44 protein-coding genes (2 of these 44 running past the window's edge) are annotated in these 57671 nt (G+C 66.1%); 20 read left to right on the forward strand and 24 right to left on the reverse strand.

Features of this window, described 5'->3' with window-relative positions; genetic code table 11:
- Positions 1–2202, forward strand: partial view of a glycoside hydrolase family 3 protein gene (locus tag F2P45_RS08885; protein ID WP_229504984.1) — the 3' portion only. Its footprint begins 924 nt before the window's first position; the window shows 2202 of its 3126 coding nt (coding positions 925–3126); its start codon lies off the left edge, out of view; its stop codon occupies positions 2200–2202.
- Positions 2203–2252: 50 nt separating this feature from the next.
- Here F2P45_RS08885 and ppnP read toward each other — a convergent pair whose 3' ends face one another.
- The 13 genes from ppnP to F2P45_RS08950 all read right to left on the reverse strand — a co-directional run bounded on the left by ppnP (position 2253) and on the right by F2P45_RS08950 (position 17599).
- A complete protein-coding gene (gene ppnP, locus F2P45_RS08890) occupies positions 2253–2564 on the reverse strand; it encodes a pyrimidine/purine nucleoside phosphorylase (RefSeq protein ID WP_166873030.1) in 312 nt (103 codons plus the stop codon).
- Positions 2565–2576: 12 nt separating this feature from the next.
- Positions 2577–3599, reverse strand: coding sequence for a diguanylate cyclase (locus F2P45_RS08895; RefSeq protein WP_166873034.1), 1023 nt, complete (start codon positions 3597–3599; stop codon positions 2577–2579).
- Positions 3600–3643: 44 nt separating this feature from the next.
- Positions 3644–4663: a chemotaxis-specific protein-glutamate methyltransferase CheB gene (gene cheB / locus F2P45_RS08900; RefSeq protein ID WP_166873037.1), complete on the reverse strand. Its 1020-nt coding sequence runs from the start codon at positions 4661–4663 to the stop codon at positions 3644–3646.
- Complete coding sequence (locus tag F2P45_RS08905) at positions 4660–6927, reverse strand: hybrid sensor histidine kinase/response regulator (protein ID WP_166873040.1); 2268 nt, start codon at positions 6925–6927, stop codon at positions 4660–4662. The genes cheB and F2P45_RS08905 overlap by 4 nt, the downstream gene beginning before the upstream one ends.
- The gene (locus F2P45_RS08910; RefSeq protein ID WP_166873043.1) at positions 6924–7610 is read right to left on the reverse strand and encodes a chemotaxis protein CheW; all 687 of its coding nucleotides are present in this window, start codon (positions 7608–7610) and stop codon (positions 6924–6926) included. The genes F2P45_RS08905 and F2P45_RS08910 overlap by 4 nt, the downstream gene beginning before the upstream one ends.
- A complete protein-coding gene (locus F2P45_RS08915) occupies positions 7607–8878 on the reverse strand; it encodes a CheR family methyltransferase (RefSeq protein WP_166873046.1) in 1272 nt (423 codons plus the stop codon). The genes F2P45_RS08910 and F2P45_RS08915 overlap by 4 nt, the downstream gene beginning before the upstream one ends.
- On the reverse strand, positions 8875–9345 hold the full coding sequence (locus F2P45_RS08920) for a chemotaxis protein CheW (protein ID WP_166873049.1): 471 nt from the start codon (positions 9343–9345) through the stop codon (positions 8875–8877). Before F2P45_RS08920 ends, F2P45_RS08915 begins: the two co-directional genes overlap by 4 nt.
- 11 nt (positions 9346–9356) lie before the next feature.
- A complete protein-coding gene (locus F2P45_RS08925) occupies positions 9357–11174 on the reverse strand; it encodes a methyl-accepting chemotaxis protein (protein ID WP_166873052.1) in 1818 nt (605 codons plus the stop codon).
- A 160-nt stretch (positions 11175–11334) separates the two neighbouring features.
- Positions 11335–12567, reverse strand: a complete 1233-nt coding sequence (locus F2P45_RS08930) for an argininosuccinate synthase (protein ID WP_099881441.1) — start codon at positions 12565–12567, stop codon at positions 11335–11337.
- Between the two features lie 35 nt (positions 12568–12602).
- Complete coding sequence (argF, locus tag F2P45_RS08935; protein ID WP_166873055.1) at positions 12603–13535, reverse strand: ornithine carbamoyltransferase; 933 nt, start codon at positions 13533–13535, stop codon at positions 12603–12605.
- 158 nt (positions 13536–13693) lie between these two features.
- Entirely contained in the window at positions 13694–14062 is a 369-nt protein-coding gene (locus F2P45_RS08940; protein ID WP_166873059.1) for a hypothetical protein, read from the reverse strand.
- Between the two features lie 150 nt (positions 14063–14212).
- Positions 14213–14641, reverse strand: coding sequence for a hypothetical protein (locus F2P45_RS08945; protein WP_166873062.1), 429 nt, complete (start codon positions 14639–14641; stop codon positions 14213–14215).
- A 120-nt stretch (positions 14642–14761) separates the two neighbouring features.
- Complete coding sequence (locus F2P45_RS08950) at positions 14762–17599, reverse strand: ATP-binding protein (RefSeq protein ID WP_166873065.1); 2838 nt, start codon at positions 17597–17599, stop codon at positions 14762–14764.
- Positions 17600–18221: 622 nt separating this feature from the next.
- Between F2P45_RS08950 and F2P45_RS08955 the strand changes: the two genes are divergently transcribed.
- Positions 18222–18452 carry a hypothetical protein gene (locus tag F2P45_RS08955; RefSeq protein ID WP_166873068.1) on the forward strand — a complete coding sequence of 77 codons (231 nt, stop codon included), beginning with the start codon at positions 18222–18224 and terminating at the stop codon, positions 18450–18452.
- Positions 18453–18461: 9 nt separating this feature from the next.
- Complete coding sequence (locus F2P45_RS08960) at positions 18462–18767, forward strand: hypothetical protein (RefSeq protein WP_166873070.1); 306 nt, start codon at positions 18462–18464, stop codon at positions 18765–18767.
- Positions 18768–18915: 148 nt separating this feature from the next.
- On the opposite strand, the gene rsgA is transcribed toward F2P45_RS08960, so the two are convergent.
- From rsgA to F2P45_RS08975, 3 genes are read right to left on the reverse strand one after another with little or no spacing between them, the layout of a single operon-like run.
- Positions 18916–19842 (reverse strand): ribosome small subunit-dependent GTPase A, encoded by a 927-nt coding sequence (gene rsgA, locus F2P45_RS08965; RefSeq protein ID WP_166873074.1) that lies wholly within the window; start codon positions 19840–19842, stop codon positions 18916–18918.
- Entirely contained in the window at positions 19839–20171 is a 333-nt protein-coding gene (locus F2P45_RS08970) for a 4a-hydroxytetrahydrobiopterin dehydratase (protein ID WP_166873078.1), read from the reverse strand. The genes rsgA and F2P45_RS08970 overlap by 4 nt, the downstream gene beginning before the upstream one ends.
- Positions 20168–21430 (reverse strand): M48 family metallopeptidase, encoded by a 1263-nt coding sequence (locus tag F2P45_RS08975; protein ID WP_166873080.1) that lies wholly within the window; start codon positions 21428–21430, stop codon positions 20168–20170. Before F2P45_RS08975 ends, F2P45_RS08970 begins: the two co-directional genes overlap by 4 nt.
- 47 nt (positions 21431–21477) lie before the next feature.
- On the opposite strand from F2P45_RS08975, the gene orn reads away from it, so the two are divergent.
- The 4 genes from orn (at position 21478) to F2P45_RS08995 (ending at position 25502) form a co-directional block, all read left to right on the forward strand.
- A complete protein-coding gene (gene orn / locus F2P45_RS08980; protein WP_166873083.1) occupies positions 21478–22062 on the forward strand; it encodes an oligoribonuclease in 585 nt (194 codons plus the stop codon).
- A gap of 185 nt (positions 22063–22247) precedes the next feature.
- Positions 22248–23096, forward strand: coding sequence for an aldo/keto reductase (locus tag F2P45_RS08985; protein ID WP_223164698.1), 849 nt, complete (start codon positions 22248–22250; stop codon positions 23094–23096).
- A 51-nt stretch (positions 23097–23147) separates the two neighbouring features.
- Positions 23148–25229, forward strand: a complete 2082-nt coding sequence (locus tag F2P45_RS08990; protein WP_166873088.1) for a hypothetical protein — start codon at positions 23148–23150, stop codon at positions 25227–25229.
- Positions 25230–25328: 99 nt separating this feature from the next.
- Complete coding sequence (locus F2P45_RS08995) at positions 25329–25502, forward strand: hypothetical protein (protein WP_166873090.1); 174 nt, start codon at positions 25329–25331, stop codon at positions 25500–25502.
- A gap of 86 nt (positions 25503–25588) precedes the next feature.
- On the opposite strand, the gene F2P45_RS09000 is transcribed toward F2P45_RS08995, so the two are convergent.
- Complete coding sequence (locus F2P45_RS09000) at positions 25589–26140, reverse strand: DUF3592 domain-containing protein (protein ID WP_166873093.1); 552 nt, start codon at positions 26138–26140, stop codon at positions 25589–25591.
- Positions 26141–26352: 212 nt separating this feature from the next.
- On the opposite strand from F2P45_RS09000, the gene F2P45_RS09005 reads away from it, so the two are divergent.
- Positions 26353–27537: an HPP family protein gene (locus F2P45_RS09005; protein ID WP_166873096.1), complete on the forward strand. Its 1185-nt coding sequence runs from the start codon at positions 26353–26355 to the stop codon at positions 27535–27537.
- Positions 27538–27570: 33 nt separating this feature from the next.
- Here F2P45_RS09005 and F2P45_RS09010 read toward each other — a convergent pair whose 3' ends face one another.
- On the reverse strand, positions 27571–28269 hold the full coding sequence (locus F2P45_RS09010; protein WP_166873099.1) for a UPF0149 family protein: 699 nt from the start codon (positions 28267–28269) through the stop codon (positions 27571–27573).
- Positions 28270–28363: 94 nt separating this feature from the next.
- On the opposite strand from F2P45_RS09010, the gene F2P45_RS09015 reads away from it, so the two are divergent.
- The 4 genes from F2P45_RS09015 to F2P45_RS09030 all read left to right on the forward strand — a co-directional run bounded on the left by F2P45_RS09015 (position 28364) and on the right by F2P45_RS09030 (position 36629).
- On the forward strand, positions 28364–29374 hold the full coding sequence (locus F2P45_RS09015) for a serine/threonine protein kinase (protein WP_166873102.1): 1011 nt from the start codon (positions 28364–28366) through the stop codon (positions 29372–29374).
- A 131-nt stretch (positions 29375–29505) separates the two neighbouring features.
- On the forward strand, positions 29506–32739 hold the full coding sequence (locus tag F2P45_RS09020) for a coiled-coil domain-containing protein (RefSeq protein ID WP_187367156.1): 3234 nt from the start codon (positions 29506–29508) through the stop codon (positions 32737–32739).
- 73 nt (positions 32740–32812) lie between these two features.
- Positions 32813–33532, forward strand: coding sequence for a substrate-binding periplasmic protein (locus F2P45_RS09025; protein ID WP_166873105.1), 720 nt, complete (start codon positions 32813–32815; stop codon positions 33530–33532).
- Positions 33533–33896: 364 nt separating this feature from the next.
- A complete protein-coding gene (locus F2P45_RS09030) occupies positions 33897–36629 on the forward strand; it encodes a polysaccharide deacetylase family protein (RefSeq protein WP_370663225.1) in 2733 nt (910 codons plus the stop codon).
- 128 nt (positions 36630–36757) lie between these two features.
- Here the strand turns inward: F2P45_RS09030 and F2P45_RS09035 are convergent, their stop codons facing one another.
- Both F2P45_RS09035 and F2P45_RS09040 read right to left on the reverse strand, forming a co-directional pair.
- A complete protein-coding gene (locus F2P45_RS09035; RefSeq protein WP_166873109.1) occupies positions 36758–37798 on the reverse strand; it encodes a DUF475 domain-containing protein in 1041 nt (346 codons plus the stop codon).
- 122 nt (positions 37799–37920) lie between these two features.
- The gene (locus F2P45_RS09040; RefSeq protein WP_308613412.1) at positions 37921–38124 is read right to left on the reverse strand and encodes a helix-turn-helix domain-containing protein; all 204 of its coding nucleotides are present in this window, start codon (positions 38122–38124) and stop codon (positions 37921–37923) included.
- Here F2P45_RS09040 and F2P45_RS09045 point away from each other — a divergent pair.
- The 6 genes from F2P45_RS09045 (at position 38123) to F2P45_RS09070 (ending at position 46235) form a co-directional block, all read left to right on the forward strand.
- Entirely contained in the window at positions 38123–38311 is a 189-nt protein-coding gene (locus tag F2P45_RS09045; RefSeq protein WP_166873112.1) for a hypothetical protein, read from the forward strand. The genes F2P45_RS09040 and F2P45_RS09045 overlap by 2 nt on opposite strands.
- A gap of 103 nt (positions 38312–38414) precedes the next feature.
- A complete protein-coding gene (locus F2P45_RS09050; RefSeq protein WP_166873115.1) occupies positions 38415–38837 on the forward strand; it encodes a divergent PAP2 family protein in 423 nt (140 codons plus the stop codon).
- Between the two features lie 268 nt (positions 38838–39105).
- Positions 39106–40242, forward strand: coding sequence for an efflux RND transporter periplasmic adaptor subunit (locus tag F2P45_RS09055; protein WP_166873118.1), 1137 nt, complete (start codon positions 39106–39108; stop codon positions 40240–40242).
- Between the two features lie 3 nt (positions 40243–40245).
- Positions 40246–43476, forward strand: a complete 3231-nt coding sequence (locus tag F2P45_RS09060; protein ID WP_166873121.1) for an efflux RND transporter permease subunit — start codon at positions 40246–40248, stop codon at positions 43474–43476.
- 181 nt (positions 43477–43657) lie between these two features.
- On the forward strand, positions 43658–45754 hold the full coding sequence (locus F2P45_RS09065) for a hypothetical protein (RefSeq protein WP_166873123.1): 2097 nt from the start codon (positions 43658–43660) through the stop codon (positions 45752–45754).
- Between the two features lie 109 nt (positions 45755–45863).
- Positions 45864–46235: a hypothetical protein gene (locus F2P45_RS09070; protein ID WP_166873126.1), complete on the forward strand. Its 372-nt coding sequence runs from the start codon at positions 45864–45866 to the stop codon at positions 46233–46235.
- A gap of 178 nt (positions 46236–46413) precedes the next feature.
- Here F2P45_RS09070 and F2P45_RS09075 read toward each other — a convergent pair whose 3' ends face one another.
- The 4 genes from F2P45_RS09075 to F2P45_RS09090 all read right to left on the reverse strand — a co-directional run bounded on the left by F2P45_RS09075 (position 46414) and on the right by F2P45_RS09090 (position 50337).
- Positions 46414–46836, reverse strand: a complete 423-nt coding sequence (locus tag F2P45_RS09075) for a hypothetical protein (RefSeq protein ID WP_166873129.1) — start codon at positions 46834–46836, stop codon at positions 46414–46416.
- Positions 46837–47129: 293 nt separating this feature from the next.
- Positions 47130–48059, reverse strand: coding sequence for an NAD(P)H-hydrate dehydratase (locus tag F2P45_RS09080; protein ID WP_229504985.1), 930 nt, complete (start codon positions 48057–48059; stop codon positions 47130–47132).
- 13 nt (positions 48060–48072) lie between these two features.
- On the reverse strand, positions 48073–48837 hold the full coding sequence (locus tag F2P45_RS09085; protein ID WP_166873132.1) for a histidine phosphatase family protein: 765 nt from the start codon (positions 48835–48837) through the stop codon (positions 48073–48075).
- A 93-nt stretch (positions 48838–48930) separates the two neighbouring features.
- Positions 48931–50337 (reverse strand): L-cystine transporter, encoded by a 1407-nt coding sequence (locus tag F2P45_RS09090; RefSeq protein WP_166873134.1) that lies wholly within the window; start codon positions 50335–50337, stop codon positions 48931–48933.
- 241 nt (positions 50338–50578) lie between these two features.
- Here F2P45_RS09090 and F2P45_RS09095 point away from each other — a divergent pair, with 241 nt between their 5' ends.
- Both F2P45_RS09095 and pbpC read left to right on the forward strand, forming a co-directional pair.
- Positions 50579–56197 (forward strand): alpha-2-macroglobulin family protein, encoded by a 5619-nt coding sequence (locus F2P45_RS09095; protein ID WP_166873137.1) that lies wholly within the window; start codon positions 50579–50581, stop codon positions 56195–56197.
- Positions 56197–57671, forward strand: partial view of a penicillin-binding protein 1C gene (pbpC, locus tag F2P45_RS09100; protein ID WP_166873140.1) — the 5' portion only. 634 nt of this gene lie beyond the right edge of the window; the window shows 1475 of its 2109 coding nt (coding positions 1–1475); its start codon is at positions 56197–56199; its stop codon lies beyond the right edge, outside the window. The genes F2P45_RS09095 and pbpC overlap by 1 nt, the downstream gene beginning before the upstream one ends.

The following is a 57671-nucleotide window of genomic DNA, read 5'->3' on the forward strand; positions in this document are numbered from 1 at the left end:
CTGACTATCAAGGTCGGCAAGATGCACGGCAGCAAAGAGATGCTGACCGATGTGCTCAAGACCAAAATGGGCTTCGACGGCTTCGTCATCGGCGACTGGAACGGCCACGCCCAGGTGCCTGGCTGCAGCGACGGCAGTTGCGCGCAGGCGATCAAGGCCGGGGTCGACATGATCATGGTCCCGGACAAGTGGAAAGAGTTTATCGAAAACACCATCGCCTCGGTCAACAATGGCGACATTCCGCTGGCGCGCATCGATGATGCCGTCACCCGCATCCTGCGCGTGAAATTCCGGGCCGGTATCATGACGGCCAAGGCGCCGCTCGAACGCCCCTTCACCGATGCCAGCCGCCTGCAGCATCGCGCCCTGGCGCGCGAAGCGGTGCAAAAGTCGCTGGTACTGCTGAAAAACGACAACAAGGTATTGCCGCTCAAGCGCGGCGACAAGATCCTGGTGGTCGGCAAAAGCGCCGACAGTCTGTCCAACCAAACCGGCGGCTGGTCGCTCACCTGGCAGGGCACGACCAACACCAATGCCGACTTCCCGAACGCCGACAGCATCCTGGCCGCGATCAAATCGGTGGCCGGCGACGCCAACGTGGTGTACCGCCAGAACGCCGCCGACGTCAAGGTGGCCGACTTCAAGGCGGTCATCGCCGTCATCGGCGAAACCCCGTATGCCGAAGGCGTGGGCGATATCGGCCGCAGCGGCACGCTGGAGCATGCGCGCCGCTATCCGGAAGACCTGGCCGTGCTCGATGCCGTCACTGGCAAGGGCGTGCCGGTGGTCACCGTGCTAGTCACCGGCCGTCCGGTCTGGGTCAACAAGGAACTGAACCGCTCAAGCGCGTTCGTGGTGGCCTGGCTGCCCGGCACCGAAGGCAAGGGCGTCACCGATGTCCTGTTCCGCAAGGACAATGGCGACGTCAATCTGGACCTGCACGGCAAGCTGTCGTTCTCCTGGCCCAAAACGGCGTGCCAGATGGCCAACAAGGGCGACGCCAACTACGCTCCGCTGTTTGCCTATGGTTTCGGGATGCGCTACGCGGACGACAGCAAACTGGGCAAACTCGACGAAACGGCGCCGACCCTCGGCTGCGCCCAGGCCGCCGGTAACGGCAGCCAGGCCAGTAGCGACCTGGAGGTGTTCCGCTCGGCCGACCAGGCGCCCTACACGGCCCGCATCGGCGACCCGAGCGCCTGGTCGCTGGCGCTGGGCGCCGACCTGAACGCGGTCACGACCTTGCCCAACGTCAAAGCCGAGACCACCCAGATCAATGTCCAGCAGGACGGCAAGAAAATCAGCTGGAGCGGCGCCGGCCAGTTCTATTCGCAAGCGGCTGCCACGGCCGACCGCGAAGCCTACCTCAACGCCGACGCGGCCCTGGTGTTCGACACCATCGTGCACAAGGCCCCGGCCGGGGCGGTGAAAATGCGGGTGGACTGCAAGCACCCTTGCGCGGGAGAAGTGGACGCCACCAGTTTGTTCAAGGGGCTGCCGCTGGAGACCAGGCGTAGCGTGAAAGTGCCGCTGTCCTGCTTTGCCGCCAAGGGCGCCGACTTCACCCTGATCGATACGCCGTTCCTGGTCTATACCGAGAAAGCGTTGGTCGCCTCGTTCGCCAATATCCGCTGGGTGCCGGGCGCTGGCAAGGATGCCGATGCCGCCACCTGTGCCAGCCTGGTGCCGGAACCGGTGGTGTTCGCGCCGCCGCTGGCGGGACCAAGCTACGGCGTGTTCGATGCGGGCGCGCTGACGGGCGACCTGGCGCTGACCACGTACTCGTCCAATGGCAGCCACGTCAAGGCCAGCATCAAGCCTGGCGATGGACTGGACATGAGCTTCGCCGCCGACGGGGGCGACGGCCTGGTGATGATCACCGGCACGCCGGTCAATCTGAGCAACTTCGCCGGCGGCACCTTGCAGTTCGAAATCAATGTCGGCAGCTATGGCGCCAATACGGGCGGCCTGGCGGTCAAGATGGAAAGCCCTGGCACCAATTGCAAGTCGGGCGATTATGTCTTCGGCCGTCCGGCGCCGGGTGGCTGGACGCCGGTCTCGGTCAAGGTCGGTACGCTGATTGCGGCGGCCGATCCCTGTTTTGACCTGCGCAACATCGGCATGCCGTTCGGCACCTTGCCAAAGTGGGGCGACCAGCAGGGGGTGCAGTACAAACTGCGGCAGATCCGCTTCGTGCGGTAAGCAGTTGTCGCGCTAAAGGACGGACGCCGGGCGGCGTCCGTTCAAGCGGGTCAGCCGAAGTGGCAGACGTAGTCGAGTGTTTCGGTGGTGTCGATCTGGAACGAGGTGTTGGCGCCGACGCTGAAACGCTCGCCCGCGCCGTAGTCTTGCCAGGCGTCGCTGCCGGCCAGCTTGACCCGGCATTTGCCGGCCACGACTTCCATCACTTCCGGCGCCGCCGTGTTGAAGGTCAGCTGCGAGGGGAAGATCACGCCGACGGTTTTCTTGCTGCCATCGGCCAGCAACAGCGTGTGCGAGACGCATTTGCCGTCGAAGTAGATATTGGACTTTTTACTGACGGCGACATTGTGAATTATGCTCATGAATTTCCTTGTTCAGGTGGGAGGGATGTCGGTGTCGGCCACGCACACGCGGTTGCGCCCGGCGGTCTTGGCGGCGTACAGGGCCTTGTCGGCGCGCGCGGTCAGCTGGTCGGCGCTGTCGCCGCGCGAGGGCACCACGCTGGCCACGCCGATCGACATGGTGACGATGCCGCCCGCCGCCTGCGGATTGTCCAGCGCCAGCTTTTCGAGGTGGCTGCGCACGGCGTCCGCCACCACCTGCGCACCGGCCAGGCTGGTCTCGGGCAGGATGATGGCGAATTCTTCGCCGCCGTAGCGCGCCGCCAGGTCGGCCGGACGCTTGAGGTTTTCGGTCAGCACGGCCGCCGCCTTTTTCAGGCACAGGTCGCCCGCCAGGTGGCCGAAGCTGTCGTTGTAGGCCTTGAAGCAATCGATATCGCACATCAGCAGCGAGAGCGGCTTCTGTTCGCGCTGGCCTCGCTGCCATTCGAGCTTGATGACGTCGTCGAAGCGGCGCCGGTTGGCGATCCCGGTCAGGCCGTCGAGCGCGGCGAGCTTTTGCAGTTCGATGTTCGCTTCGGCCAGTTTTTGCTGGCTCTCGCGCAGGAAGCGAAACGCTTCGTCGCGCTGCAGCCGGCTGATGTGCGCCGCCGAGTGGTAGCGCACCCGCGCCAGCAGTTCCAGCCGGTCCGGCAGCTTGACCATGTAGTCGTTGGCGCCCACCGCAAAGCTGTGCGCCTTGAGCTTGGGGTCTTCCTTGGCCGAGAGCACGATCACCGGCACGTGGCGCAGGCTCTCGCGCTCGCGGTACTGCGCGATCAGCCCGAAGCCGTCGATGCCGGGCATGACCAGGTCTTGCAGAATCAGGCTCGGCTGCAATTGTTCGGCCGTCTCGAGCGCCAGCGACGAGTCCAGCACGTAGTGGTATTCAATGTCGGCTTGATCGGCCAGCATGCGCCGCACCGCCTCGACAATGATCGCCTGGTCGTCCACGATCAGGACCCGCACCTTGAAAACGGCCGGTTCCGGCATGTAGGTTTTGTAAACTTCAGACATCGGTCATATGCTTTTCGGTAGTGAGCCGGCGCCAAGGTGGGTACTCAATTCCCGGCCGGTTTCGACCCAATTCTACTGCGCAATGCCCGACCGATGTTTTCCAAGGATAAAATTTGCTGCGCGGCATCGATTTCAGCGGCGGCGCGCGGCATGCCGTACACGGCGCTGCTGGCCTGGTCCTGGGCGATGGTGGACTTGCCGGCCTGGCGCATGGCGAGCAGGCCGGCGGCGCCGTCGCGCCCCATGCCGGTCAGCAGCACGCCGGTGGCCTCGCCTTCCCAGTGCCGCGCCACGCAGTGGAAAAACACGTCGACCGAGGGCCGGTAGGCGTACTCGCGCGGCACTTCGTCGTAGTGCAGGCGGTGGCGCGCGCTCATGACCAGGTGGTCGTTGGTGCGGGCGATCTGCACGCAGCCCGCTTCGAGCGGGTCGCCGTCTTCGACCACGCGCACCGGCATCAGGAGCTGCTCGCCGAGCCACTTGGAAAAGTGGGCGGCGAAGTTTTCGTCGATGTGCTGGACCACCACGATGGCGGTGCCGGGGGCCGGGTTCCAGCCGGCCAGGATCTTGGCCACGGCGATTGGGCCGCCGGTCGACGATCCGATCGCCAGCAGGTGCTTGATTTTTCCATCGAGCCGCTCGGGCGCTTGCGCCGACTGGGTCTCGGCGCCGCTCACGCGAATCAGTTTGCCGATGGTTTTGATCTTGTGCAGCAGCGCCGCGTCGCCGCCGCCGCCGCGCGCCAGCAGCGGCGTGGCGGTGACGTCGAGCGCGCCGGCGCCGAGCGCGCGGAACACCTGGCTCACATTGTCCTGCGGCTGGCCGGTGACCACCAGGATCGCGCAGGGCGTGCGTTCCATGATCTGGCGGGTCGCTTCGACTCCGTCCAGTACCGGCATGTTCAGGTCCATCAGGACCAGGTCGGGCAGGTTGTCGGCGCACATGCGCACCGCTTCCAGGCCGGTGCGCGCGATCCACGCCACCTGGTGTTCGCTGGTGCTGGCCACCACCCGGCGCAGCGCTTCGGCCGCCATGGCGACGTCGTTGGCAATCCCGATCTTCATAGGCCGGCGTCTCCGATCAGGTCGAACACGGCGTCGAGCAGGGTCTCGTCGTGGAAGCTGCCCTTGGTCAGGTAGTAGTCGGCGCCGGCGCTCATGCCGCGCGCGCGGTCTTCGGGACGGTCCTTGTAGGAGACGATCATCACGGGCAGTTTGTACAAGTGGATATCCTTCTTGACCAGGCCAACGAGTTCGATGCCGTCCATGCGCGGCATGTCGACGTCGGTGATTAACAGGTCGTAGTCGCCGCTGCGCACCACGTTCCAGCCGTCGATGCCGTCAATCGCAATATCGACCTGGTAGCCGCGCCCCTGCAGCAGCTTGCGTTCCATCTCGCGCACGGTGAGCGAGTCGTCCACCACCAGGATGCGCTTGACCTTGCGTTTTTCCGGGCCGCCGCGCGCGCCCAGCTGGTGCAGGCCGCCTTCGTGCAGCAGTTTGTCGATCGACAGCAGCAGGTCTGGCACGTCGAGGATCAGGACCGGGACGCCGTCGTCGAGCAGGGCGCCGGCGCTGATGTCGCGCATCTTGCCGAAGATCGGATCGAGCGCCTGCACCGCCAGGCTTTGTTCGCCGCGAATCGCATCGACAACCAGCGCGTAGCGGCGCTGGGCCGCGCCGATCACCACCACCGGCAGTTCGGCCGCGCCGGCCCCGATCTGGCCCAGTTCGAGCACCTGGGCCGCCGACACCAGGCCAAGGTGCTCGCCGCCGAAGTCGAAGAACTGCTTGTTTTCGAGCGTGTGGATCTCGCTTTGCGGCACCTTGAGCACCCGTTCGACCTTGACGATCGGGATGGCGTAGGCTTCGCCCTGCACCTCGACCACCAGCGCGCGCACGATCGATTGCGTGAGCGGCAGGGTGATAAAGGTGCGAAAGCCGGCGCCCGGCACCGACTCGATGCGCACCGTGCCGTTCTGTTCGCGGATGGTCTGGTGCACGATGTCCAGGCCCACGCCGCGCCCGGAGATGGCGCTGGTGGTTTCCTTCAGGCTGAAGGCGGGCAGGAACAGGAATTCGATCAGTTCGGGCTGCGACATGGCGGCAGCCATGGCGGCGCTGGCCATCTTGCGCTCGATTACCTGGCGCCGGATGCGTTCGATGTCCACCCCGCGCCCGTCGTCCGAAATTTCGATACTGAGCATGCCGGCGCGGTGGCGCGCTTCCAGCACGATGGTCCCAAACGCGGGTTTGCCGGCGGCGATGCGCTCGGACTGGCTTTCCATGCCGTGGTCGACGGCGTTGCGCAGCATGTGGTTGAGCGGACTTTCGATGCGCGCCAGGATGTCGCGGTCGACCAGCGTGTCTTCGCCTTCGATGAGCAGCTGGGCTTCCTTGCCCAGGCTGCGCGCCAGGTCGCGCACCATGCGGGGAAAGGCTTGCACGCCGTCGCGGAAAGGGCGCATGCGCAAGGTCAGCACTTCGTCCACCAGGTTTTTCGATACCCCCAGCAGGCGCCGCTCGTAGCTTTCGATGTCGGCCATGTGTTCGAGCATGAACTGCTTGAGCGGATGGGCCTTTTGCCCGGTCAGGGCCGATTGTTCGATCAGGGCCGGGTCGCCGCCGCGTACCACCGCGTCGTGCAGTTGTTCGAGTGCCTGGAACAGGGTCGCCTGGTTGCGCTTGAAGCGCTGGAGCGATGCGATGAACGGGTGCATCTGGTGCGCGTTGATGCGCGATTCGCTGGCCAGGGCCAGCAGGCGGTCGAAGTTCTGGGCCACCTTGGGCGCGCTCTGAGCCCGCTGCGGGGCCGCTTCTTCGGGTGCCGGCGGCGGCGCGGCCGCTACCACGGCGGCCACGGCAAGCGGCGCCACCGGGGCCGGCGGCGGCATCTCCAGCAGCGGCGCCGACTGGATCTGTGCAATGCCGGCGATGCTGTTCATGGTGCCGGTGATGCGCGCGCCATGCTGCTCCAGCCAGGCCGGCAGGCCGGCTTCGTCCAGGGTCGAGAATTGCAGGATCAGGTCGACCCCGGCCAGCAGCACGTCGATGCGCGCGGGCGTGAGCTGCAACTGGCCGTGCTGGGCGGCGATGAAGGCGTCTTCCATGCCGTGCGCCAGCTGTACCACCACGTCCAGGCCGACGATGGCGGCCGCGCCCTTGATCGAGTGGGCGGCGCGCATCATCGCATCAAGGGTGGAGGCGTCGCCGCCGCCGCGCTCCATGGAGAGCAAGCCGTCGGTGAGGATCTGGGTCTGGCCGTCCGCCTCCATGCGGAACAGGTCCAGCATCGAGAATTGACTGAGGTCGCCGCTGCCGCTGCTCATCGCAATAACCTGGTCAGCTGGTGGCCGATCAGCGGCGCGTCGAGCACGCCGATGCGCATCTCGCCGTGGGTCAGCACGCCCGTGATGAAGCGCTGCAAGCCCTTGTTGAGCGTGGCCGCCGGCGCGCCCACGCTGGTCGCGCCGTAGCGCAGGATGCCGTGCAGGTCGGCCACCGGCAGGGCGAAGCACTGTTCTTCCCAATTGATGACGAGCAGGCGCGCGAACACATGGCGCCCGCCCTGTTGCGGGGCGTCGTTTTCGTCGATGCCGAGCAGGGTGGCCAGGGCGATGCAGGGCGCCAGGGTGCCGCCGACGTTGACGATGCCGGTCAGGCCGCCGCCGCTGCGGTGCGGCAGCGAATGGCTGGCCGCCAGCGGCGCGACCGAGGCCACGATGCGGGTCGGCAGCATCAGCCATTCGCGCCCGAGGCGGAACACCAGGCCCGAGCTGTCGTGCTGCGCGCGCGCGGCCTGCGGCTGGCGCAGCAGCGCGGCCCAGTCCTCGCGGTAGGCGGCGTCCACCGGGCGCTGCATGCTGCGTTTGGCCGCGCCGGCGTACACCTCGCAGTTGCGGCAGTGGACGTGCTGTTCGAGCTTGGGACAGCTCATGTCGCCGGCCACGCCGATCCGGTTCCAGCAATCCTGGTCGTCGAGCGCGTGCAGGGTGTCCGGGACGCTGCTCATCGGGCATCCTTGCGCGCCGCGCTGTCGCGCTCGTTACCGTTGGCGCGCTGGTAGATGCGCGCGGCGCGCTGCTTGAAGGCGGCCGCCTGGACCCGGTCGCCGCTTTGCTCGGCCAGCAGGGCCAGGTGGCACAGCGCCTCGTAGTGATCGGGTTTGAGGTAGACGCAGCGGCGCCAGTAGTCGCCGGCGGCGTCCATTTTCTGTTCGCATTCGCTGACCATGCCGAGGATGAAATAGGCGTCGGCCGAATCGGGATCGTGCTCCAGCAGCTCGCGGCAGGCCGCGGCGGCGCCCTGCAAGTCGCCCAGGTCGGACTGGCGGCGCGCGCGCGCGAGCAGGTCGGCCGCTGCGGTCTTGAGCGCGGCCGGCGCCGTGGCGCGCAGCGGGCGCGCGACTGGCCCCGCGCTCAGCGCCGGCGTATGGACCACCGGCCGCGCCGGCGGCGGCGGGCGCGCGTGCTGGCGCGCCGGCAGGCGGGGCGGCCAGGACGCACCGGCGCCGGCTTTTTCGAGCGCGAACGCACCCGGCGCGCGCAGCGCGGCAAAGCCGTTGCGGCAGAACGCCGGTACTTCGGCGTAGCCGGCGAACAGGATGCCGTCGTCGGCCAGCAGGCGCGACAGGCTGGCGATGGCCGCCGCCACGGTGGGGTCGTCGAAGTAGATCAGCAGGTTGCGGCAAAAAATGACGTCGTAGTAGCCCGGCCGGCTGGAAAAGGCCGGATCGAGCAGGTTGGCCTGGTTGAACGTCACCTGGCCGCGGATCTCGTCGCAGATCTGGTATTCGGCGCCGACCGCCGTAAAAAAGCGCTCGCGAAAATCGAGATGGCGCCCGCGAAAGGCATTGCGGGTATAGAGGCCGGCGCGCGCGCGCGCCAGCGCCACCTGCGACAGGTCGACCGCGTCGATCGCGACGTCGGCGCCGCCCACGCCGGCGCTGCGCAGCGACATGGCCATCGAATACGGCTCTTCGCCGCCGGCGCACGGCACCGACAGGATGCGCACCGGGCGCGCGCCGCCCGCTTCCAGGCGCCGCGCGATGAAAGCGGTGGCCGCCACGAAGGCTTCGGCATCGCGGAACATCCACGATTCCGGCACCACCACCAGTTCGGTCAGCGCCGTCATTTCCTGCGCGCTGGTGGCCAGCAGGCGCTGGTAGGCAAGGGCGTCGGCCAGCGCGAGCGCCTGCATGCGCCGTTCGACGGCGCGCTCCACGATGGCCTCGGTCAGGTTCAGGCCCGTCACTTGCTGGAGCCGGTCGCGTGCACTCATGGCGCCGCTCCCGCGCCCTGGAACAGCAGCGCGCGCACGTCCGGCGCGAGCAGTTGATCGAGGCTGACCAGTTGCAGCATGCCGGCCGCGCTGGCCGAGACCCGGCCCAGGAAAGGCGCGCCGGCCACGCCCGGTTCGAGCAGGGCCTCGCCATCGACGCTGTCGACGCCGACCACGTGTTCGGCCAGCAGGCCGAGCGGGCGCGTGGCGCCGTCGCCCAGCGCTTGATCGAGCCGATAGTCGACCAGGATGATGCGCGAGTCGTACCAGAGCTGGGCGGGCGGCACCCCGGCCAGGCTGGAGAGGTCGATCACCGGCACCGGTTCGCCGTGCAGGTCGAGCAGGCCGGCCACCCAGGCCGGCGCGCGCGGAATGGCTTTCAGGGCGGCGGCCGGCACCACCCGCGCCACCGCCCACAGGGGCAGGGCGTAGCGGTCGGCGCCGATGTGAAAGACCATCACTTTCATCGACGCGCTCCTCAGGCGTTGACCGAGAAGGTGGCCACCGACGATTGCAGGTCGCTGGCGGCGTACTGCAACTGGTGCACCGCTTCGCTGGTGGCCTTGAGCGATTCGACCGTCTGCTGGGTGGCGTCGTTCAACTGCATCATGGTGTCGGAAATCTGCGAAGCGCCCACCGCCTGCGACTGCATCCCCTGCAGCACCAGGTCGAACTGGGGCGCGAGTTTTTGCACCTGGTCCATCACGGTCGAGAGCTGTTCGCCCACCTGGCGCACTTCGCCCACGCTGCGCCGGATCTCTTCGGAGAATTTGTCCATGCCCATCACGCTGGCCGATACCGCCGACTGCATCTCCTTGAGCATTTGCTCGATGTCCCAGGTCGAGACCGAGGTCTGGTCGGCCAGGCGCCGGATTTCGGTGGCCACCACCGAGAAACCGCGCCCGGCGTCGCCGGCTTTTTCGGCTTCGATCGCGGCGTTGAGCGAGAGGATGTTGGTCTGGTCGGCCACCTTGGTGATGGTGATCAGCACACTGTTGATGTTGCTCGCTTTTTCGGACAGCGCGGCCAGCTTGGCGTTGATGGAGTCGGTGGCCGAGACCATGTGCTGCATGGTGCTGTCCATGCGCTTGAGGTTTTGCTGGGCGTCGGCGGTGGCGCTGGTGGTGTAGTCGGCCACCGCGGTGGCGTCTTCCATGGTTTTCAGCAGCTGGGTGGTGTTGGCCGAGATTTCCTTGGTGGTCGAGAGGATTTCGATGCTGGTCTGGGCCTGTTCGATGCCGGTCGCTTCCTGCTGCTTGGCCGAGGCGGCGATTTCGGTGGCCGAGGTGGTGACCTGGATGCCGGCCTTTTGCACGTTGTTGAGCAAAATGCGCAGGTTGCCGACCATGGTTTTCAGGCCGTCGCCCATGCGGCCGATGGCGTCGGTCCCGGTAATCGTCACGGTGCCGGTCAGGTCGCCGATGGCGGCCTTGGAGACCACGTCGAGCAGGGCGTCGACATTGGCGCGCAGGGTATTGGTGGCGGCCGCCTGGTCGGCCTGGCTGTCCTGGATCGATTGGGCCATGCGGTTGAATTCTTCGGTGACCTTGCCCAGCTCGTCGCCCGACACCACCGCCGCGCGCGCCGACTGCTGGCCGGCGGCGATCTTGCCGACCGCTTCGGTCAGGTTGTTGAGGGGAGTGAGCAGGGCGCGCGCCAGCATCCAGGCCACGATCGAGGCCAGCGCCACGCAGATCACGCCGCCCACGCTCAGCAGCAGCGACATGGTCTGCTGCAGTTGGGCCGATGCGGCCGAGCGCCCCGCCAGCAGGGCGCTTTCGTCCTCGCCCATCTGGTCGATCAGGGCGCGCACCTGGCTGACGCTCTGGAAGCCGCTCGCCAGTTCGGGCGAACCGACGATGTGCGCGGTGACTTCGTCACTGGCCTTGCCCAGGGCGCGGCGGCGCTCGATCAGCGGGTGGATGACCGTCTTGAGCCAGGTGGAGGTCAGCTCGTCGAGCTTCTTGACGCGCGCATTCTGGGTCGGATTGTCGGCGGTGAGCTCGATTGCGCGGCGGATGTTTTCGCCTAAAAACTTTTCTTCGTTGATGTCGGGAGTCAGGAAGCGCTCGTCGCCGGTGAGCAGGAAGCCGCGTGTTTCAGCCTGGATTTCCAGCACATTCGTCGCAATTTTGTTGGTTTCAAGCAGGACCTCAAGCGTGTGGCGATCCCAGCGGCTTGCTTCGGACACCTTGGAGAAATTGTTGTAGGCCAGGATCAGCAGGAACAGGATGATGGCGACAATGGCGCCGAAGCCGAGAAACAGCTTGTTCTTGATGCTCAGGTCTGTAAACATGGGGGGGCTCTCCGGGTACGATGTTGTTCTCTATAAATGTAACATCGTTGAAGCACGGCACGGTACATTTTCGTCTCTAACAAACCGTCAGCCCCAAAAAAAACGTCGCCCCTGCCATTGGCAGAAACGACGGATCAACCGCATTGGTCTTGCCAGGGACTTACTGGCCGCGCTTCTCGCGCGCCACGGCCGCAATGCGCATGCGCAGCGCATTGAGCTTGATGAAACCGCCGGCGTCGGCCTGGTTGTAGGCGCCGCCATCTTCGTCGAAGGTCGCGATGTTCATGTCGAACAGCGAATCGGTCTTCGAATCGCGCGAGACCACGATCACATTGCCCTTGTACAGCTTCATGCGTACCCAGCCGTTGACGGTTTGCTGGGTGTGGTCGATCAGGGTTTGCAGCGCGACGCGCTCCGGCGCCCACCAGTAGCCGTTGTAGATCATCGACGCGTAGCGCGGCATCAGGTCATCCTTGAGGTGGGCCACTTCGCGGTCCAGGGTGATCGATTCGATGGCGCGGTGGCCGCGCAGCATGATGGTGCCGCCCGGGGTTTCGTAGCAGCCGCGCGACTTCATGCCGACGTAGCGGTTTTCGACCAGGTCAAGGCGGCCGATGCCGTGCTTGCCGCCCAGGCGGTTCAGTTCCGTCAATACAGCTGCCGGCGACATGCGCACGCCGTTGATGGCCACGATGTCGCCCTTTTCGTATTCGAGGTCGAGGTACTCGGCCTGGTCCGGTGCCGCTTCCGGGCTGACGGTCCAGCGCCACATCGATTCTTCGGCTTCGGCGCTCGGGTTTTCCAGATGGCGGCCTTCGAAGGAGATGTGCAGCAGGTTGGCGTCCATCGAGTAGGGCGCGCCGCCGTTCTTGTGCTTCATGTCGACGGCGATGCCGGCGTCTTCCGCGTATTTGAGCAGTTTTTCACGCGACAGCAGGTCCCATTCGCGCCACGGGGCGATGATCTTGACGTCGGGTTTGAGCGCATACGCGCCCAGTTCGAAACGCACCTGGTCGTTGCCCTTGCCGGTGGCGCCATGCGAAATCGCGTCGGCGCCGGTGGCGCGCGTGATTTCGATCAGGCGCTTGGCGATCAGGGGACGGGCGATCGAGGTGCCGAGCAGGTATTCGCCTTCGTACACGGTGTTCGCGCGGAACATCGGGAACACGAAGTCGCGCACGAATTCTTCGCGCACGTCGTCGATGTAGATGTTCTCGGGCTTGATGCCGAACTTGATGGCTTTGGCGCGCGCCGGTTCCAGCTCTTCGCCCTGGCCCAGGTCGGCGGTGAAGGTGACGATTTCGCACTTGTAGTTATCCTGCAGCCATTTCAGGATGACCGAGGTGTCCAGGCCGCCCGAATAGGCGAGGACTACTTTTTTAATGTCGCTCATGGAGATTCCAATCTTGGGTTGACGATGTGGTGTTGTTATTCCGCGCTGCCCGGGATTGCGCCGAGCAGCAGGTATTCGATCAGCGCCTTCTGCACGTGCAGGCGGTTTTCGGCCTCGTCCCAGACCACCGACTGCGGTCCGTCGATGACCTCGGCCGCGACTTCCTCGCCGCGGTGGGCCGGCAGGCAGTGCATGAAGAGCGCGTCGGGCGCGGCGCGCGCCATCTTGGCGCCATCGACGATGTAGCCGTCGAAAGCGGCCAGGCGGGCCGCGTTTTCCTTCTCGTAGCCCATGCTGGTCCACACATCGGTGTTGACCAGGTGGGCACCCTGGCACGCGTCCGACGGGTTGTCGAAGACGGTGAAGCGGGTGGTCGACACCAGCGCATGGTCGATGTCGTAGCCTTTGGGCGTGGCGACGTTCAGGTGGAAGCCGAACACGTCGGCCGCCTGCAGCCAGGAGTACAGCATGTTGTTGGCGTCGCCCACCCAGGTGACGATCTTGCCGGCGATCGAGCCGCGGTGTTCGACGAAGGTGAAGATATCGGCCAGCACCTGGCACGGGTGGTGTTCGTTGGTCAGGCCGTTAATCACCGGCACGCGCGAGTTGGCGGCGAAGCGCTCGATGATGTCCTGGCCGAAGGTGCGCACCATGATGATGTCGCACATGCGGCTCATGACCTGGCCGGCGTCTTCGACCGGTTCGCCGCGTCCGAGCTGGCTGTCGCGCGTGTTCAGGTAGATCGCGGCGCCGCCCAGCTGGTGCATGCCGGCTTCGAACGAGAGGCGGGTGCGGGTCGAGTTCTTCTCGAACACCATGACCAGGGTGCGGTCGATCAGGGGGTGGTAGACCTCGTAGTTCTTGAACTTGCGCTTGATGATCTTGGCGCGTTCGATCACGTACTCGAATTCGGCCAGCGTGAAGTCGGAAAACTGGAGGAAATGCTTGATCGGTTTATTTGTAGGCATAGACACAACGATTGAATGCGTGAGCCGCAGGCGGCCGGGCCCTGGCGTAGGGTTGCGGATCAATTATAAGGGTTTTGAAAATTTGCCGGGGGCAACCGCATACTATACCGCATGGCGCCGCCAGCCATCCGGCGGGTCCACAGGGTGGCCGGCACCGGTCAGTCCGCAAAATAGCGTTTTGCCTTGCTTGAGAATCCGAATGCGTAGATCCACCAGCCCATCAGCGCTGGCGCGACGATCGTGCCGCCGGTGGCAGTGGCGAGCCGCTCGGCATCGTTGGCGTAGTGCGCCGTATCCGGGATGAAAAACAGGGCGGCGGTCAGCGCCGTCATGCCGAGCACGGCAAGCCAGCGAGCCCATTGCCGCCGGCGCAGAATGCCAAACAGTGCGCCCAGCCCGGCTGCAAGCAGGGCCAGGCGCCATCCGACGTCGGGCAGGAAGCTGACAGGCAGTCCAGCCCCGTAAGAGAATACAAACCAGATGATCGCCGCGGTGTTCACCGCAAACAAGAGCGCCAGCGCGCCCAAGACCAGCAGTAGCAGCCATATGGACAGTGGACGCTTGCCTGGCGCGGGGCGGAGGTCGGGCGCCAGGCTGGACGGGGATTGGTATGGATTATGCATCCGCTACTATAAGGTCAATCAATCTCGGTAGCAACAACTGCCTTGGCGCTGGATTCAGCCCGCAAAATAGCGGCGTGCCTTGGCCGATAAGCCGAAGCGGTAGGCCCACAAGGCCATCAGCAATGGCGCCAGGATCATGCGGCCAAAGGCGCCGCCGCTGCGCTGGGCTTCATTGTCGTACCGCGCCGTATCGGGCATGAGCAAGACCATGAGCGTGAGTCCGGCGATGACGAGCAGGCCGAGCCAGCGCCCCCAGCGCCGCCGTTGCGCGACGCCGATCAGCGCGCCCACGAAAAACGCCACCATGGCCAGGCGAATGGCGACGTCGACCATGAAGCGGACGTTCATCCAGCCCGGAAGCGCGATCAGCATCCAGATGGAACTGATCGCGCCGAAGGCGATCAAGAGCGCGATCACGGCCAGGACCAGCAGAAGCAGCCATACCGACAGCGGCCGCTTGCCCGGGGGCTGGGCGGGCTCCATCGCGGAGCCCGCCGGGGATTGATACGGATTGTGCATCCAGCAACTATAGTTTCAATCAATCCCAGAAGCAACACTTCCTTTGTAAAACCCCGGCGCCGCCGCATCACGGCCCAGGTTCCGTCAATAGATCGCCGGCCCGTCCGAAGCCGGATGCGCCGGCGCCGTCAGCGGCAGGTCGAGCACGAAGCTGGTGCCGTCCTGCGCGCTGCTGAGCACCGTGATCTGTCCGCCCAGCAGCGATGTGACGATGTTGTAGCTGATCGACAGTCCCAGCCCGCTGCCGCCTTGTCCCAGCTTGGTGGTGAAAAACGGATCGAAGATGCGCCCCAGATGTTCGGCCGGGATGCCGCCGCCGTTGTCGTGGAACTCGACCAGCACCCGTCCTTCGGCCGGCATGGCGGCGGACAGGCGCATGATGCCTTGATGGCCCGGCGCGAAGGCGTGCAGCAGCGCGTTGTTGATGAAATTGGTGACCACCTGGCCGAACGGGCCGGGGTAACTGTCCATCCCGATCGCGTCCGACACGTCCATCGCGATGCTGTGGTTGGCCGCGCGGATGCGGTTCATCATGGTGGCGATGATTTCGTGGCACACCTGCTGCAAGTTGAAGAAGCGGCGCTGTTCGGTGGTGCGGTCGACCGCCACCTGCTTGAAGCTGTTGACCAGGTCGGCCGCGCTGATCAGGCCGCGCAGCACCAGCGCCGAGGCCTTTTGCGAGTCGGTGATGAAGGCGGCCAGCTCCGAGCGGCGCAGGCCCGGGCCATTGAGCAGCGCTTCGATTTCGGCGGTCTTTTCCTGCATGGTGCTGGCGATCAGCAGGCTGTTGCCGATCGGGGTATTGAGTTCGTGCGCCACGCCGGCCATCAGCGAGCCGAGCGCGGCCAGCTTTTCCTGCGACACCAGCTGGGTCTGCGCATCCTGCAACTGGCGGTAGGCCTCGGCGTTATCGAGCGCAATCGCCCCGTAGGCGCACAGGGTGCGGAAAATCATGCGCTCGTTCTCGCCGTAGGCGTGCGACTGCGGCGCCTGCACCGTCATCACGCCGATGGCGCGCTCGCCGACGGTCAGCGGCACGAACAGCGCGCTCATATTGACCATCGTGCCCGGCACCACCTTGCGGTGCTCGGCGTCGGGCCAGTGCTCGATGTAGATTTCGCGCCGCTCGTCGAGGCAGCGCACCGAATAGGCTTCGCGCTTGGCCAGGGGAATGGCGTGGTTCGGCAGCTCGCGGCCCAGCTCCACCCCGAACGCGCGATTGAGCACCGCGCCGGCGGCGTCGATCAGGTAGATGGCGAAGGTGCTGGCCGTGAGCAGGCCGTGGATGTGGCGGTCGAGCGCCTGGAACACGGCGGCCGCGTCCAGGTGGGCGGTGATCTCCTGGCCGATGGCCGACAGGCGCTCCAGGGTGGCGCTGGTGCGCTGCAAGACTTCGGCGCGGCGCGCCTCCGATTCGGCCAGCTCGCGGTGGTGATAGCCCTCGCTGCGCGCATGTTCGGTCTGGTGATGCACCTGCATGGCGATGGCGCGGTTGGTCGCTTCCTGGCTGTGGGTTTTCTCGCGCGAGCCCGACGCCGCCAGCGCCACCTCGTAGGCGCGCGCGTAGTCGCCGGTGGCCGCGTATTCGCGCGCCATGGCGTCGTACAGGTCGCCCGGCACGGTGTAGCCTTCGATGGTCGATGCCACCGACAGCGCCTGCTGAAGGTAGTGCAGCACCGGATTCGGTTCGACCATGCCCGCCGGCGCCGGCAGCGCGTGCTGGGCGTGGATCAGGGCCATCACGCGCAAGGCGGCGATCTGGTTGTAGGCGTAGCCGGGGGCGGCGGCCATGGCGGCGGCGTCGGCGGCCACTGCGATGGCATCAAGCGCGCGGCCCATGTGCGAGAGCGCATGCGCCTGGCCGCGCCGCGCGATGCTGCGAAAGTCGGACTGGTCGAGCGCTTCGGCGCGCGCCGCCAGGCGGGTGAAGGCGTCGAGCGCGCCGTCGTAGTCGCCCTGGTCGAGCGACAGGTCGCCCAGGTATTGCAGGGCGATGGCGTAGCTGCGCGCGTTTTCCAGCGGTTTCAGGATCACCAGCGCTTCCTGCAGCATGTCGTGGGCGGCGTCGAGCTGGCCGAGGCGGCGCAGGGTGTCGGCGCTGTGCATCAGGCAGGCGCCGACGCTGCGCGGCCAGCCGGTGGGGCGCGCCAGTTCGAGCGCGCACTGGACCCATTCGAGCGCCGAATGGTGGTCGTTAAGGATGGTGAAGTCCTCGCCGATGTTGGTCGCGGCGGTGATGGCGGCGCGCACCTGGCCGGTGTCGAGCGCCGATTCGTAGCAGCGCATGTAGTGGCCGGCGGCGGCGCCGAAGTCGGCCGCCTGGCTGGCGGCCAGGCCATGGAAGTCGTTGACCCAGGTGGCCAGGGACGGGTGCAGGCGCGCGCTGTCGGCGTCGAAGCGCTGGCCCCAGCGGGCGATGGCGGCGCCGGGGTCGCGCAGCACGGCCCAGCGCGCGATGGCCGCTTCGGCCAGGTCGCAGCGCAAGGCGTCGCCGCCGGCGCGGGCGCTGGCGGCGGCGGCGGCGAAGGCGGCGTCGCTGGCGTCATGGTCGCCGCGGTCGACCGCGATCCAGGCCAGCAGCCAGTGGGTGTCGGCGCAGCCGGCATGGTCGTTCAGGAGCGTGAAGCGGGACAGCAGTTCCTGCGCGTGGGCGCAAGCCAGGTCGAGCGCGCCGTCGAGCCATTCGCATTCGGCGTGCAGCAGGTGCATGCGCGCTTCGAGGCTGGCGCAGTCGCTCGGGGGCAGGTCGGACAGGGGGAGCTGGGAGAGTGCTTCGCCGGCCAGCATGAGGGCGCGCGCCGGGTCGCGCTGGCGCAGGTGCCAGGCCAGCGGCAGCAGCACCGGCAGGCGCTCCATGCCGCGCAGCGAGGGCAGCGCAGACTCCCATTGTGCGACGTTGACATCGACGGTGAACATCTCCATTGCCGGGACCCCTTTACGATGGTGTTGCCATTGTATGCCGAAAAGGGGGCGACGGAGCTAATGCTTGCGTCGACGCTAAACGGTGCGCAGCCTGCCTGTCGTTCCTGCTTGTGCGGGAAGGCAGTTGTGTCAATGGCAGCGACGCTGAGCATACTGGTTCGGTGCTGGACGCGATCAACGTGACTCGCCCCGGATGAGGACTTCCTCGCACATGTCCGACCAGCCTGCGTGCCGCGACACCACCGCCTCCGGCGTCTGTCAACAACGTCGCTGGCAACGCGGCCGCTTGTTGCGCCGCGCAGATGCGCGCAGTGCTTGGGGTTGTTGAAAATCGTTAAGTACACGGCGGAGCCTTGTCCCTATTGCCGGGCGGCTCACTGCGGCAAACTGTCTCATTTCACTGTCTTGTTCTGTCTCGTTCTGTCTCGTTTTGTCTCGTTTGAACCAAGGCCCAGCGCGGTTGTCCAAACGAGACAAAACGAGACAAAAGGAGACGGAAACGGACCCTCAAACGAGACAACTTGCCGCAGTGTGTCCGCCGGCAACAGGGACAACACTGGCGCATCTGGTTTCCTACCTGCATGCACGCGGCGACGATATGCCGGTCGATGAGGCCCTGGGCATGGCCATCGACGCCTGGCTGGCCGCCGACCAGCTTCGTTTGGCAGGCGGCGCAGTCAACGGTTATCAATGGAAATGCCTTTTCTTGCCGGACGGTAGCCATGTTCGCATGAGATGCAAGGGACTGACCGAATACGCCGTCGTGACGGGCGACAGGCTCTTGTACCAGGGACGTAGCGTATCGCCACGCGGCATGACGCTCGCCATTGCGGGCGAGGGACGCAACGCGTGAAGTGCGCTGATGGTGCGCCGACCGGGCGATGCAAACTGGCAGTACGCATCGGTTTTGCGCGCACGCATCGAACGCAGCGCGCGCCAGGCGCCGCCACCGACACAAGCGCAATTGCAAGCGCAGCCGCAGCCGCAGGCGATCACCCACGCCGACAGCCTGGTGACCGCCGCACGTTGCATGTCGGATGCCTTGCGCAGCGCGATGGCGGTGGTGGACCACATGAACGCGCAGGCAGCGCGGCAGCAGGACGAGCGGCGTCGCGGGAGATGTCGCCGCGAGTCCGACAGGCACCCTGACGATGTCGCTTTCGAGTGACGACCTCGCCCCGCCACCGCCCCCCCGCCACCGCCAAGCTGCAGCCGGCATGCGCCCGCACCATGATGACATGGTCGAGCGCTGATCCGTCGGACACACCCTGGCGGAAACCGGGTTGAGGTAGTGGCGAGAACGGGGCGCTGGCCGATCAGTACAAGGTCTGCGCCGACTCGTGCAGCAGCTGTCCGTACAGCGTGTGGCGGAATTTGGCGATTTTGCCTTCGGCTACGGCTGTGAGGATCGCGCACTGCGGTTCGATCAGATGGCGGCAGTTGTAGAACTTGCACCCGCCCAGATACGGCCCGAATTCCACGAACGCGCGTTCCAGCATCCCTTCGCTCAGGTGATACAGCCCGAACTCCTGGAAACCCGGCGAATCGATGATCGAGGCATGCTCGCCCAGCGAATACAGGCGCGTGAAGGTGGTGGTGTGCTTGCCGGTGTCGAGCGCCGCCGAGATTTCGCGCACGGCGATGTCGGCGTCCGGCACCAGCAGGTTGATCAGCGACGACTTGCCCATGCCCGACTGGCCGATGAAAATCGACGACTCCCCCTCCAGCAGCGGCATCAGGGTGGCCACCGCGTGCTCGGGATTGGCGCGCGCCGATACTTCATGCAGCCGATAGCCGAGCGAGGTGTACATCAGCAGGCGCTCGCGCGCCTTGGGCAGCAGGTCGGCCACGTCGGTCTTGTTGAGGATCAGGTGCGCCTCGATGCCGGCCGCTTCGGCCGCCACCAGCGAGCGCGAAATCAGGTCGTCGGCAAAGCCGGGCTCGGTCGCCACCACGATGAACAGGCGGCTCAGGTTGGCCGCCAGCAGCTTCGATTTGTACTGGTCCGAACGGTACAGCAGGGTCTTGCGCTCGGTGATCGATTCGATCACGGCCTGGTCTTCCGAGGTCATCTTGAGGTTGACCACGTCGCCCACGGCGATGTTGGTCTTCTTGCCGCGCGTGACGCATTGCAGCTTGCGTCCGGCCACGTCGGCCAGGTAGTGGCGTCCGTGGGCGGCGATGATGATGCCGGTCAGGCCGGCCGGCGCCGGTGCCGGTGCCGGAGCGATCTTGCCGCTCATGCGCCGCCCCGCTGGTCGTACAGCGCATTGGCCCTGGCCGCGCAGATGAAGTCGTTGTCAGACAGCGCGCCGCCGGCCGAATGGGTGTTGTAGCGCACTGCGCACTCCTTGTAGGTGACCGTCAGTTCCGGATGGTGGTCCTGATGGTGGCTGATCCAGGCCAGCGCGTTAACGAAGGCCATGGTGTCGTAGTAATTCTTGAATGGGAAGCTGCGCTGCAGCTTGCCGTCGGCGACGCTCCAGCCGGGTACCTGCGGCAGCAGGGCGGCGATGGCGCCGGCGTCGAGGGCGGCGGCTTGGGCGCGGCAGGTTTGCGCGAGCAGGGTCATCGGATTGCCAGGTTGAGTTGATGGATGCGGATGCTGGCCGGCGGGTGCGAGTCGTAAAAGGTCGAGTGCAGCCGGTCCGGCGTGAGCGTGGAAGCGTTTTCTTCGTACATCTTGACCAGCGCCGAGATCAGGTCGCGCGCGTCGGTATGGGTGGCGGCAAAGGCGTCGGCTTCGAATTCGTGCTTGCGCGAGCTGATCGAGGTCAGCGGCGAGAGTACGAAGGTGAACACCGGCAGCGCCAGCATGAACAGCAGCAGGGCCACGGCGTCGCTCGGCACGCCCGGCAGCGGATCGAAACCGAGGCCGCTGTAGAACCAGGTCTGGTTTTTCAGGTAGCCGAGCAGGGCTAAAAAGGCCAGCGACACGACCGAGCCAATGACCATGCGCTTGAGGTTGTGGCGCAGCTTGAAGTGGCCCAGCTCGTGCGCCAGCACCGCTTCGATCTCGGGGCCGGTCAGGCTGGCGACCAGGGTGTCGAAAAACACCACGCGCTTGTTGGCGCCGAAGCCGTAGAAGAAGGCGTTGCTGTGGCCGTTGCGCTTGGAACCGTCCATCACGAACAGGCCCTTGGCGGCAAAGTTGACGCGCGCCATCAAGCCTTCGATGCGCTGGCGCAAGCTCTCATCTGTCAATGGAACGAATTTGTTGAATAGCGGCATGATCAGGGTCGGAGCGATGACCATCATGATCAGCTGGAAGGCGATCCAGACCAGCCAGGTGTACAGCCACCAGAGGTCGCCGCTTTTCTCCATCAGCTGCAAGACCACCCAGATCAGCGGCAGGCCGAGCACCAGGCCGAGCCCGCTGCTTTTGAGGGCGTCGGCGATCCACAGGCCCAGGCTCATCTTGTTGAAGCCGAAACGGTGTTCGAGCACGAACTGGCGGTAGTAGTCGAACGGCATGTCGAGCACGCCGCTGACGGCGGCGAAGGCGAGCAACAGGGCAATCTGGAAGCCGATACCGGCGCCGGTGTGCGGCAGCAGGGCGATGGCCAGCCATTGCAGGCCGCCGAGCAGGGTGAATCCGATCAGCACGGCGCTGCTGAAGACCAGGCTGATCAGGCCGAAATGGATCTTGGCGGCGGTGTAGTCGGCCGCCTTCTGGTGCGCTGCAAGGGGGATTTTTTCGGCAAAATCGGCCGGCACCGCGCCGCGGTGGGCCAGCACGTGGCGCAATTGGCGGGTGGACAGCCAAAAGCGCAGCAACAGGCTCAAAATGAAGAAAGAAACGAACAATATCGAAAACGCGAGTGAAGACATTCTGTGCCTGTGAGAAAATGCAGGATTGTTTAGGCCAAGAGAGAATTATGTCACATGCCACTGATTTAGCAGCACCGGCCGCGTTAGCGCGCCCAAATGAGTTCAACCTGGTTTGGGTGGACATGGAAATGACCGGCCTGGAGCCCGATACCGACCGCATCATCGAAATCGCGGTCGTAGTCACCGACATGCACCTGAACATCCTGGGCGAAGGCCCGGTGTTCGCCATCCATCAGTCGGACGAAACGCTCGACAAGATGGATGCGTGGAACAAGGGCACCCATGGCCGTTCCGGGCTGATCGAGCGGGTCAAGGCATCGACCGTCACCGAAGCCGAAGCGGAAACGGCGCTGATCGCCTGGCTGAAGAACTACGTTCCCGCCGGTAAGTCGCCGATGTGCGGCAATACCATTTGCCAGGACCGCCGCTTCATGGTGCGCGGCATGCCGAAGCTGCAAGATTTCTTCCACTACCGCAACTTGGATGTGTCGACCCTGAAAGAGCTGTGCAAGCGCTGGAAGCCGGAAATCGTCAGCGGTTTCAAGAAGCACCAGAAGCACACGGCGCTGGCCGACATCATCGAATCGATCGAAGAGCTGCGCTACTACCGCGAGCATTTCATCAAGCTGTAATCTGCGTTGCCCTCAGTCCCGGCCGTCCTGGCCGGGGCATGCTTTCCCTTCCTGCTGTCTCTTCCTGCGGTCTCTTCCTGTTGTATCGCCGCCGCCGCGCCGCTGGCGGGCCCAGGTACATTTAGACCGGGCGTGGCTTTTTCCTCTAGAATGATCTTTACGCAACAGCGATGGGATCTTGCGACATGAAAACTGTGACGATGCGGTCCGGAAGCGTCATCCCCGCGCTCGGACAAGGCACCTGGAACATGGGGGAAGACCCGGCGCGGCGCCAGGCCGAGATCGGCGCGCTGCAGCTGGGCCTGGATCTGGGGATGGGCTTGATCGACACCGCCGAGATGTATGGCGAGGGCGGGGCCGAGCAGGTGGTCGGCGCGGCGATTGCCGGACGGCGCGAGCAGGCGTTTATCGTCAGCAAGGTCTATCCGCACAATGCCGACCGGCGCGGGGTGCGGGCGGCGTGCGAGCGCAGCCTGCAGCGGCTCGCGACCGACCGCATCGACCTGTACCTGCTGCACTGGCGCGGGGCGGTGCCGCTGTCGGAGACGCTCGACGCCTTCGACTCCCTCAAAAAAGACGGCAAGATCCTCGATTTTGGCGTGAGCAATTTCGACCTGGGCGACATGCTCGAGGCCGAGGCCTTGCCGGGCGGGCGCGCGATCGCGCTCAACCAGGTGCTGTTCAATCTGGTCAAGCGCGGGATCGAATGGGATTTGCTGCCGTGGTCGCGCAAGCAGGACATGCCGCTGATGGCGTATTCGCCGCTGGAGTCGGCCGGCCGCGAGCGTGCGTTGTTGTTGACCAATCCGGCCCTGATGGCGGTGGCGCAGCGGCATGGCTGCACGGCGGCGCAGATTGCGCTGGCGTGGCTGCTGCGGCAGGACGGGGTGGTGGCCATTCCCAAGGCGGCCGATCCGGCGCATGTGCGCGAGAACCGGGCGGCGGCCGACGTGGTGCTCAGTGCGTTCGATCTGGAGGATCTGGATCGGGCGTTTCCGCCGCCGGCCAAGCGGCAGGCGCTGGCGATGCGCTAGCTTGCAGCGCGCATTGCCCAGTACGGCAAGACCCTACCCAAGGAGAACGACATGGTCACGATCGTGCGTGTTGTTGGTGAGCGCGGCAAGGAAGTCGGCTCGATCCTGTGGCGCTGCGTCTACAGCTTCAGCCTCACCTTGCTGTGCTCCGCCGGCCTGGCCTTGATCCCCCAGGGCGCCGAGTCGCTGCGCCTGGTCAGCCATCCCGGCTGGACCTTCCCCATATTCATCTTCGCCGTCGCCAGCTGGTCCACCGCCGCCTGGTACAGCGCGCGCCTGACCCTCGGCCGGGTGTTCGACGGCACCTCGCTGCTGGACCGCAGCGACACGCCCTTCGTCAACAGCATCCGCATGTGGCTGCCGCGTTTTCTCGGCATCGTGCCGGCCAGCGTGCTGTCGATCCAGTTCCAGCGCATGGGCCAGCCGGTGCTGGCGCTGGCCTGCTTCATGACCGCCTTCGCCATGGGTGTGTTCGTGGTCAAGCGGCGCGCCTGGTTCGCCTCGCGCTTTCGCGGCGTCGAGGGGCAGGCCAGCACCATCCGTTTCGAATCGCTGCAACAGCGCACCGTGCTGACCGTCTCGATCGCCATCGTGCTGACCTTCCTGCTGCTGCTTGCGGTCTGGATCTGGCCGGTCGAAGTGACGCGCCTGGTCAGCGCCCCGGCGCTGCTGTGCTTCGCCTTTGCCAGCTGGATCCTGTTCGGCGACCTGGTGCTGACCTATTACTTCAAGCAGGCCAGATTGCCGTCGATGGCGGCGCTGCCGCTGCTGCTGTTCATCGTGTTCAGCCTGTGGAACGACAACCACCAGGTCAAGCTGCTGCCCACGAGCCCGGGCGATCCGCCCGTGATCCGGCGCCCCATCGACGCGCATCTCGACGCCTGGCTGCAAACGCGGGTCGACAGCGGGGCGCTGGTGCCGGGGCGGCCGTTCCCGCTGTTCGTGGTGGCGGCCGAAGGCGGCGGCATCCGCGCCGCCTACTGGGCCGGCATGGTGCTGGCCAAGCTGCAGGACGACAGCGAGGCGCGCTTCGGACGCCATCTGTTCGCGCTGAGCGGCGTCTCCGGCGGCAGCCTGGGCAGCAGCGCCTTCGCCGGCCTGGTGGCCGACGCCGGCGCCGGCGGCCTGGCCAGCGCCCCCTGCGCGCGCAGCGCGCGCGACGGCGCCTACCAGGCCTGCATGCGCAAGGTCTTGCAGCGCGACTTCCTGTCGCCGGTGCTCGGCTATGCGCTGTACCCGGACATGCTGCAGCGCTTCCTGCCGTTCGCGATCCCGGCGGCCGACCGCGCGCGCGCGATGGAAACGGCCTGGGCGCAGGGCTGGGAAAGCGCCACCGGCAACACCCGCTTCGCGCGCCGCTTCGACCAGCTATGGGCCGCCGACCCGGCCATGAACGTGCCCTCGCTGCTGCTCAACGCCACCCTGGTCGACGGCGGCAACCGCATCATCGCCAGCGACCTGATGATCGACGGGCGCTTTCCCGACGCCTACGACGCGCTCGACCCGCTGCTCGACCTGCGCCAGATGAGCCTGGCCACGGCGGTGCACAACAGCGCGCGTTTCAGCTACATCAGCCCGGCGGGCACGGTGTCGGCCTGCCGCCAGGGCCAGGCGCTGGCGGCCTGCGCGCCGGGACGCGAGCGGCGGCCGTGGGGAAGGGTGATCGACGGCGGCTATTTCGAGAACTCCGGGGTCGAATCGGTGCGCGACCTGCTGTTCGCGATGCGTCCCAAGCTGGCGCAGTGGCGCGAACGCGGTTACGACATCGACCCGGCCGTCATCGTCATCAGCAATTCGCCGGACGCGATCGCGCCGTCCGGCAAGCAGGATCCGGCCAACGCGCGCATGGACACGACCTTCCTGTCGGAACTGCTGGCCCCGCCGCTGGGGCTGTTCAACACCCGCGCCGCGCGCGCCACCTTTGCCGTGACGGCCGAGCTGCGCGACATGGCCGTGATCCTGCCCGCCGGGCCGGAACGTTTTTTCTGGTTCGGCATGCATTCTGCCAACGACACGCCGCTGGGCTGGGCGCTGGCGAGCGCCACCTTCGACGGCATCGATGCACTGCTGGGGCCGCCGCATGAAGGCAAGCTGCCGTTCAAGACGGTGCTGGCGCGCTTGCCGCCGCCCTGAACTGTGCCGCAAGAAAGAATTGTCCGCTTACGTGGGGTGGCGAACGGAACGGTTGGCGGGGAAGGGTTATTGTTGTGTCTCAGACAAACAGGAGGCTCTATGACCAAGCACACCAACGATCCAGCCGAGCAGCAACAGCGCGAAGACCAGCAGGTTCAGCAGGACGCTAGCAAGAACCGCCAGCGTGCCGAGGCTGAAGAAGTCGCCGGCAAGCACAAGAACGATGGCGTCAAGGACCACCAGGGCGCCGACAAAGGCCCGCGCGGCCAGTAAATCGCCCGCGTAGCAAGGTGATCGGCCCGGTTTGCGTTCCTTGGCGGGAGCGCAAGCCGGGCCGATCCGCGTTGCTGGCAGTGCGATCAAGGCGGTGCCACGGGCATCCAGGCGCCGCTACCCTGGGCACCCGACAGCGCGTTAAACGCCGGCACCAGCAGCGGCGGGACCCCGATGGCCGGGGGAAGCGCCATCAGGACCAGGGCCAGCAAGGTCAAGCCGGCGAGGGCGCGCGACAAAGACAGAAAACTGCTCCTCGTGATGCCCGGCCGCAGCACCGACAGCGCCGGTTTTGCCGGATGATAGTGAACCGGTACCTGCTTGCCCACGCACAGCAGGTCGTCGTACGCGTGCGCAAACCCTGGCGAGCCGTACAGTTTTTCCAGGCCAAAGGCGATCCGCGCGCCGCCGTACGCGCTGGCGCCGACCGAGAACGCGTACGCCACATCCGGGCAATAGCCTCTCGGCCCATCCTCATCGCGCCGCTCCAGGATGCTGGCGCGGGTGATGCGGGCCAGCGCCGTCGGCCAGCGCGTGCTGCGCCACGCAGTGAGCACAATCCCCAGCCCGCGCAGCGACAGCAACAAGTTTGCCCCCATTCCCAGCAGTACGACGCCGTACACCGCTTCTTTCCACATGGGCTTCCTTGTTGACCGCAACGCTCGTTCATTAATGTGCATCAGGAAACAACGCAATCTTATCCCTCATTGTTTGAACCATCAAGACAGCGTGGCCGATCGGCCGCAAACGCACCATTTCCGCCCGTCAACCGCACGAAAATAGTGCACCTCTGCACCTTTCTGGCTCATCTGTGATGTAATTGCAGCTTCGCCGCTCTTGTTCACCGCTCATGTCCGACCCGCGCGCCGCCTGGCTCACCGCTTTGTTACCCCCGCCCAACAGTGCCGGTCGCCTTGAACAATGGCGCGCCAGCGTTGCCGCCTTCCTGGCGCTGATTCTCACCGGCGCCCTGTGCACCTGGACCGGCGGCGCCTCCGGCTTGTGGCTGATCGCGCCGATGGGCGCCTCCGCCGTCCTGCTGTTCTGCCTGCCCGCAAGTCCCCTGGCACAGCCGTGGGCCGTGATCGGCGGCAACGTCGTCTCGGCCTTGGTGGGCGTGGCCTGCGTCAAGTCGGGCCTCGCGCCCCAGATCGCCGCGCCGCTGGCCGGCGGGCTGGCGATTGCCGCCATGTTCGCGCTGCGCTGCCTGCATCCGCCGGGCGGGGCGGTGGCGCTGACGGCCGTGCTGGCCGGTCCCGCCGTGCACGCGCTGGGGTTTGGCTTTGCCTTGATGCCGGTGGCGCTCAACTGCGTGCTGATGGTGGGCGGCGCGCTGCTCGTCAACAACCTGAGCGGTCGGCGCTATCCGCACCGCCAGCAATCGGCCATGCAGAACGTGCACGACACGGCCGACACGGTGCCCACCGCGCGCCTGGGTTTCCGCAGCGCCGACCTGGACGCCGTGCTGGCGCGCTACGACCAGGTGCTCGACGTCAGCCGCGACGACTTGGAGGGCATCATCCTGGCCACCGAAACGGCGGCGTACGGACGCCGCTTCGGCGTGATCCGCTGCGGGCAGATCATGTCGACCGACGTGGTGACGCTCGAATTCGGGACCGCGCTGGCCGACGCCTGGGGGCTGATGCGGCATCACCAGGTGCACGCGCTGCCGGTGCTGAACCGGGCGCGGCGGGTGATCGGGATTGTGACGCAGACCGATTTCCTGCGTCACAGCGACCTGGACGTGTACAGCGGACTGGGACAACGCCTGCGCGCGCTGCTGCGGCGCAGCGGGCTCACGCATACGGACAAACCGGAAGTGGTGGGGCAGATCATGACGGCCAGGGTGGCCACGGCGCATGTGCATACGCCGATCGTGGAACTGGTGCCGATCATGGCCAACGCCGGCCTGCACCACATTCCCGTGATCGACGCCGAAGACCGGTTTGCCGGCATCGTCACCCAGTCCGACCTGGTGGCGGCGCTGTATCAGGGCCGGCTGGCGGAACTGGGCGAACTGGCGCCGGCGGCGTAGGAGCGGGTAAGGAGCAGGCGAATACGACGCTGTTTACTCGGCGACCGGATCGGCGCCGCAGCACTTCTTGTACTTCTTGCCGCTGCCGCAAGGGCACTCGTCGTTACGGCCGACTTTCGGCTCCTCGCGCTTCAAGGTGGTCACCGGCGCCTTGCGCAGCGGCACCCAGAAACGGTGGATCGCCGGCAGGTTGGCCTGGATATCCAGGGCCAGCTTGTGGCCTTTCATCGGCGTATCGACTTCCTTCAGCTCTTCTTCCTCGATCTCGTCGGCGCCGAGCAGGTAGATCGGGCGCATGAGCGGCTCCAGGTCCGATTCCCAGATCGGATCCCACGAACCCGGGCGCAGTTCCATGCCTTCCCAGAAACCCCAGCACCAGGCTTCGCCGTCGAGCAGCATCGTGCCTTCGTGCTCGGCTTCGCAGAACAGCGGCTCGAATTCCTTCGGCGCGACTTCGAACGTCACCAGCACTTCGTTCATGAAACGCATGATCAGCTCGATGATGCGCTCTTCTTCCTTGGCGTTCTTGAATTTGGGGACGCTCTTTTCATCCTCGCCCCACACCTTCGGCAGCCATTCGGCCGGCATGATGGTTTCCGGGCCCATCGCCACGGCGGTCAGGTAACCGTGCAGGGTGTCCATGGTCATGGCGTCTTCCGCACTGCGGTCGGACAGGAGGAACTGGTCGAGTTCGTCGAATTCTTTTTCTGAGAGGGGCTGGTCGAGTTGCATGGCGTGCTCTTGTATTGATCGTTGAAGCCGCTAGTTTAACGCGTTCGCGCATCGGGACGTACTGTTAAATGCGGCGCGCCGTACAATAGCGGCCATGACGACGCCATTTCCCGCCCCCGACACCCCCGCCACCCACCCGTTCTCGCGCCTAGGCCCGGAATGCGTGCTCGACGCCTTGGAGAGCGTCGGCCTGCGCGCCGACGGCCGCCTGCTGGCCCTGAACAGCTACGAAAACCGCGTCTACCAGGTCGGCATGGAAGACGAGGCGCCGGTGGTCGCCAAGTTCTACCGCCCCGAGCGCTGGAGCGACGCCGCCATCCTGGAAGAGCACGCGTTTGTGGAAGAATTGATGGAGCGCGAAATTCCGGTCGTGCCCGCGCTCACGCTGGGCGGGCGCACCCTGCACAGCTTCGGCGGCTTCAGCTTTGCCGTGTTCCCGCGCCGGGGCGGGCGCGCGCCCGAGCTCGACGACCCGGCGGTGCTGGAGTGGACCGGGCGCTTCATCGGCCGCATCCACGCGGTCGGCGCCCTGAAAAGCTACAGCGAACGGCCGGCATTGACGCTTGACACCTTCGGACGCGAACCGCGCGACTACCTGCTGGCCAACGACTTCATCCCGCCCGAACTGCTGGCCGCCTGGACCAGCGTGGTCGACCAGGCTTTGGAGGGCGTGCGCCACTGCTACGCGCGGGCGGGCGACTCAGCCGGGGCCCAGCTGCGCCTGCACGGCGACTGCCACGTCGGCAACGTGCTGTGGACCCCGGACGGCCCGCACTTCGTCGACTTCGACGACAGCCGCACCGGACCGGCCATCCAGGACCTGTGGATGCTGCTCTCGGGCGAGCGGCGCGACATGGTGCGCCAGATGAGCGACATTCTGGCCGGCTACGAAGACTTTGCCGATTTCGACGAGCGCCAGCTCAACCTGATCGAAGCGCTGCGCACCCTGCGCCTGATCCATTACTCGGCCTGGCTGGCGCGGCGCTGGAACGATCCGGCGTTTCCGGTCGCGTTCCCGTGGTTTAATACGCAACGTTACTGGCAAGACCGCATCCTCGAACTGCGCGAACAGATCGCGCTGATGGATGAACCGGCGCTGTGGTAACGCTCCTGTTGAGCAAAGCGCCGAATTGACCGGCTTTTCCGCGTCTGATCCGTGCGCCGGGGCGGGCGCACCTGACAGATAATCAAGGTCAGGCCTTCCCATGCCGGGACGGTAGCCCAAGCGAGAACAAGATGGAAACCACACCAGCCCCGCACGACGACGCCAACCTGACCATCGCGCTGCCGCCCGACGGCGCCGCGGCCCAGGCTGGTGCTGTGCCCCCGGCCGCTGTGTCCCCGAGTGCCGAAGCCGCTCCCGACCGCGCCCAGTCCGAAATGCGCGCCATCCACGAAGCCATCGCCCGGGTCGAAGCCGAAGCCAAGGCCTCCTGCGCCGCCGAAAGCCGCGCCCACGCCGAAGCGCGCGCCCGCGGCCTGGCCGAAGAACGCGCCGCCAGCGACGCCGCCGCCGCCGCCGCCGCCCTGCAAAACGCCCAGGCATCCGAAGAAGCCATCGAAGCGAACCGCGACCGCCTCGAAACCCTGCGCGCCGCCGCCCAGGCCAGCCTGGAACGCCTCGACGCGGTGCGTCAAGAGACCGCCGAACTGCGCGCCCGGGTCGAAGCCGACACCCAGATCAAACTGGCCGCCGAAACGCGCCTCAAGGCCGACGAAGAAGCGCGCCGCCGCACCGCCGAACAAATCGCCGCCGAAGCGGCGCTGGCCGAACAAGCCGCGCGCGCCACCGAAGCGCTGCTGGCCCAGACCGAGCAGGCGCGCCTGCAAGCGGTCGAACGGGTCGCCGCCGTCCACGCCGCCCAGGAAGAAGTGCTGCACATCGCCAACGCCGACGCCCGCATGACCACCCTGGCGCGCGAACGCGAGCGCCAGGCCAAGGGTGCGCGCCAGACCGCCGAACTGCTGGCCGAAGCCGAATCCGAAGCGCTGGAACTGACCGTCCAGCGCGAAAAAGCCGACCAGATCGCGCTGGCCTCGGCCTTTGCCCGCGCCGTGGCCGAAGCGCGCGCGCTGGAAGAAGCGCGCGCGCTGGCGCACATCGAACAGGAACGCGAAGCGATTGCGATTGCCCAGGCCGAGTCCGAGCGCGTGGCGGCCCAGTCGATCCACCTGCGCCTGCAATCGGAAAAAGAACTGCGCGACGCCGCCGTGCACCGTGAGCGGCTGGAAAAAATGGCCGCCGCCGGCGCTTGCGCCCGCCGCGACGCCGAAGCGCGCATCCTGAGCGCCACCGAAGAACGCATCGAGGTCGACAAGCGCCTGCGCGAAGTGGCCCTGGCGCGCGCCAAGGCCGAAGCCGACGCCAGCGCGCTGGTGCAAGCGAAGGTCGACGCCGAAACCCTGGCCACGGCGCAGGCGAACGAACGCGCCCTGGCCGACCAGGCCGCGACCGCCGCAGCCCTGATGGAGGCCGACGAACAGCAACGCGCGCGCGCCCTGGCCGAAGAACGCGCCAGCCTGGCCCAGGCAACTGCGGATTTCGCCGCCGCCCGGAACGCATCCGAACAAGCCGCCGTGGCCGCGATCGCCGAACAGGTCGAACTGCAGCGCCGCGCCAGTTCACTGGCTTGCGCCAAGGCTGCGCAAGCGGGGGCGCTGGCGCAAGCCGAACAAGCCCACGCCGACGCCGCGCAGGCCGCGCTGGTCAGCCTGCAAGAACGGCTGGAGGCCGAAACCCGCGCCGCCGGCGTGGCCCAGGCGCGCGCCGACGCCGAGCAGATGGAGGCCGTGCTGCTGCGCCAGAAGGCCGATGCCGAACAGCGCCTGGCCGAAGCGAAGCAAATCGAAGTCGACGCGCTGCGCGTGCTGGCCGAACAAACCGCCATCGACAGCGCGCAGGCCGAAGCCGCCGCCGACGCCATCGCCGCCCAGGCCCGCGTGGCGCTCGAACTGGCGCAAGCCCAGAGCGCGCGTGCCGAAGCAGAACAGCAGGCGCTGGCCATGGCCGAACAGGCGCTGGCGCTGGCCGCCGACGCCCTGGCCCACGACACTGCCCGCGCCGACAGCGAGCGCCGCGCGCTGGCGCTGGCCGAACAGCAGGCCGCCGAACAGCGTCAACTGGCCGAACTGGCAGCGGGCACCGAGCAAGCCCGCCGGCGCGAAGCGGAAGCCACGCGCCACCTGGTGCAGCAAGCCGAAATCGAAAGCGTGCAGGCGCAAGCCGCCGCCGACGCCATCGCCGCCCAGGCGCGCGCCGCGATCGACCTGGCCCAGACCCAGAGCGCGCGCGCCATCGCCGAACAGCAAAAACTGGCGCTGGCCGAGCAGGCCGTGCTTGATGAACGCGCCCGCGCCGAGAGCGAATCGGCCGCCCTGGCGCTGGCCGAACAGATGGCCGCCGGCCAGCGCCAGATGGCTGTTGCCGCCGCCTACGCCGAGCAGGCCAAGCGGGTCGAAGCCGACGCCACGCGCGAACTGGTGCAGCAGGCCGAGATCGACAGCGTGCAGGCGCAAAGCGCCGCCGACGCCGCCGCCGCGCAAGCGCGCGCCGCCACCGAACTGGCCGAAGCGCAGCGCGAGCGGGTCCGCTCCGAACAGCAAAAACTGGCGCTGGCCGAAGAAACGCTGGCGCAGGAACGCGCGCTGGCCGACAGCGAACGGGCCGCCGTCATGCTGGCCGAACAGACCCTGGCCGCCAAGCGCCAATTGGCGCTGGCCGCCAGCGGCGCCGAGCAAGCCCGCCGCACCGAAGCCGAGGCTGCGCGCGTGCTGGCGCAACAGGCCCAGGTCGAAACCGAGCAGGCCACGCGCGCCGCCGATGCGCTTGCCGCGCAAGCGCGCGTGGCCACCGAGCGCGCCCAGGTCCAGCAAGTGCGGGCCGAGGCCGAACAGCAAAAACTCAAGCTGGCCCAGGAAGCGCTGGTGCTCGAACGCGACAGCGCCGAGGCCGAGCGGGCCAGTGTCCAGACCGAGCGCGCCTCGCTGGCGCTGATCGAACAAAAACTCGCGACCCAGCGCCAGCAACTGGCGGCCGACCAGCGCGCCGAGCAAGCGATTGCGGCGCGGCTGGCATCCGAGCAGGCGGCCAGCCTGTCGGCGCGCACGCGGGCCGAAGCCGAGCACGAAGCGGCCAGCATGGCGCGCCAGTTCCAGGTCGCGCAAGAAATCGCCGCCCTGGCCGCGCAAGACAAGCGCGACGCCCAGCGTGTGCTGCTCGAGAGCGCCCAGGCGCAAGCCGACATGCAGCGCAAGAGCGCCCTGACCACCAAAGAAATGGCCGACGCCCGGCGCGAACTGGTCGCTCTCGAAGCGCGCAGGCTGGAGGCCGACACGCGCACCCTGATGGTCACGCGGCACGCGATCGACGACGAAAAACGCGAGAGCGCCACTGGCGCGGCGCAGCGTTCCACCTCCGCCACCATGACGCACCAGGTGCTCGGACGCCTGACCGCGCCGAACAAGGGCTGAGGCGTTTTCATGGCGCTTGCAGGAAAACGGGTGTGCCTGACGGCTTGCACCTGGTTAAGGTAAGATCGGCGGCATGACGATACCCAAGCTGCTGCTGTCCACCTTGTTAGCGATCCCGGCGCGATTGCAGGCAGCCGAACTGGCGGTACTGGTCGACACCAGTACCGAGATGCCGATGGCCCGCTTCGAGCGCGGCCGGCTGGCCGAAGGCATCCACAAAGATATCGGGCAAGCGCTGGCTGGCGCCATGGGACGTACCGCCGTGTTCGTTGCGCTGCCGCGCAAGCGCATCGTGCGCGCACTGGAAGACGGCAGCGCGGACGTGCTGTGCAGCTACGTTCCCGAATGGCTGGGCGGCTCATTTCGCTGGAGCCAGGCGTTCATTCCCATCACCGAAGTGTTGATCACTGCGCGCAGTGCGACGCGGCCGCGCGTGGTGGCCGACGTGGCCGGGCAGCCGATCGGCACCGTGCTCGGCTACTCCCATCCCGAGCTCGACGACATGCTGGGCAAGGGATTCATCCGCGACGACAGCGCCAGTTCGCTGCTCAACCTGCGCAAGCTGGGGGTGGGGCGGGTGCGGCACGTGGTGACCGCCAAATTTTTCCTCGACTACCGTCAAAAGCTGGGCGACCCGGTGCTGGCGCTGCACCCGCCGCTGTCGGTCAAGCACTACATGGGCCAGTGCGCGGTTTCGCCCAAGGGCAAGGTCAAGCTGGCCGACGTCGACAAAGCCATCGGCCGCCTGATCGCCAGCAACGCCATCCCCGCCATCCTCGCCCGCTACCAATAGCCGCTCCCCTCCAACCGGGGTCAGAGCTCTGATTAGCAATTTTTGTTCGTTTCTTTTCCTTTTTCAACCGGGGTCAGAGCTCTGACTCGAAACATTGTTAAGCGGACTCAAGCACGTAGCGCCGGCATTTAGACCCTGTTGCCCTCCGTTTGACCACGAACCCGCCGTTTGTGCGCTGTTCGATTTTTTGGATTTTGCAAAATTTCGAGTCAGAGCTCTGACCCCGGTTGGGAAACGAACAAAAGTTGCTAGTCAGAGCTCTGACCCCGGTTGTAGGGGTTTTGAACGTCTGGCGGTGGGAGTTTTGTGGGTGTTGGGCATTTGCAATACAATCGATGGACTTCTTTCAACAGGTGTGTCTTTCGTGACTTCCACTCCCATTAAAATCGCCGCTGCGCTTGCCATCGCGGGCGCGGCCGGGGCGGCCTTGCTGTTTGCCGGGCGTAAGCCGGTACCGGTGACGCCACCGCCGCCGCCCGTTAATAGCGCCGCCGTCGCCGCGCCACGTCTCGATACGGCGCCGTTGACCGCGGGCATGCAGGCTTTGCTGGCCAATTACCGCAAGATCATCGTGCTGCTCGCCGACGAGAAATCCATGCCCGCCAACGAGCGTGAACAGGCGCAGCGCGTCGGGCAGAATCTGTTTCACGAGAACCAGTCCCGCGCGGAATCCCTCGAACGCGAGCTGGCCGCGCTGCTCGCGTCGAACCAGCCGAACCGCTTCGATGCCGTCGCCGATCTGCTCAGCTTTATCGAGTCCGACAAGTCCCTGTTCGATGCCGACCGCCTGGTGTTCCGCGAGCTGCTGCAAGGCTTGCTGGCCGAGGTGGCGAAAGATTCGAGCTTGCCAGCGATTAAGATCCACAAGCGCCTGTCGGAGGATCTCGATGCCCTGGCCGAGATCGAACGCAATTATGAGAAGGAAATCCGCCAGGTCTTCGGCCGCTACGAGTCGCGCGCGATCGAGCTCAAACGCGAGCGCTGGGACAGCTACCTGGCCCACCTCAAGACCCTGTACACGCGCGAGGCCATCCTCAAGGAGCAGGGCGTGGTGATGCCGTATCCGGCCTCGGCCTTGCCGCCCGGGCCCAAGGCCGTGGCCAAGGCCGAGGCCGATCCCAACGAGATCTTCGGCAATTCCCTGCCCAAAAAAACCGTGGTGCTGACCTTCGATGACGGCCCGCACAAGCGCTACAGCGAAGAAATCGCGGCCATCCTCAAGCAGTACGGCGTGCCGGCGGTGTTTTTCAGCGTCGGCCGCAACCTCGGCAGCGTGGACGCCGCCGGCAAGCCCACCTTGTCCGATGGCGCCGCGATCAGCCGCAAGCTCAAGGCGGGCGGCTACACCCTGGCCAACCACAGCTACACCCACGCGCAGCTGTCGAAGGAAACCGGCGCCAAGCTCAAGGCCGAAATCCTCAACACCGACGTGCTGCTCAAGGCCATCGACGCCGGCCGTTCGCCGCTGTTCCGCTTTCCCTACGGCGCGCGCAACAGCGAGGGCATGCATGCGCTCGAAGGCGCGCATCTGCGCTCGGTGATGTGGAATATCGATTCGCTCGACTGGGCCGATCCGGTCCCGGCTTCGATCGCCGAGCGCGTCCTGCGCACGGTCGACAAGGAGGGCCGCGGCATCATCCTGTTCCACGACATCCACGCGCGCACGGTCAAGGCGCTGCCCGCCGTGCTGGACCGCCTGATCGCCGAGGGTTACCAGTTCGCCGGCTGGGACGGGACCAATTTCACCAGCGCCAACACCGCCGCCGCGCCCGCCGACAAGGTGGCGGTGAGCACCGGCTACGCCAATTCCTGGGCCATCGTGATCGGCATCGACAGCTATCCGAAGTGGCCCAAGCTGCAGTACGCGGTGCGCGATGCCCAGGGCGTGCGCGAAGTGTTGATCGGCAAGTTCGGCTTTGCGGCCGAGCGCGTGGTCTCGCTCAACAATGCCGAGGCCACCCGTGCCGGCATCCTCGGCGCCTTCCACGACCGCCTGGCGCATGGCGGGGTGCAGAAGAACGACCGGATTTTCGTGTTTTTCGCCGGCCACGGGGCCACCCGCCAGCTCAGTTCGGGCCGCGATCTCGGCTACATCGTGCCCTACGATTCCGACCCGGCCCAGTTCGCCACCGATGCGATTCCGATGAGCGAGATCCAGAATATCGCCGAAAGCCTGACCGCCAAGCATGCGCTGTTCGTGATGGATGCCTGCTACAGCGGGCTGGGCCTGACGCGCGGCGGCGGCGCCGGTGCCTTTTTGCGCGACAACGCGCGCCGCATCGGACGCCAGATGCTGACCGCCGGCGGGGCCGACCAGCTGGTCTCGGACGGCGGGCCGAACGGCCATTCGGTGTTCACCTGGACTTTGCTGCAGGGACTGGCGGGGAAGGGCGACCTGAACGGCGACGGCCTGATCACGGCCACCGAGCTGGCGGCCTACGTGGCGCCGGCGGTGGCGGGCGTGTCGAACCAGACCCCGGCCTTCGGCAGCCTGCCGGGTTCGGAAGGGGGCGACTTCGTGTTCGAGCTGCCGGTCGAGGCGGAATTCCTGAATCCGCAAACGGCGCAGTTGTCGACCGAGGCGATCGCGCTCAACGCCAAGCTCGACGCGGTACGGCCGGACGCGCCCAAGATGGACGACAAGCCGGGCGTGACGCCGCCGGCGGCGCCGGTCGCGGTCAAGGATTTGCAGGGCAAGGAGCAGAAGCTGGTCACGCCGCTGGCGGTGCCGTCGTCGGCGCGCCAATTGGCCCAGCGTGCCAACGACCGCGGCTTGCAGCTGTTCAAGGAGAAGCAGTACGCGGCGGCCGAAGCCGAGTTCACCGAGGCGCTGAAACTGCGCGCCGACTTTGCGCTGGCGGCCAATAACCTGGGTTTCGTGTACTACAAGCAGGGCAAATTCGCCGAGGCGGCGCGCTGGTTCGACAATACCGTGAAGATGGACCCGTCGCGCGCGGTGGCCTACCGCAACCTGGGCGATGCGCATGCCCAGGCGGGCGACGCGGCCAAGGCCAAGGCCGCGTACCAGACCTTCATGGAACTGGCGCCGGCCAGCGCGGGCGCGGCGTATGTGAAGCAGCAGCTGGAGAAGCTGTAGATCGTCATCGACGCCGGGTGTCAGGCTGCGCGTTGCCCAGCCGTTCTGTCACAAGGTCAAAGGGATACTGCGTAGATCAGTTCTTGGCGCCGCCGCTTGCGCCATGGGCGCAAGCGGCGGCGCTAACGTCAAGCCACTCCCAGCGCCTCCTGCTGCTTCTTGTACCGTAGCGACGACCACAGCGACACCAGAATGAACGCCACGCCCGACAGCCCCGTAAACCACTCTGGAATGTGATAGCGCACGCTGGCGAACATGATCAGCGCCAGGATGCCGATCGCGTAATGCGCGCCGTGTTCCAGGTACACGAACTCCTGCAAGGTGCCCTTGTCGACCAGATACACCGTCATCGAGCGCACGAACATGGCGCCGATGGCCAGGCCCAGCATGATGATCACCACGTCGCTGGTAATGGCGAACGCACCGATCACGCCGTCGAAACTGAACGACGCATCGAGCACTTCCAGATACAAAAATCCGCCGATACTGCCGCGCGAGACCATCTGCCCCAGGGTCGGGTCGGCTTCTTCTTCCTCCAGCAGGGTACTGATCCAGTTCACCCCCACGTAAATGACCACGCCCAGCACGCCGGCCATGAGCACGGAGAGCTTGCGCGCTTCCGGCACCAGGTACATGGCCATGAACGCCGCGCACAGGGTCAGCATGACCGACAGGCTCTCGCTGCCGTATTTACCCACCTTCTCTTCGAGTACGCCGAGCCAGTGAAGTTCCTTCTCTTCGTCGAACAGGAAGTTGAGGAACACCAGCAGCAGGAAGGCGCCGCCGAACGCGGCCACTTCGGCGTGGTTCTCGGTCAGGTGGCGCGAGTATTCGTCGGGCGTGTTGATCGCCATGGTCCACACGTCAAGCAGGCCGAGCCCGGTGGCGACCGAGACGATGACCAGCGGGAACACCAGGCGCATGCCGAACACGGCCACCAGGATGCCGACCGTCAGGAACAGCTTGCGCCAGAAGTCGTTCCAGTGGCGCAGCACCGAGGCGTTGACCACCGCATTGTCGAACGAGAGCGAGACTTCCAGCACGCCCAGCACGGCCGATATCCACAGTGCATTGAGCAGGCCCGGAATGCCGCCGCGGGTGTAGCCCCACCAGGCGGCGACGCACATGAGAATGAAGGTGACGAGGAAGGAGAGTCTGAAATGGCGCATGCGGAAATTCCCTGGGAAAACTTCGAGTCGAATGGCGGGCGCCGGCGGTGCGGCGGTCTGATGTCATTCTAATAGGTTTTCCCGCCCGATGAGCGCTCCGAATGCGTGCGTGCATGCGCCGTTCAGTCGCTGTTGCCGTCCAGGCTGGCCTTGCGGTAGGCGCTCGGCGGCACGCCCACGCGTTCGCGAAAGGCGGTGGCGAAGTTGTCGGCATTGTTGAAGCCGACCATCAGGGCGATGCCCTGCACGTCGATATCGGTGTCGCGCAGCAGGCGCGGCGGCCACGGAGCCGGCCCGGTGCGCGCCGGCACTTGCAGCGTGACCATGCCGGACGTGGTGTTCGCCGGGGTCAGCCCGATTGCGCCGGCCGACGCCTACGCCAGCGCCAGCGGCAACGTCAAATGCACCTGGAACCTGCTCACGCCGACGCCGCCCTATATCGTTTCGGATTACAAACAGCACGAGCGCTGGATTGCCGCACAGTCTCACAAGTTTCTTTTTTTGCATCTCTAATGAATGATCGAGAGCTTTTTTAGATCGCCGTGGCCCGGGCGCGATCTGCGATAATTGTCAATTGCGCAGCAAGGCTGCGCTTAATCGACAACAAGGACTCTGCATGGACATCAGCTACCTCATCACGCCCGTATTGACCTGGCTGGTGGTGGGCCCGATCAAATTCTTGATCAATAGTGCGCGCCAGCGGCGCTGGGCTTTCAATCTGGTCGGGAATGGGGGGTTTCCCAGTAACCATAGTTCGGTGGTGACCAGCATGGCTACCCTGATCGCCCTGCGCGAGGGCATGGATAGTCCGGCGTTCGGGGTGGCGGTGACCCTGGCGTTCATTGTGATGATCGATGCCAACAGCCTGCGCCAGCACGTGGGGCGCCAGGCGGCGGCAATCAACCGGCTGGCCGGCAGCGCCGCCGATCACACCCATCTGCGCGAACGCATGGGGCATACCCTGGTCGAGATCAGCGGTGGGATTTGCACCGGCATCGGGATGGGGTTTGCGGTGTTTCATTTGTTTGAGCGCTTCTAAGTCCTGCTTGGCCGTTCATGCCGTCGCCCCGCCGGGAGCCGCCCTGACAGGGGGCGACGCAGCATGGGGAACCGGTAAAGCGCGTCCCATTCTTGCCGTTTACCACGGCAACTTTGCAGTTCAGTCCCGCAATTTCGCACTTCAGCCCTCGAATCCGTCAGGTTAATAGATCGCTAATTGACGTCCATAGTCGTCTCAAGGATACTTTGCGGCTGGTTGTTTTCATTCTGAATACAGACGTCTGACCGATTTGATCCCGGAGAATCCCATGCTGCGCAAAACACTGCTCGTCCTCGCCATCGCCACGGCGCTTTCCGCCTGCGGCAAAGGCGAGAAAGACCCCGCCAAGGACGGCAAGGACGCCAAGCCCGTTCAGCTGCTGGTCGCTCCGGAAGACTTGCTCACCATCGCCTCGAACGCACTCGCCTCCGGCCCGGTCGTGACCGGCTCGGTCCAGCCCGAACGCAAGGCCGACCTGCGCGCCGAAGTCTCGGCCGTGGTGCTGCAGGTACTCAAGGAAAACGGCGACCTGGTGCAGCGCGGCGATATTCTCGTCAAGCTCGATGAAACCGCCATCCGCGACAGCCTCAGCTCGGCCGAGCAGTCGGCCCGCGCCGCATCGCAGGCGCTCGACCAGGCCGAACGCCAGCTCGAACGCATGAAAACCCTGCGCGCCTCGGGCATGACCTCGGCCCAGGCCATGGATGACGCCGAAGTGCGGCGCAATACGGCCCTGAGCGAAGTCTCGGCCGCCAAGTCGCGCGCCGCGCTGGCGCGCCAGCAACTGGCCCGCACCGTGGTGCGCGCGCCGTTCGACGGCGTGGTCAGCGAGCGCAAGGTCTCGGCCGGCGACACCGCCTCGATCGGCAAGGAATTGCTGAAAGTGATAGATCCGTCCAGCATGCGCTTCGAAGGGCGCGTCTCGGCCGACCGCATCAGCGCGGTCAAGGTCGGCCAGCCGGTCAGCTTTCGCATCAACGGTTACGCCGGCGAAGAGTTTCGCGGCGTGGTCAAGCGGGTCGACCCGGCCGCCAACGAAGTCACGCGCCAGGTCGAGGTGCTGGTCGCCTTCGCGCCCGGCTCGGCGGTGCCGAAAGTGTCCGGCCTGTACGGGGAAGGGCGCATCGAGGCCGAAACCAAGGCCGCGCTGATGCTGCCCGAAGGCGCGCTGGTCAAGGCCGGCGACAAGGCCTATGCCTGGCGCCTGAAGGACAAGACATTGCACAAGGTCGACCTGGCGATCGGACCGCGCGACACGCGCACCGGCAACTATGAAGTCAGGCAGGGGCTGGCCAGCGGCGACATCGTCATGCGCAACCCAAGCTCGACCTTCAAGGAAGGCCAGACCGTCCAGCTCGCGCCCGGCAAGGTGGCCGCCGCCGCACCAGCCGTGCAGGGGAAATAAGCCATGTTCCTTTCCGATTTCAGCATCAAGCGGCCGATCGCGACGATCGTCCTGATCCTGGCCCTGATGTGCATGGGCCTGATCGCCCTGACCAAACTGCGCGTCAACCAGAATCCGGACGTGGAAGTGCCGGTGTTGCAGATCAATATTCCGTATCCGGGCGCCTCGCCCGACACGGTCGAGCGCGAGGTGATCAACCGCATCGAAAAGTCGCTGCTCAGCATTTCCGGGGTGACCGATGTGCATGCCAATGCGGTCGAGGGCAATGCCCAGTTCTGGCTGGAGTTTAACTTCGACAAGAACCTGATCGAAGCGTCCGACGAGGTGCGCAATGCCATCGCCACGGTGCGCTACAAGCTGCCGACCGAGATGCGCGAACCGATCCTGCAGCGGCTCGACCCGGCCACCCAGCCGATCCTGAACCTGGCGCTCTCGTCCACCAGCCAGACCCACGCGGAAATCTCGCGCCTGGCCGAGGATGTGCTGGCCGACCGCTTCCGCGGCATCGACGGCGTGGCCACGGTCAACGTCAACGGTGCGCTGCGGCGCGAACTGTCGGTCCTGCTGCGCGCCGAAAAGCTGCGTGAATACAATGTGGCCGTGTCCGATGTGGTCAATGCCTTGCGCACGCAAAACACCAACGCGCCGGTGGGCAAGATTCGCGGCGAATACGACGAGAAAAGCATCCGCCTGGTGGGCCGCATCGAGTCGCCCGAGGAATTCCAGCAGATCGTGGTCAAGCGCCGCGGCGAAGAAGTCGTGCGCCTGGCCCAGGTGGCCGAAATCCGCGACGGCTTTGCCGAGGTCAACAATCTGAGCATCCGCAGCGGCAAGCCGAACGTCGGCATCACCCTGACCCGCTCGCGCGACGCCAGTACCGTCAGCGTGGCGCAAAAGGCCAAGCTGCTGATCAAGGAACTGGAAAAGGAACTGCCGAAAGGCACCGTGCTGGAAATCACGCGCGATGGCGGCGACGAAGCCCAGCGCAGCCTGAACAATGTGATCGAGTCGCTCGTGTTCGGCGCCGTGCTGACCATTTTCGTGGTCTACGCCTTCCTCAACTCGTGGCGCTCGACCCTGATCACGGCCTTGTCCTTGCCGACCTCGGTGATCGCGTCCTTCATCGCGGTCTGGCTGTGCGGCTTCACGCTCAACTTCATGACCCTGCTCGGCTTGTCGCTGGCGATCGGCGTGCTGATCGACGATGCGATCGTGGTGCGCGAAAACATCGTGCGCCACATGCAGCGCGGTTCCGACCGCCGCAAGGCCGCGTTGGAGGGCACCGCCGAGATCGGCATGGCGGTGGCCTCGACCACCTTCTCGATCATCGCCGTGTTTATTCCGGTGGCCTTCATGCCGGGCGTCTCCGGCGAATGGTTCCGTCCGTTCGCGCTGACGGTGACCTGCTCGGTGCTGGTCAGCCTGGTCATTTCCTTCACGCTCGACCCGATGCTGTCGGCTTACTGGGGCGACCCGCCGGACCACCACACGGCGCCGAAAAAGGGCATCTCCAAGGTGCTGCATCACTTTAACGAGTGGTTCGACCGCCAGGCCGACGGCTATGGCCATGTGATCGCCTGGGCCTTGCATCACCGCATCTGGATGACCCTGATCGCCGTGGCGACCTTCGCCGGCGCGCTGTACCTGCAGGGTGCCAAGGGCGGCACCAGCTTCCTGCCGGCGGCCGACTATGGCCAGTTGCTGATCGATGTGCGCACGCCGGCCTCGTCGAGCGTGGAATACTCGCGCGCCAAGCTGGAAAAGGCGGCCGAACTGGCGCGCTCGATCAAGGAAACCAAGGATACCAACGCTTTCATCAACACCGGCGGCGGCAAGGTGTATGTCGATATCGGCAAGCGCGCCACCCGTTCGCGCAGCGCCAAGGAGATCGCGGTCGAGCTGCGCGCCAAGATCAGCCAGCTGGTCGGCGCCGAGTACGTGGTGCTGGACGACATGAACAACGGCGCCAACAAGCCGATCCAGATCCGGTTCACCGGACCGGACTCGCGCAAGCTGCTCGACATCGCCAACGCCTACATGGAGAAACTGCGCAGCGTGCCGGGCGCGATCGACGTCGGCTTGTCCGAACAGGACCCGAAAAACGAATTGCAGATCGAACTCAATCGCGGCCTGGCCAATTCGATGGGCATTTCGGTCAACGACGCGGCCCAATCCTTGCGGGTGGCCTTTGCCGGGGTCGAAGTGGGCGACTGGGTCGACCCGACCGGCGAAACGCGCGACGTGGCGGTGCGCCTGCATCCGGACGACCGGGTCAGCGCCGACAACATCGAACGCCTGCCGATCGCCGTGACCGGCACCAACCAGATGGTGCCGCTCGACCAGATCGCCACCATTACCATGGGTAAAGGGCCATCCGGCATCTCGCACAAGAACGGCAAGCGCACCATTTCGGTCTCGGCCAATGCGCAGGGCCGCTCGAACGGCGAAGTCTCGGGCGACGCCATGAAGCTGGCCGATACCTTCGACTACCCGCCCGGCTACGGCCGCGAGCTGGGCGGCGCCGGCCAGGACCAGAACGAGCTGTTTACCGAAATGGGCATTGCGCTGGTATCGGGCATCGGGCTGATGTATCTGATCCTGGTGATGCAGTTCGGTTCCTTTACCGCGCCGCTGGCGGTGATGCTGTCCCTGCCGCTGTCCCTGATCGGCGTGGTGGTGGCGCTCTTGATCACCGACAACACGCTCAACCTGATGAGCTTCATCGGCATCATCATGCTGATGGGCCTGGTGGCGAAGAATGCCATCCTGCTGCTCGACGCGGCCCGTGCGCGCGAGCGTGAAGGCCACAGCCGCGAGGATTCGCTGATGGAAGCGGGGCGCGCGCGCCTGCGTCCGATCCTGATGACCACCTTCGCGCTAATCGCCGGCATGTTCCCGGTGGCGCTGGGGCTGGGCGAGGGCGGCGAGTTCTACCGTCCGCTGGCGATCGCGATCATCGGCGGCACCATCACCTCGACCATCCTGACCCTGCTGGTGGTGCCGACCTTCTACGACAGCATCGAAATCAAGACCGACAGCATGGGCGTCAAGTTCCGCCGCCGGTCGGAGCGTTTCGGCCCGTTCCTGGCGTTCCTGATGACCTTCGCCGAAGTGATCTTGTTCCTCACCTTCATCCGCTTCATCTACCGCGCGCTGATGTGGCTGGTGCGCCTGGTGACGGGACGGCGCACCGTGGTGGCGCCGCGCGTGGTGTCGCTCGACAAGGGGGCGTAAGCAAGAGGGTAGGCAGTTAAGCGAAGGCGCATCGCTCACGATGCGCCTTCGTGACGCACTTTCGTGACGCACCTTCGTGATGCACATTTGTAACGCACATTCGGGATCGCCTCCCGTGCGTTGCAATCGAACCGAATCGGATCCATACTGTGTCGCTGATATCTCGACAAGATGACTCCCCATGACCCTAGACATCAAAGGCGGCCTCAAGAATACTTCCGTCAGCCATAAGCGCTACGTGGTGTTCGAGGAGCTGTTGTCGAACGCAATCGACTCGTATCTGATACGGCGCAGCGCGGACCCCCAGGCGCCGCCGCTGCGGATCGAGATTGGCGTCGAGTTCGTGAACGGTTCGCTGTTTCCCGATGCGGATGAGCAGATCGTGGTCTGGTGCAAGGATAACGGGGCAGGTTTCGGCGACGCGCAAGTCAAAGCCTTCGTAACAAAAGATACGACCTACAAAGACTATCTGCTGATCCAGGGCATCGGCAAATGCAAGGGCGCGGGCCGGATCCAGTTTTTCCACTACTTCTCGCAGCTCGATATCGACAGTGTGTTCGACGCCGGGGGCAGCCGCTGCCGACGCACGCTCAGGGCACATGCCGAGACGCGTGAAATCACGGAAAGCGATTTTGTCACGCAAGCCGGCTCGGGCGACATCAACACCTGCGTCACGCTCAAAGGAATGGCGAAACGGACATTCGCCGGACTGTTCGATCCGGCGACTTTGCGCGTCGATTTTTCCGCGCGCACTCTGCATGATGTCTTGAACACGTCGTTCATGCAGCGGTTCATTGTTTTGAAAAAAATCATTGGCAATTTCACGGTAGCGATTGCCGAAGTTGCCGGCGCCAACCGCGTTGAAGAGCTGATCACGTCAGAGCACCTGCCCACCGCAGTGCAGGTGCTGCCGATCCGCTTGAGCTGCGACCACCGCAGCAATATCGAGGCTTGCGAGCTGCGATTAACGCGCTATTCGCTGGACCAGGCCAGTAGTCCCTCGCTTGAACACGAGGTCGCTCTTTGTGCCAACTCCGCCATTGCCATCTCGCTGACGAAACGGTTTTTGAAGTCATCGGCAGACCGGCGCAGGCCGATTGACGGCAAGATCGAACTCCTGCTAGTCGAGGGCGATTTGCTCGATCAAAAAGTGAACGTGCAACGCGACGGCTTCGACCTGCCCAGCGAATGCAGCCATGCCAGGGAATTCGATGAAGAATTTTCGCTGCAGGACATCATCGAGTCGCTTGAAGATACGGTCTACGCGATACTGACCCCACCCGGTTACGATCGCGAGGCGCTGATCAGGTCGACGCAAGAGAAGTTCGGTATTTCCAGGGCCATGCTGGAGAAAGCCAACATCAAAATCCACTACGGCGATACCGAAGAAAATATCGCCAGACGAACGCTGCGCAGGTTCCAGGACGAGATCGTGCAAGACACGTCGAAGCTTGTCGACATGAAGCAGGAACTGCTCAAGCTGGACCCGCGCAGCAGCGACTTTCGCAATGTGCTCGCCGATCTGTCATGGCGCTACACCAGCAGCCTCCAGAAAATGGACATGGCGAACCTGTCGCAACTGGTGGTGCGCCGCACCGCCATGCTCGATGTCTTGCAGCGCGCCACGGAACTCATGCTGGACTGCCAGCAGGACGCGCCCGGAAAACGGCGCGATCACGAAAAGATCATCCACAATATCTTTTTCCCGACAGGGAAGGACAGCAACGATACGGTCGATCATGATATCTGGATTCTCAACGAGGAATATCACTACTACGATCATATTGCATCGGACAAAGCGCTATCGTCAATTTCCTGGGATAACCAAAAACTGTTCGAAGCGGATATCGACGAGAGTCTTGAAAGACTGTTCCGCATCAATAATGAAGTGCATCATCTGAAACGTCCCGATATCGCCATTTTCAACAAGGAAGGCGCCGCGATCATCATCGAATTCAAGGCGCCCGGGGTTCAACTGCAGGAACACATCAACGATCTTGCGCAATATGCGCGCCTGCTGGCAGCAAAGTCCGACGGGCGGATAAAGCGCTTTTATGGCTATCTGGTCGGCGACAGCATGGACGAAAGCCGCATGCCGCCCGGATGGACGAAGTTTCCGGCTAGCGATGGCTATTTTTTAACGGCGCGCCTGGACGATCCGAAGACCGGCCGCCAGTACGGCGAACTTTACTCGGAGATGCTTTTTTACCAGCACTTCGTCACGCGCGCGCACAACCGGCTTGAGGTGTACAAGCGCAGGCTGAACGTGCGCTTCTGATGCTTTGCCGCCATGCCGGGCATGCGTGCGCGCGGATGGCGCGTGTCAGTATCGCTCCTGGCGCCGGCACCGTACAATGCTTGGTCGATGAAACCGACTCCAGGGAGAATTGACTCTGACGCAACTTGATATCGAAGCCTTTGCAAAGACAAGCGACCGTGACGCCGTGTTGGCACTGCTCGCCACCGTGATCGGGCCACTGGAAAGGGATGATGATCTTCCAGAGGACTATGATCTGCGGATCTATAAATCGGGCGGGATGATTGTCGTGCTTCAAGCGATGGAGGATGGCTTAATCAGCGTATGGGTACGTGGCGCCAGCCCCTGGCCATCTTCTCCTGCTCTTGGCAGATACTTGGCCGCACAACTCCACTGCCTTGTCCTGTGCGACCCGGAGGCGGAGTATCCCGAGATCTCGCAGTACGCCGACGTGTTTCTCCAGATCGAAGGCGATGCCGAAAGCCTTATTCCCTTGGAGTGAGTCCGATACGCCGTTCAATCTGCGCAATGTCTCCTGTTCTTCGTCGCCAGGACGACAGCGCGAGTTCGTCTGATACCGGTGTGCTCGCTTGGCGGGCGCGATTTTTCAGCATAGCGACGCCGCCGCTTTTGCGCCTGGCAGAAACGGCGGCATGCTGGTTCGTGGACGCCGTCAGTGCTTAGCGCTTGTCCTTATCTGCCGGCGGAGTTGTATCGGTGGTGCTGCTGCCAGACGTGCCGCTGGTACCGGTACCGGTGCCAGAAGTGCCGCTCGTGCCCGATGTTCCCGACGTTCCGGTGCCGCTCGTGCCCGACGTGCCGGTGCCGGTATCGCCCGTGGTGCCGCTGGTGCCCGTGTCGCCGGTACCCGTTCCGCTGGTGCCGGTTCCTGTGCCGCTGGTCCCCGTGCCACTGGTGCCGGTGTCGCCGGTCCCGGTCGTGCCGCCGGTGCCGCTGGTGCCCGAGGTGGTGCCCGGCGTGGTGGTGGTGGTGGTGTCGCCCGTCCCTGTGGCAGGGGTGTCGTTGCGTTTGCAGGCCACGAGCATCGACGCCAGCAGCGCCGCGCTAAAGATGATTTTTGGTGCGGTTGTGAATGGTTTCATTGTTTACTCCTCGGTCACGACAATTGAGTACCGCCGCCTGTCCATCGAGCTTGCCGCAGGCAACGGCGCCAGGTCGATCCTGCCGGACATGCAACACTGCCCGGCGAGGACCATCAGGGAACCGGCGTCGTGGTTAACGCGGTCCCGTTATCTGATGCGCGAATTCGACTGTGAAAATTAGACTTTCAACATCTGCGCCAGTTCATCTTTATTTGCGTTTATGACGTAGATTGAGCTCCATGTCCGCGCAATTTGATACGGATCAAACTTTGCGACCGGCCGCGCCCATTCCCTCAGGTCGAGGAACGCGCGGCGTGCGCCATCAGGGCCGGAATTTCGGCTGGAATCTCGCGTGCCAGGTAGCCCAGCACGCCGAAGCGCAGGGCCAGCTGTTCGCCGGCCTGCGCGTGCAGGGCCACGCCCCAGCAGGTGGCCTGGGCCAGGGTGGCGCCGCGCGCCGCCAGCCCGGCGATGATGCCGGCCAGGGTGTCGCCCGAGCCCGAAATGGCCAGGCCCACGTTGCCGCCTTCATGCTGCCAGGGGCCGCCGTCGGGCGCGCCGATCACGGTGCGCGCGCCTTTCAGCGCCACCACCGCGTTCCAGGCCTGCGCCGCGGCGCGCGCCGCGCCGTCGGGGTCGGCCAGGATGTCTTCTTTCGCGCGCCCGGAGAGGTGCGCCATCTCGCCCGCGTGCGGGGTCAGGATCACGGTCTGGTCGAAGCGGAACGGCGCCGCGTCGCCGTGGTCGAGGTCGGGATTGGTCACGATGCCCATGGCGTTGGCGTCCAGCACCACGCTGGTGCCCGCCAGGCGCGGCAGCAGGGCGCGCACCAGCGCCGCCGTGGCCGCTTCATCCTGCATGCCGGGGCCGATCAGTACCGCGTCGATCTTGTCGGCCAGCGGGTCGAGCGTGGCCAGCGCATCGCGCTCGAAGCCGCCTTCAGCCGTTTCGCGCAGCCCGATCACGCGCGCTTCCGGCATGGCCAGCGCCACCAGTTGCGCCACGCTGGCGCCGGTGGCGATGGTCAGCTTGCCGGCGCCGGCGCGCAGGGCGGCGGTGGCCGCCAGGATCACGGCGCCCGGCATCTCGCACGAGCCGCCCAGGATCAGCACGTGGCCGCGCCGCTCCTTGTCGCCTTCGGCCGGCGGCATCGGCAGCGGCCAGGCGCGCAGGGCCGCGCTGTCGATGGTGATCATGTGGGTGCTGGCGAGCGGCATGTCCATGGGACCGGCGCGCCTACGCTTTCGGAGCAGCGGGCACATCTTTTTGAACCGTGACCGGCGTGCCTGCCGCTTCCAGGGGAGCGACAAAGTTGGTCAGTTGCAAGCCGAGCTTGCCGTGCTTGCCGTCGTGCGGATTGAAACTGTAGGACGTCACCGAGCAGTTCGGCACGTCGGCGGCCCGGTCGAAGGCCAGGATCGCCGCTTCGTCGAGCCGTTCGAACAGGTAGCGGAAGCAGTTGACCGTGACCTGGTGGCCGACGATCAGCACCCGTTCCTTGCAGAATTCGCGGGTGATGGTGTCGATGATGCTGCGCAGGCGCAAAATCACGTCGCACCAGCTTTCGCCGCCGGGCGGGCGGAAGTAGAACTTGCCCACGTGCTGGCGCTGTTCGTGCAGTTCGGGATATCGATGCTCGATGCCGAGCACGGTCAGGCGGTCGAGGATGCCGAATTCCTTTTCGCGCAGGCGCTCGTCCACCTGGACCGCCATCAGGCTGTCGGGGCCGAGCTGTCGCATGATGATGCGGGCGGTCTCGGCCGCGCGTACGTAGGGCGAGTGCAGCACCACGTTGGGGCGCTCGTTGGCGGGCATGGCAGCGAACCAGGCTCCCAGCGCGCGCGCCTGTTCGGCGCCGAGCGGGGACAGCGGCACGTCGACATCGCGCTCGGCGATGTCGATATGCAGGCCGGCCGCCGCTTCCGCCGCGTCGCGCGCCACGTTGCCGGCGCTTTGTCCGTGCCTGACCAGCCAGATCTGTTGCGGCCACTTTTGTTCCATCGATTCGCCTGCCCTTGTAATGTTGACACGGCGTCATCATAGACGGATTCGACCGCAGTTCAGCGCACGATACAAGCAGTGGTGGCGTCTTGCTTACGCTGCTTTCTCATCGGCATCGAGATTCACGGCGGCGTCGCTGTTGAAGACCGCCATGTCGGTCTGGCCGAGCACGCGGCTGGTCACGGTGCCGGCCGTGATCGAGCCGCTCACGTTGAGCGCGGTGCGGCCCATGTCGATCAGGGGTTCGATCGAAATGAGCAGGCCCGCCAGCGCCACCGGCAAGTCCATCGCCGAGAGCACGATCAGCGCCGCGAAGGTGGCGCCGCCGCCGACCCCGGCCACCCCGACCGAGCCGACCGTGATGATCGCGATCAGCGGCACGATGAAGCTCCAGCTCATCGGGTCGATGCCGACGGTCGGCGCGATCATCACCGCCAGCATGGCCGGATAGATGCCGGCGCAGCCGTTCTGGCCGATGGTCGAGCCGAACGAGGCGGCGAAGTTGGCGATGCCTTCCGGCGTGCCGAGGCGGCCGGTCTGGGTCTGCACCGACATCGGAATCGAGCCGGCGCTGGTGCGCGAGGTGAAGGCAAAGGCCAGCACCGGGAAAATCTTTTTCACGTAGCGCACGGCGTTCAGGCCGGATGCGCCGATCAAGAGCAGATGCACGCAGAACATCAGCAGCAGGGCGCTGTAGGAGGCGGTGACAAATCCGAGCAGCTTGACGATGCTCTCCATGTTCGAGCCGGCCACCACCTGGGTCATCAGCGCGAACACGCCGAACGGGGTCAGGCGCAGCACCAGCGTCACCATGCGCATGATGATCGCGTGCGCCACCTTGATGAAGCGCTCGAAGGCGTCGAAGATCTCCGGCTGCTTGGCCGCGATGCCGGTCGCCGAGATGCCGACGAAAATCGAAAACAGCACCACCGCGATGGTCGAGGTCTTGCGCGCGCCCGTCATGTCGAGGAAGGGGTTGGCCGGAATGAAGCTGATGATCATGCTCGGCAGCGAAATCGCCTGCGCCGTGTTCAGGTGCCCTTTCAGATAGTCGCCGCGCGCCACTTCGGCGGCGCTGGCGGTCAGCCCCACGGCGGACAGGCCGAACAGCTCGGCCATCAGGATGCCGATGCCGGCCGCGACCATGGTGGTGGCCATCAGGATGCCGATGGTCAGCGCGCTGATCTTGCCCAGCGAGGAGGCGTCGCGCAGCTTGAGGATGGCGGCGATGATCGACACCATAATCAGCGGCATCACGATCATCTGCAACAGCTTGACGTAACCGGTGCCGACGATGTCGAGGTAGGCATTGGTCTCGGTGATGGTGGGGGAGGGCGCGCCGTAGATCAGCTGGAACGCCGCGCCCAGCAGCACGCCCAGGCCCAGGCCGGTAAACACGCGCTTGGTGAACGACGCATGCGCCTGCTGCATCTTGTAGAGGAGAAAGCACACGCCGAGGGCGACGGCCAGGTTCAGGATCACGGGGAAATTCAGGGTCATGCGGGCCTCTTGAGTGGGCGCTGCGCGCGGATAGCGCTGTGCGGCGGCAATGTAACGGATCATTCTAACCATAAACCTGCTGCGCTGCACACAGGCTCGTCCGTGAGCGGGCGTATAAAAACGATCATATTGTTGACAGCGCGGGGGATGTTTGCAACACTCGCCGCCTTGCTTTGATTCCCGCCAAGCCCGCCAACAGAGTGCGGGCCCAAGCTGGCATCTTGTCCCACCTGGAGAAACCATGCGCGCCCCGTCCAAATTTTTGAGTCTGCTTCCCCTGGCTTGCCTGGCGCTGGCGGCCCGGGCCCAGACCACGGTCGAGGCGTTCACGCCCACCGGCACGGTCAAGGAGATACGCCAGGTGACGGCGCGCTTTTCGGCCCCGATGGTGGCCTTCGGCGACGCCCGCCTGGCCGAGCCGTTCAGCATCGATTGCGCCGAAGCGGGCAGCGGGCGCTGGCTCGACGCCCGCATCTGGAGCTTCGATTTCGCGCGCGACCTGCCGCCCGGCGTGCGCTGCAGCTTCACCCTCAAGCCCGAGCTGCGCGACCTGGCCGCCCAGCCGCTGGCCGGCACGGCGCGCTTCGCCTTCGATACGGGCGGCCCGGGCGTGCGCGAGAGCGCGCCGTACAAGGGCGACACGGTCGACGAGCAGCAGGTGTTCATCCTCGGGCTGGACGCCCCGGCGCGTCCGGCCAGCATCGCCGCCAAGGCCTGGTGCACGGTGGAAGGCATCAACGAACGCATCGGCGTGCGCGTGCTGGCCGGGGCCGAACGCGAGCAGGTGCTGGCCGCGCGCAAGGGCTTCGTCGAGCGCTACCTCAAGGACTACGTCAGGCGCGGCGGCGCCCAGCCCAGGGGCAAGGACGACTTGCCGCTGGCGCTGGTGCAGTGCAAGCGCATGCTGCCGCCCGGCGCCGCCGTGTCGCTGGTGTGGGGCGCCGGCATCGAAGGCCCGGGGGGCGTGGCCTCCGCCGCCGACCAGTCGCTGGCGTTCGTTACCAGGGCCGATTTCAGCGCCCGCTTCAGCTGCGACTTCCTGACCGCGGGCGGTCCCTGCGTGCCGCTGCTGCCGCTGCGCCTGTCCTTCAACGAGCCGGTGACGCGCGCCGAGGCCGAAAAAATCACCCTCACCGACGCCGCCGGCAAGCGCTATGCGCCTTACTGGGACAGCAACAGCGCGCGCGCCGCCCCGGTGAACAATCTGTCCTTCCACGGTCCCTTCCCCGAAAAGAGCATCCTCACGCTGGCGCTGCCGCCCGGGCTGAAGAACGACGATGGCCGCGCGCTGGTCAACCAGCACGAGTTCCCGATGACGATCAGGATGGATGTGCTGCCGCCGCTGATCAAGTTCCCGGCCAAATTCGGCATCATCGAAGCGCGCACCGAGCGCCTGCTGCCGGTCACGGTGCGCAATGTGGAAACCAGGCTGTCGGGCAAGCTGCGCGGGGCCGGCGCCATGCTGCGCGTGGCGGTCCAGGGCGAGCGCCAGGATCTTGACGTCATGGCCTGGCTCAAGCGCCTGGGCAACGGCTACAACGACAACCACACCAAGTCCGTGTTCGCCGGCCTGAAAAGCGGCAAGCCGGAAGCGTTTACGCTGCCCGCGCCGGCCTCCGGCCGTCCGTTCGAAGTGATCGGCGTTCCGCTGCCCAAGGCCGGCTTCTACGTGGTCGAATTCGACAGCCCCAAACTGGGCGTGGCCCTGTTCGACAAAAAGGAAAGGGCCTACGTCAGCGCCGGCGCCCTGGTGACCAACATGGCGGCCCACTTCAAGCACGGCGCCGATTCCTCGCTGGTGTGGGTCACCTCGCTCGACAAGGGCCGTCCGGTGCCGAAGGCGGCGGTGGCGGTGCGCGACTGCGCCGGCAAGCTGCTGTGGCAGGGCGTGACGGACGGCGCCGGCGTGGCCCGCATCGACCAGCCGCTGGCGCGCGGCGACTGCCGCGAGGGGCCCGGCAGCATGTTCGTCAGCGCCCGCAGCGGCGGCGACTACACCTTCACCTTGTCGGACTGGGACAACGGCATCGAATCGTGGCGCTTCAACCTGCCGTTCATCCCGGACGCGAGCACCAGCATCGTCGCCACCGTGTTCGACCGCACCTTGCTGCGCGTCGGCGAAACGGCGCACATGAAGCACTTCCTGCGCCGCAGCGGCAGCCGCGGCATCGAGTTCGACAGCGCCAGCGTCGAGGCCAGGGCCACCAGCATGACCATCACGCACCAGGGCAGCGCCACCGCGTACGAACTGCCGCTGCGCTGGAACGCCAGCGGCACGGCCGCCAACGAGTGGGTCATTCCGCAAGGCGCCAAGCTCGGTGTCTACACCGTCAGGATCGGGGCCCAGGAAGCCGGCAGCTTCCGCGTCGAGCAGTTCCGCGTGCCGACCATGAAGGCGCTGCTGAACGGCCCGTCCGCGCCGCTGGTCGGCGCCAGCGCGTTCGACCTGGACCTGCAGGTCGGCTACCTGGCCGGCGGCGTGGCCGCCAGGGCGCCGGTCAAGCTGCGCACCCTGACCGAAGAAAAACTGCTGTCCTTCCCCGGTTACGAGCACTACGCCCTGGGCGCGGGCGATGTGCGCGAAGGCGTGCAGAAGGAAGCGCCCTTCGACCACGACGACGACAGCGACAGCGACGGCGCCGCCCCCGCCGCCACCGACGTGCGCACCCGCGCGCTGGTGCTCGACAAGGCCGGCGGCGCGCGCGTGCGCATCGACGATCTGCCGCTAGGGGACGTCGCGCGCAACCTGGTGGCCGAGCTGTCGTACCAGGACGCCAACGGCGAAACCCTGTCCACCTCGACCCGCATCGCCCTGTGGCCCGCGGCGTACGTGGTCGGCATCAAGGCCGAGGACTCGGTCTCCGCCCGCGACAAGAGCAGCTTCGAGGTGGTGGTGCTGGGCGTCGGCGGCAAGCCGGCGGCGGACGTGGCGGTCGATGTCGACCTGTTCAAGCGCACCAGCTACACCCACCGGCGGCGCCTGATCGGCGGCTTTTACGCCTACGAAAACAGCAGCGAGATCACGCGCGTGGGGCCGGCCTGCCAGGGCCGCACCGACGCCAAGGGCTTGCTGCGCTGCGAACTGGGCACCCAGGCGAACGGCAACCTGATCCTGCGCGCGCGCGCGCGCGATGCCGGGCAGCGCGTGGCCGTCACCCAGCGCGACATGTGGGTGGCCGGCGCCGCCGAGATGTGGTTCCAGACCGGCGACAACGACCGCATCGACCTGCTGCCCTCGGACAAGCGCTACGAGCCGGGCCAGGACGCCACCTTCCAGGTGCGCAGCCCGTTCCGCGACGCCAGCGCGCTGATCACGGTCGAACGCGAAGGCATCCTCGAGACCTACGTGCGCACGCTTGACGGCAAGGAGCCGACCTTCACCATCCCCATGCTGGGCAAATACGCGCCCAACGCCTATGTGTCGGCGCTGGTGGTGCGCGGGCGCGTGGCCGGGGTGCAGCCGACCGCCATGGTCGACCTGGGCAAACCTTCCTACAAACTGGGCATCGCGCCGGTGCAGGTGGGCTGGAGCGCGCACGAACTGAAGGTCAGGGTCGGCACCGACAAACAGGATTACAAGGTGCGCGAGAACGCCAGCGTGACCGTGAAAGTCACGCGCGCCGACGGCTCGCCCGCGCCGCTTGGGACCGAAGTGGCGCTGGCGGCGGTCGATGCGGGCCTGCTGGAACTGATGCCGAACCGTAGCTGGCGCCTGCTCAACGCCATGATGCAGGAACGCGCGCTGCAAGTGCAAACGGCGACCGCGCAGATGCAGGTGATCGGCAAGCGCCACTTCGGGCGCAAGGCCGCGCCGCACGGTGGCGGCGGCGGCCAGGGCAGCCGCGAACTGTTCGACACGCTGCTGTACTGGAATCCGCGCATCGTGCTCGACGCCAAAGGCGAAGCGCGCGTGCCGGTCGCGCTCAACGACACCCTGACCTCGTTCCGCATCGTGGCCGTGGCCAGCGGCGGCAGCGCCATGTTCGGCACCGGCGAGACCGAGATCCGCAGCAGCCAGGACCTGATCGTGCTGCCGGGCCTGCCCGCGCTGGTGCGCGAAGGCGACCGCCTGCGCGCCGGCTTCACCTTGCGCAACACCACCGATGCCGCACTGACGGTCGATCTTGGCGCCAGTGTGGCGGCCGACGGCGGCGCCGCCAAGGTGCTGGCGCGCCAGGGCCTGACCCTGGCGCCCGGCGCGGCCCAGGAAGCCGGCTGGGACTACCAGGTGCCGGCCGGCGCAAGCGCGCTGGCGTGGACCATCGACGCCCGCGGCGGCGGCGCCACCGACAAGCTGCGCATCGGCCAGAAGGTGCTGCCGGCGGTCCCGGTGCGCACGTTTCAGTCGACCCTGGTGCGCATCGAGCAGCCGCAGACGATCAAAGTGCAGGCCCCGGCCGGCGCCCTGGCGGGGCAGGGCGGGGTGCGCGCCACGTTTGTCGCCAGTCTTGGCGCCAGCCTGCCGGGCGTGCGCGATTACATGACGGCCTACAAGTACGGCGGCGTCGAGCAGGAGGCCTCGCGCGCCGTGGCCCTGCGCGACGCGGCCCTGTGGAACAAGCTGGCGGCCTCCCTGCCGGCGCAGGTCGACGCCGATGGCCTGGTCAAGTACTACCCGACCCAGCTCCAGGGCAGCGACAGCCTGACCGCCTATCTGCTGTCGGTCAGCGCCGAAGCCGGCCTGCCGCTCGCGCCCGCGCTCAAGGAGCGCATGGAGCAGGGCCTGCGCCAGTTCGTCGAAGGCAAAGTCACGCGTCCGGCGCGCGTGGCCCGGGTCGACACGGCCGTGCGCAAGATCGCCGCGCTGGAAGCGCTGTCGCGCACGCGCCCGGTGGCGCCGGAGCTGCTCGAATCGTTCACGATCGAGCCGAACCTGTGGCCCACATCGGCGGTCATCGACTGGTACCTGATCCTCCAGCGCAGCGCCGCGCTGGCGCAGCGCGACGCCCAACTAGCGCAAGTGCGGCAGGTGCTGCGCGCGCGCCTGAACCTGCAGGGCGCGGGCCTGGCCTTTTCGACAGAAGCCAACGACAACTGGTGGTGGCTCATGGCTTCGCCCGACAGTAACGCCAACCGCCTGCTGCTGGCCGTGATCGACGATGCGTCCTGGCAGGCCGACATGGGGCGCCTGGCGCGCGGCACCCTGGCACGCCAGCAAAAAGGGCGCTGGGGCTCGACCCTGGCCAACGCCTGGGGCGTGCTGGCGCTGGACAAATTCTCGCGCAAGTTCGAGCGCGAGGCGGTCACCGGCAGCAGCAGCGCGGGCCTGGGCAACACGGTCAAGGAGGCGAACTGGAATGCGCGCGGCGTCTCCGTGGTCAACCATCCGTGGGGCGCCGGCCAGCAAGAGCTGGTCCTGTCGCACAACGGCAGCGGCAAGCCGTGGGCCATCGTGCAAAGCCTGGCGGCGGTCGAACTCAAGGCGCCGCTGGCGAACGGCTACAAGATCGTCAAGACCATCACGCCGCTCGAACAGAAGGTCAAGGGCGCCTGGTCGCGCGGCGATACCTACCGCGTGCGGCTCGACCTGGAAGCGCAAACCGACATGAGCTGGGTCGCGCTGGACGACCCGATTCCGGCCAGCGCCACGCTGCTCGGCAACGGCCTGGGGCGCGACGCCATCACCGTGCCCGGCGCCGAACGCCAGGCCGGCGGCCTGCAACCGGTGTACGAGGAACGCAGCTTCGAAGCCTTCCGTGCCTACTACGACTTCGTCCCGAAGGGCAAATGGAGCATCGACTACACCGTGCGCCTGAATAACCAGGGCCGCTTCAACCTGCCGCCGACCCGCGTCGAAGCGCTGTACAGTCCCGAGCTGTCGGGCGAACTGCCGAATGCGGCGCTGGAAGTGGGGCGCTGATGCGAGGCCTTGCCGCGCTGCTGGCCGTCGCTGTCGCCACCAGCGCCGCCGCCGTCCCCACGCCCGAGCAGGTCAGGGCGGCCTACCGCGCGTCGGACGCGCAGCTGCTCGACCGCCACGGCGTGCCGATCGATTCGCTGCGTATCGACATGGCGGTGCGGCGCTCCCAATGGGTGGGACTGGCCGACATTTCGCCGGCCATGCGCCTGGCGCTGGTGCACGCCGAAGACCGGCGCTTCATGCAGCACGACGGCGTGGATGTGGGCGCGCTCGGCAAGGCCGCCTGGGACAACCTGCTGCGCACCCGCGCGCGCGGCGCCTCGACCATCACCATGCAGCTGGCGGCGCTGGTCGACGAGCGCCTGCGCGCCGGCGCCGGTGGGCGCAGCTGGGGCCAGAAATGGGACCAGGCCAGCGCCGCGCGCGAACTCGAAACCGGCTGGAGCAAGGCCCAGATCATGGAAGCCTACCTCAACCTGGTGCCGTTTCGCGGCGAACTGCAAGGCATCGGCGCGGCCGCGCAGGGCCTGTTCGGCAAGGCGCCATCGGGATTGAACCAGGCCGAATCGGCGATCCTGGCCAGCCTGCTGCGCGCCCCCTCGGCGGCGCCGCGCGTGGTGGCGCAGCGCGCCTGCGCGCTGGCCAGGGAGATCAACCCGGCGGCCAAATGCGCCGGCATCGAATGGGACGTGGCGGCCGCATTCAGCCGTCCGTCCGCCAGCGCCGTGCAGACGCAGGCGCCGCAGGTGGCGCAGCGTTTGCTCAAAGGCGCGGCGCGCCAGGTGCGCAGCACGCTCGACGCCGGCATCCAGCGCGATGCCGCCGACACCTTGCGCGCCCACCTGGCCGCCCTGCGCGAGCGCAATGTCACGCAAGGCGCGCTGGTGGCGATCGATAACGAGAGCGGCGAGATCGTGGCCTACGTCGCCAACGGCGGCGCCAGCGAGGTCGATGGCGTGCTGGCGCTGCGCCAGGCCGGCTCCACCCTGAAACCGTTTCTGTACCAGCTGGCGATGGAGCGCGGCTGGATCACGGCGGCCTCGCCGCAGGACGATTCGCCGCTGGAAATCGCCACTGCCGCCGGTCCCTACGTGCCGCAGAACTACGACCGCCAGTTCAAGGGCTGGGTCAGCACCCGCACCAGCCTGGCCAGTTCGCTCAACGTGCCGGCCGTGCGCATGCTGCAGTTGACCGGCCTCGAACGCTTCCATGCGCGCCTGCGCGCGCTCGGCATGGCCAGCCTCTCGGAGCCGGCCGAATTTTACGGCTACTCGCTGGCGCTCGGCTCGGGCGACGTTTCGCTGCTGGAGCTGGCCAACGCCTACCGCACGCTCGCCAACGGCGGCCTGCATGGCGGCGTCACCTTGCAGCCGCGCACGGCGCAGGCCAAGACCCGCGTGCTCGATGCGAAGAGCGCCTTCATCGTCGGCGATATCTTGTCGGACCGGGCGGCGCGCAGCCTCACCTTCGGGCT

It is taken from the genome of Massilia mucilaginosa, assembly GCF_011682145.1.
Taxonomy (GTDB): Bacteria; Pseudomonadota; Gammaproteobacteria; order Burkholderiales; family Burkholderiaceae_D; genus Telluria_A; species Telluria_A mucilaginosa.

Bases quoted from the DNA above. Each gene is read 5' to 3' on its own strand.
- F2P45_RS08950 (WP_166873065.1), bottom strand. From the start codon at position 17,599: ATGGAGATGTTCACCGTCGATGTCAACGTCGCACAATGGGAGTCTGCG.
- F2P45_RS09025 (WP_166873105.1), top strand. From the start codon at position 32,813: ATGACGATACCCAAGCTGCTGCTGTCCACCTTGTTAGCGATCCCGGCG.
- F2P45_RS09010 (WP_166873099.1), bottom strand. From the start codon at position 28,269: ATGCAACTCGACCAGCCCCTCTCAGAAAAAGAATTCGACGAACTCGAC.
- F2P45_RS08895 (WP_166873034.1), bottom strand. From the start codon at position 3,599: ATGTCTGAAGTTTACAAAACCTACATGCCGGAACCGGCCGTTTTCAAG.
- F2P45_RS08925 (WP_166873052.1), bottom strand. From the start codon at position 11,174: ATGTTTACAGACCTGAGCATCAAGAACAAGCTGTTTCTCGGCTTCGGC.
- argF (WP_166873055.1), bottom strand. From the start codon at position 13,535: ATGCCTACAAATAAACCGATCAAGCATTTCCTCCAGTTTTCCGACTTC.
- F2P45_RS09050 (WP_166873115.1), top strand. From the start codon at position 38,415: ATGGACATCAGCTACCTCATCACGCCCGTATTGACCTGGCTGGTGGTG.
- F2P45_RS08920 (WP_166873049.1), bottom strand. From the start codon at position 9,345: ATGAAAGTGATGGTCTTTCACATCGGCGCCGACCGCTACGCCCTGCCC.
- F2P45_RS08995 (WP_166873090.1), top strand. From the start codon at position 25,329: ATGACCAAGCACACCAACGATCCAGCCGAGCAGCAACAGCGCGAAGAC.
- F2P45_RS08930 (WP_099881441.1), bottom strand. From the start codon at position 12,567: ATGAGCGACATTAAAAAAGTAGTCCTCGCCTATTCGGGCGGCCTGGAC.
- F2P45_RS08910 (WP_166873043.1), bottom strand. From the start codon at position 7,610: ATGAGCAGCGTCCCGGACACCCTGCACGCGCTCGACGACCAGGATTGC.
- F2P45_RS09015 (WP_166873102.1), top strand. From the start codon at position 28,364: ATGACGACGCCATTTCCCGCCCCCGACACCCCCGCCACCCACCCGTTC.
- F2P45_RS09055 (WP_166873118.1), top strand. From the start codon at position 39,106: ATGCTGCGCAAAACACTGCTCGTCCTCGCCATCGCCACGGCGCTTTCC.
- F2P45_RS09040 (WP_308613412.1), bottom strand. From the start codon at position 38,124: ATGGTCACGCTGCAAGTGCCGGCGCGCACCGGGCCGGCTCCGTGGCCG.
- F2P45_RS08970 (WP_166873078.1), bottom strand. From the start codon at position 20,171: ATGACCCTGCTCGCGCAAACCTGCCGCGCCCAAGCCGCCGCCCTCGAC.
- F2P45_RS09060 (WP_166873121.1), top strand. From the start codon at position 40,246: ATGTTCCTTTCCGATTTCAGCATCAAGCGGCCGATCGCGACGATCGTC.
- F2P45_RS08915 (WP_166873046.1), bottom strand. From the start codon at position 8,878: ATGAGTGCACGCGACCGGCTCCAGCAAGTGACGGGCCTGAACCTGACC.
- F2P45_RS08905 (WP_166873040.1), bottom strand. From the start codon at position 6,927: ATGAGCAGCGGCAGCGGCGACCTCAGTCAATTCTCGATGCTGGACCTG.
- F2P45_RS09085 (WP_166873132.1), bottom strand. From the start codon at position 48,837: ATGGAACAAAAGTGGCCGCAACAGATCTGGCTGGTCAGGCACGGACAA.
- F2P45_RS09045 (WP_166873112.1), top strand. From the start codon at position 38,123: ATGCCGGACGTGGTGTTCGCCGGGGTCAGCCCGATTGCGCCGGCCGAC.
- cheB (WP_166873037.1), bottom strand. From the start codon at position 4,663: ATGAAGATCGGGATTGCCAACGACGTCGCCATGGCGGCCGAAGCGCTG.
- F2P45_RS09095 (WP_166873137.1), top strand. From the start codon at position 50,579: ATGCGCGCCCCGTCCAAATTTTTGAGTCTGCTTCCCCTGGCTTGCCTG.
- F2P45_RS09000 (WP_166873093.1), bottom strand. From the start codon at position 26,140: ATGTGGAAAGAAGCGGTGTACGGCGTCGTACTGCTGGGAATGGGGGCA.
- F2P45_RS08955 (WP_166873068.1), top strand. From the start codon at position 18,222: ATGGCCATCGACGCCTGGCTGGCCGCCGACCAGCTTCGTTTGGCAGGC.
- F2P45_RS09005 (WP_166873096.1), top strand. From the start codon at position 26,353: ATGTCCGACCCGCGCGCCGCCTGGCTCACCGCTTTGTTACCCCCGCCC.
- F2P45_RS08990 (WP_166873088.1), top strand. From the start codon at position 23,148: ATGGTCACGATCGTGCGTGTTGTTGGTGAGCGCGGCAAGGAAGTCGGC.
- F2P45_RS09080 (WP_229504985.1), bottom strand. From the start codon at position 48,059: ATGGACATGCCGCTCGCCAGCACCCACATGATCACCATCGACAGCGCG.
- ppnP (WP_166873030.1), bottom strand. From the start codon at position 2,564: ATGAGCATAATTCACAATGTCGCCGTCAGTAAAAAGTCCAATATCTAC.
- F2P45_RS08960 (WP_166873070.1), top strand. From the start codon at position 18,462: ATGGTGCGCCGACCGGGCGATGCAAACTGGCAGTACGCATCGGTTTTG.
- orn (WP_166873083.1), top strand. From the start codon at position 21,478: ATGTCACATGCCACTGATTTAGCAGCACCGGCCGCGTTAGCGCGCCCA.
- rsgA (WP_166873074.1), bottom strand. From the start codon at position 19,842: ATGAGCGGCAAGATCGCTCCGGCACCGGCACCGGCGCCGGCCGGCCTG.
- F2P45_RS09090 (WP_166873134.1), bottom strand. From the start codon at position 50,337: ATGACCCTGAATTTCCCCGTGATCCTGAACCTGGCCGTCGCCCTCGGC.
- F2P45_RS09065 (WP_166873123.1), top strand. From the start codon at position 43,658: ATGACCCTAGACATCAAAGGCGGCCTCAAGAATACTTCCGTCAGCCAT.
- F2P45_RS08945 (WP_166873062.1), bottom strand. From the start codon at position 14,641: ATGGAGCCCGCCCAGCCCCCGGGCAAGCGGCCGCTGTCGGTATGGCTG.
- F2P45_RS08985 (WP_223164698.1), top strand. From the start codon at position 22,248: ATGAAAACTGTGACGATGCGGTCCGGAAGCGTCATCCCCGCGCTCGGA.
- F2P45_RS09020 (WP_187367156.1), top strand. From the start codon at position 29,506: ATGGAAACCACACCAGCCCCGCACGACGACGCCAACCTGACCATCGCG.
- F2P45_RS09075 (WP_166873129.1), bottom strand. From the start codon at position 46,836: ATGAAACCATTCACAACCGCACCAAAAATCATCTTTAGCGCGGCGCTG.
- F2P45_RS08975 (WP_166873080.1), bottom strand. From the start codon at position 21,430: ATGTCTTCACTCGCGTTTTCGATATTGTTCGTTTCTTTCTTCATTTTG.
- F2P45_RS09035 (WP_166873109.1), bottom strand. From the start codon at position 37,798: ATGCGCCATTTCAGACTCTCCTTCCTCGTCACCTTCATTCTCATGTGC.